The organism is Mesorhizobium sp. NPDC059054 (genome assembly GCF_042739215.1).
Classification (GTDB): domain Bacteria; phylum Pseudomonadota; class Alphaproteobacteria; order Rhizobiales; family Rhizobiaceae; genus Mesorhizobium.
On record NZ_JBHYHV010000011.1, the window covers coordinates 1 to 54,944 of the forward strand.

55 protein-coding genes (1 of these 55 running past the window's edge) are annotated in these 54,944 nt (G+C 64.0%); 21 read left to right on the forward strand and 34 right to left on the reverse strand.

The window, feature by feature from the left end:
• Positions 1–154 precede the first annotated feature (154 nt).
• From ACFWXH_RS30505 to ACFWXH_RS30530, 6 genes are all read right to left on the reverse strand, one after another.
• Positions 155–1,222, reverse strand: a complete 1,068-nt coding sequence (locus ACFWXH_RS30505; RefSeq protein ID WP_379125178.1) for an ABC transporter ATP-binding protein — start codon at positions 1,220–1,222, stop codon at positions 155–157.
• Positions 1,219–2,046 (reverse strand): carbohydrate ABC transporter permease, encoded by an 828-nt coding sequence (locus ACFWXH_RS30510; RefSeq protein ID WP_379125179.1) that lies wholly within the window; start codon positions 2,044–2,046, stop codon positions 1,219–1,221. The genes ACFWXH_RS30505 and ACFWXH_RS30510 overlap by 4 nt, the downstream gene beginning before the upstream one ends.
• Complete coding sequence (locus ACFWXH_RS30515; RefSeq protein WP_379125180.1) at positions 2,043–2,945, reverse strand: carbohydrate ABC transporter permease; 903 nt, start codon at positions 2,943–2,945, stop codon at positions 2,043–2,045. Before ACFWXH_RS30515 ends, ACFWXH_RS30510 begins: the two co-directional genes overlap by 4 nt.
• Positions 2,946–3,087: 142 nt before the next feature.
• Positions 3,088–4,320, reverse strand: coding sequence for an ABC transporter substrate-binding protein (locus tag ACFWXH_RS30520; RefSeq protein ID WP_379125181.1), 1,233 nt, complete (start codon positions 4,318–4,320; stop codon positions 3,088–3,090).
• Between the two features lie 65 nt (positions 4,321–4,385).
• Positions 4,386–5,288 (reverse strand): sugar phosphate isomerase/epimerase family protein, encoded by a 903-nt coding sequence (locus tag ACFWXH_RS30525; RefSeq protein WP_379125182.1) that lies wholly within the window; start codon positions 5,286–5,288, stop codon positions 4,386–4,388.
• Positions 5,289–5,297: 9 nt separating this feature from the next.
• On the reverse strand, positions 5,298–6,332 hold the full coding sequence (locus ACFWXH_RS30530; protein WP_379125183.1) for a Gfo/Idh/MocA family protein: 1,035 nt from the start codon (positions 6,330–6,332) through the stop codon (positions 5,298–5,300).
• A 230-nt stretch (positions 6,333–6,562) separates the two neighbouring features.
• Here ACFWXH_RS30530 and ACFWXH_RS30535 point away from each other — a divergent pair, with 230 nt between their 5' ends.
• Positions 6,563–7,603: a LacI family DNA-binding transcriptional regulator gene (locus tag ACFWXH_RS30535; RefSeq protein ID WP_379125184.1), complete on the forward strand. Its 1,041-nt coding sequence runs from the start codon at positions 6,563–6,565 to the stop codon at positions 7,601–7,603.
• Between the two features lie 243 nt (positions 7,604–7,846).
• Positions 7,847–8,869 carry a hypothetical protein gene (locus ACFWXH_RS30540; RefSeq protein ID WP_379125185.1) on the forward strand — a complete coding sequence of 341 codons (1,023 nt, stop codon included), beginning with the start codon at positions 7,847–7,849 and terminating at the stop codon, positions 8,867–8,869.
• Between the two features lie 83 nt (positions 8,870–8,952).
• Here the strand turns inward: ACFWXH_RS30540 and chrA are convergent, their stop codons facing one another.
• Both chrA and ACFWXH_RS30550 read right to left on the reverse strand, forming a co-directional pair.
• Positions 8,953–10,353, reverse strand: coding sequence for a chromate efflux transporter (gene chrA / locus ACFWXH_RS30545; protein WP_379125186.1), 1,401 nt, complete (start codon positions 10,351–10,353; stop codon positions 8,953–8,955).
• The gene (locus tag ACFWXH_RS30550) at positions 10,350–11,174 is read right to left on the reverse strand and encodes a chromate resistance protein ChrB domain-containing protein (protein WP_379125187.1); all 825 of its coding nucleotides are present in this window, start codon (positions 11,172–11,174) and stop codon (positions 10,350–10,352) included. The genes chrA and ACFWXH_RS30550 overlap by 4 nt, the downstream gene beginning before the upstream one ends.
• 276 nt (positions 11,175–11,450) lie before the next feature.
• Here ACFWXH_RS30550 and ACFWXH_RS30555 point away from each other — a divergent pair, with 276 nt between their 5' ends.
• Entirely contained in the window at positions 11,451–11,798 is a 348-nt protein-coding gene (locus ACFWXH_RS30555; protein ID WP_379125188.1) for a hypothetical protein, read from the forward strand.
• Here the strand turns inward: ACFWXH_RS30555 and ACFWXH_RS30560 are convergent.
• Complete coding sequence (locus ACFWXH_RS30560) at positions 11,737–12,360, reverse strand: helix-turn-helix domain-containing protein (protein ID WP_379125189.1); 624 nt, start codon at positions 12,358–12,360, stop codon at positions 11,737–11,739. The genes ACFWXH_RS30555 and ACFWXH_RS30560 overlap by 62 nt on opposite strands.
• Positions 12,361–12,456: 96 nt before the next feature.
• Between ACFWXH_RS30560 and ACFWXH_RS30565 the strand changes: the two genes are divergently transcribed.
• Positions 12,457–13,206, forward strand: a complete 750-nt coding sequence (locus tag ACFWXH_RS30565) for an alpha/beta fold hydrolase (protein ID WP_379125245.1) — start codon at positions 12,457–12,459, stop codon at positions 13,204–13,206.
• Between the two features lie 38 nt (positions 13,207–13,244).
• Here the strand turns inward: ACFWXH_RS30565 and ACFWXH_RS30570 are convergent, their stop codons facing one another.
• Both ACFWXH_RS30570 and ACFWXH_RS30575 read right to left on the reverse strand, forming a co-directional pair.
• Positions 13,245–14,402: a nickel/cobalt efflux transporter gene (locus tag ACFWXH_RS30570; protein ID WP_379125190.1), complete on the reverse strand. Its 1,158-nt coding sequence runs from the start codon at positions 14,400–14,402 to the stop codon at positions 13,245–13,247.
• A gap of 7 nt (positions 14,403–14,409) precedes the next feature.
• Positions 14,410–14,685, reverse strand: a complete 276-nt coding sequence (locus ACFWXH_RS30575) for a metal-sensing transcriptional repressor (RefSeq protein ID WP_379125191.1) — start codon at positions 14,683–14,685, stop codon at positions 14,410–14,412.
• A gap of 655 nt (positions 14,686–15,340) precedes the next feature.
• Here ACFWXH_RS30575 and ACFWXH_RS30580 point away from each other — a divergent pair.
• From ACFWXH_RS30580 to ACFWXH_RS30590, 3 genes are all read left to right on the forward strand, one after another.
• Complete coding sequence (locus ACFWXH_RS30580; RefSeq protein WP_379125192.1) at positions 15,341–15,550, forward strand: ParD-like family protein; 210 nt, start codon at positions 15,341–15,343, stop codon at positions 15,548–15,550.
• 1 nt (position 15,551) lies between these two features.
• Positions 15,552–16,319, forward strand: coding sequence for a type I methionyl aminopeptidase (map, locus tag ACFWXH_RS30585; protein WP_379125194.1), 768 nt, complete (start codon positions 15,552–15,554; stop codon positions 16,317–16,319).
• Between the two features lie 112 nt (positions 16,320–16,431).
• Entirely contained in the window at positions 16,432–17,775 is a 1,344-nt protein-coding gene (locus ACFWXH_RS30590; RefSeq protein WP_379125246.1) for a chloride channel protein, read from the forward strand.
• A 7-nt stretch (positions 17,776–17,782) separates the two neighbouring features.
• Here the strand turns inward: ACFWXH_RS30590 and ACFWXH_RS30595 are convergent, their stop codons facing one another.
• Positions 17,783–18,667: a GyrI-like domain-containing protein gene (locus tag ACFWXH_RS30595; RefSeq protein WP_379125195.1), complete on the reverse strand. Its 885-nt coding sequence runs from the start codon at positions 18,665–18,667 to the stop codon at positions 17,783–17,785.
• A gap of 227 nt (positions 18,668–18,894) precedes the next feature.
• On the opposite strand from ACFWXH_RS30595, the gene ACFWXH_RS30600 reads away from it, so the two are divergent.
• A complete protein-coding gene (locus ACFWXH_RS30600) occupies positions 18,895–19,248 on the forward strand; it encodes an ethanolamine utilization protein (RefSeq protein WP_379125196.1) in 354 nt (117 codons plus the stop codon).
• A gap of 403 nt (positions 19,249–19,651) precedes the next feature.
• On the opposite strand, the gene ACFWXH_RS30605 is transcribed toward ACFWXH_RS30600, so the two are convergent.
• From ACFWXH_RS30605 to ACFWXH_RS30645, 9 genes are all read right to left on the reverse strand, one after another.
• On the reverse strand, positions 19,652–20,854 hold the full coding sequence (locus tag ACFWXH_RS30605; RefSeq protein WP_379125197.1) for a UxaA family hydrolase: 1,203 nt from the start codon (positions 20,852–20,854) through the stop codon (positions 19,652–19,654).
• Entirely contained in the window at positions 20,851–21,147 is a 297-nt protein-coding gene (locus ACFWXH_RS30610) for a UxaA family hydrolase (protein WP_379125198.1), read from the reverse strand. The genes ACFWXH_RS30605 and ACFWXH_RS30610 overlap by 4 nt, the downstream gene beginning before the upstream one ends.
• Before the next feature lie 18 nt (positions 21,148–21,165).
• Positions 21,166–21,927, reverse strand: a complete 762-nt coding sequence (locus tag ACFWXH_RS30615) for an SDR family NAD(P)-dependent oxidoreductase (protein ID WP_379125199.1) — start codon at positions 21,925–21,927, stop codon at positions 21,166–21,168.
• Positions 21,924–22,958, reverse strand: coding sequence for a zinc-binding alcohol dehydrogenase family protein (locus ACFWXH_RS30620; protein ID WP_379125200.1), 1,035 nt, complete (start codon positions 22,956–22,958; stop codon positions 21,924–21,926). Before ACFWXH_RS30620 ends, ACFWXH_RS30615 begins: the two co-directional genes overlap by 4 nt.
• 5 nt (positions 22,959–22,963) lie before the next feature.
• On the reverse strand, positions 22,964–24,073 hold the full coding sequence (locus tag ACFWXH_RS30625) for an enolase C-terminal domain-like protein (RefSeq protein ID WP_379125201.1): 1,110 nt from the start codon (positions 24,071–24,073) through the stop codon (positions 22,964–22,966).
• 66 nt (positions 24,074–24,139) lie between these two features.
• Positions 24,140–24,916 (reverse strand): transporter substrate-binding domain-containing protein, encoded by a 777-nt coding sequence (locus ACFWXH_RS30630; protein WP_379125202.1) that lies wholly within the window; start codon positions 24,914–24,916, stop codon positions 24,140–24,142.
• Positions 24,917–24,950: 34 nt separating this feature from the next.
• The gene (locus ACFWXH_RS30635) at positions 24,951–25,604 is read right to left on the reverse strand and encodes an amino acid ABC transporter permease (protein ID WP_379125203.1); all 654 of its coding nucleotides are present in this window, start codon (positions 25,602–25,604) and stop codon (positions 24,951–24,953) included.
• Between the two features lie 2 nt (positions 25,605–25,606).
• Positions 25,607–26,278, reverse strand: coding sequence for an amino acid ABC transporter permease (locus ACFWXH_RS30640; protein WP_379125204.1), 672 nt, complete (start codon positions 26,276–26,278; stop codon positions 25,607–25,609).
• A gap of 37 nt (positions 26,279–26,315) precedes the next feature.
• Complete coding sequence (locus tag ACFWXH_RS30645) at positions 26,316–26,999, reverse strand: GntR family transcriptional regulator (protein WP_379125205.1); 684 nt, start codon at positions 26,997–26,999, stop codon at positions 26,316–26,318.
• A gap of 120 nt (positions 27,000–27,119) precedes the next feature.
• Between ACFWXH_RS30645 and ACFWXH_RS30650 the strand changes: the two genes are divergently transcribed.
• From ACFWXH_RS30650 to ACFWXH_RS30660, 3 genes are all read left to right on the forward strand, one after another.
• Positions 27,120–27,866 carry an amino acid ABC transporter ATP-binding protein gene (locus ACFWXH_RS30650; protein WP_379125206.1) on the forward strand — a complete coding sequence of 249 codons (747 nt, stop codon included), beginning with the start codon at positions 27,120–27,122 and terminating at the stop codon, positions 27,864–27,866.
• 111 nt (positions 27,867–27,977) lie between these two features.
• Positions 27,978–29,096: a mandelate racemase/muconate lactonizing enzyme family protein gene (locus ACFWXH_RS30655; RefSeq protein WP_379125207.1), complete on the forward strand. Its 1,119-nt coding sequence runs from the start codon at positions 27,978–27,980 to the stop codon at positions 29,094–29,096.
• Between the two features lie 138 nt (positions 29,097–29,234).
• Positions 29,235–30,071, forward strand: a complete 837-nt coding sequence (locus ACFWXH_RS30660) for a serine hydrolase (RefSeq protein ID WP_379125208.1) — start codon at positions 29,235–29,237, stop codon at positions 30,069–30,071.
• Positions 30,072–30,113: 42 nt separating this feature from the next.
• Here the strand turns inward: ACFWXH_RS30660 and ACFWXH_RS30665 are convergent, their stop codons facing one another.
• The 7 genes from ACFWXH_RS30665 to ACFWXH_RS30695 form a co-directional block, all read right to left on the reverse strand.
• Positions 30,114–30,737: a GntR family transcriptional regulator gene (locus ACFWXH_RS30665; protein ID WP_379125209.1), complete on the reverse strand. Its 624-nt coding sequence runs from the start codon at positions 30,735–30,737 to the stop codon at positions 30,114–30,116.
• 74 nt (positions 30,738–30,811) lie between these two features.
• Positions 30,812–32,383: an ABC transporter substrate-binding protein gene (locus ACFWXH_RS30670; RefSeq protein ID WP_379125210.1), complete on the reverse strand. Its 1,572-nt coding sequence runs from the start codon at positions 32,381–32,383 to the stop codon at positions 30,812–30,814.
• 60 nt (positions 32,384–32,443) lie between these two features.
• Positions 32,444–34,057: a dipeptide ABC transporter ATP-binding protein gene (locus ACFWXH_RS30675; RefSeq protein ID WP_379125211.1), complete on the reverse strand. Its 1,614-nt coding sequence runs from the start codon at positions 34,055–34,057 to the stop codon at positions 32,444–32,446.
• Between the two features lie 2 nt (positions 34,058–34,059).
• A complete protein-coding gene (locus ACFWXH_RS30680; protein ID WP_379125212.1) occupies positions 34,060–34,872 on the reverse strand; it encodes an ABC transporter permease in 813 nt (270 codons plus the stop codon).
• A gap of 4 nt (positions 34,873–34,876) precedes the next feature.
• Positions 34,877–35,821 carry an ABC transporter permease gene (locus tag ACFWXH_RS30685; RefSeq protein WP_054312159.1) on the reverse strand — a complete coding sequence of 315 codons (945 nt, stop codon included), beginning with the start codon at positions 35,819–35,821 and terminating at the stop codon, positions 34,877–34,879.
• Between the two features lie 2 nt (positions 35,822–35,823).
• Positions 35,824–36,960 (reverse strand): C45 family autoproteolytic acyltransferase/hydolase, encoded by a 1,137-nt coding sequence (locus ACFWXH_RS30690; protein WP_379125213.1) that lies wholly within the window; start codon positions 36,958–36,960, stop codon positions 35,824–35,826.
• A 255-nt stretch (positions 36,961–37,215) separates the two neighbouring features.
• Positions 37,216–38,913 carry an amidohydrolase gene (locus tag ACFWXH_RS30695; RefSeq protein WP_379125214.1) on the reverse strand — a complete coding sequence of 566 codons (1,698 nt, stop codon included), beginning with the start codon at positions 38,911–38,913 and terminating at the stop codon, positions 37,216–37,218.
• 658 nt (positions 38,914–39,571) lie between these two features.
• Here ACFWXH_RS30695 and ACFWXH_RS30700 point away from each other — a divergent pair.
• The 3 genes from ACFWXH_RS30700 (at position 39,572) to ACFWXH_RS30710 (ending at position 42,863) form a co-directional block, all read left to right on the forward strand.
• On the forward strand, positions 39,572–40,606 hold the full coding sequence (locus ACFWXH_RS30700) for an extracellular solute-binding protein (RefSeq protein ID WP_379125215.1): 1,035 nt from the start codon (positions 39,572–39,574) through the stop codon (positions 40,604–40,606).
• A gap of 83 nt (positions 40,607–40,689) precedes the next feature.
• Complete coding sequence (locus ACFWXH_RS30705) at positions 40,690–42,114, forward strand: amidase (protein WP_379125216.1); 1,425 nt, start codon at positions 40,690–40,692, stop codon at positions 42,112–42,114.
• Between the two features lie 62 nt (positions 42,115–42,176).
• On the forward strand, positions 42,177–42,863 hold the full coding sequence (locus tag ACFWXH_RS30710; protein WP_379125217.1) for a TetR/AcrR family transcriptional regulator: 687 nt from the start codon (positions 42,177–42,179) through the stop codon (positions 42,861–42,863).
• A gap of 464 nt (positions 42,864–43,327) precedes the next feature.
• Here ACFWXH_RS30710 and ACFWXH_RS30715 read toward each other — a convergent pair whose 3' ends face one another.
• Together ACFWXH_RS30715 and aguB are read right to left on the reverse strand one after the other, a co-directional pair.
• Positions 43,328–43,810: an MgtC/SapB family protein gene (locus tag ACFWXH_RS30715; protein ID WP_379125218.1), complete on the reverse strand. Its 483-nt coding sequence runs from the start codon at positions 43,808–43,810 to the stop codon at positions 43,328–43,330.
• Positions 43,811–43,878: 68 nt separating this feature from the next.
• Positions 43,879–44,766: an N-carbamoylputrescine amidase gene (gene aguB / locus ACFWXH_RS30720; RefSeq protein WP_379125247.1), complete on the reverse strand. Its 888-nt coding sequence runs from the start codon at positions 44,764–44,766 to the stop codon at positions 43,879–43,881.
• Positions 44,767–44,861: 95 nt separating this feature from the next.
• Between aguB and ACFWXH_RS30725 the strand changes: the two genes are divergently transcribed.
• Entirely contained in the window at positions 44,862–45,665 is an 804-nt protein-coding gene (locus ACFWXH_RS30725) for a LuxR C-terminal-related transcriptional regulator (RefSeq protein ID WP_379125219.1), read from the forward strand.
• Positions 45,666–45,986: 321 nt separating this feature from the next.
• Here the strand turns inward: ACFWXH_RS30725 and ACFWXH_RS30730 are convergent, their stop codons facing one another.
• The 3 genes from ACFWXH_RS30730 to ACFWXH_RS30740 all read right to left on the reverse strand — a co-directional run bounded on the left by ACFWXH_RS30730 (position 45,987) and on the right by ACFWXH_RS30740 (position 49,254).
• Entirely contained in the window at positions 45,987–47,084 is a 1,098-nt protein-coding gene (locus ACFWXH_RS30730) for a polyamine ABC transporter substrate-binding protein (RefSeq protein ID WP_379125220.1), read from the reverse strand.
• 41 nt (positions 47,085–47,125) lie between these two features.
• On the reverse strand, positions 47,126–48,238 hold the full coding sequence (gene aguA, locus ACFWXH_RS30735; protein ID WP_379125221.1) for an agmatine deiminase: 1,113 nt from the start codon (positions 48,236–48,238) through the stop codon (positions 47,126–47,128).
• A 122-nt stretch (positions 48,239–48,360) separates the two neighbouring features.
• A complete protein-coding gene (locus ACFWXH_RS30740) occupies positions 48,361–49,254 on the reverse strand; it encodes a LysR family transcriptional regulator (protein ID WP_379125222.1) in 894 nt (297 codons plus the stop codon).
• 147 nt (positions 49,255–49,401) lie between these two features.
• Between ACFWXH_RS30740 and ACFWXH_RS30745 the strand changes: the two genes are divergently transcribed.
• The 4 genes from ACFWXH_RS30745 (at position 49,402) to ACFWXH_RS30760 (ending at position 52,704) form a co-directional block, all read left to right on the forward strand.
• The gene (locus tag ACFWXH_RS30745) at positions 49,402–50,352 is read left to right on the forward strand and encodes an alpha/beta hydrolase (RefSeq protein ID WP_379125223.1); all 951 of its coding nucleotides are present in this window, start codon (positions 49,402–49,404) and stop codon (positions 50,350–50,352) included.
• Between the two features lie 74 nt (positions 50,353–50,426).
• Complete coding sequence (locus ACFWXH_RS30750; RefSeq protein ID WP_379125224.1) at positions 50,427–51,392, forward strand: alpha/beta hydrolase; 966 nt, start codon at positions 50,427–50,429, stop codon at positions 51,390–51,392.
• 62 nt (positions 51,393–51,454) lie between these two features.
• Complete coding sequence (locus tag ACFWXH_RS30755) at positions 51,455–52,087, forward strand: SDR family oxidoreductase (RefSeq protein ID WP_379125225.1); 633 nt, start codon at positions 51,455–51,457, stop codon at positions 52,085–52,087.
• Between the two features lie 239 nt (positions 52,088–52,326).
• Entirely contained in the window at positions 52,327–52,704 is a 378-nt protein-coding gene (locus ACFWXH_RS30760; RefSeq protein WP_379125226.1) for a DoxX family protein, read from the forward strand.
• On the opposite strand, the gene ACFWXH_RS30765 is transcribed toward ACFWXH_RS30760, so the two are convergent.
• Positions 52,679–53,362 carry a TetR family transcriptional regulator gene (locus ACFWXH_RS30765; RefSeq protein ID WP_379125227.1) on the reverse strand — a complete coding sequence of 228 codons (684 nt, stop codon included), beginning with the start codon at positions 53,360–53,362 and terminating at the stop codon, positions 52,679–52,681. The two genes, ACFWXH_RS30760 and ACFWXH_RS30765, sit on opposite strands and share 26 nt — an antisense overlap.
• A gap of 257 nt (positions 53,363–53,619) precedes the next feature.
• Here ACFWXH_RS30765 and ACFWXH_RS30770 point away from each other — a divergent pair, with 257 nt between their 5' ends.
• Both ACFWXH_RS30770 and ACFWXH_RS30775 read left to right on the forward strand, forming a co-directional pair.
• Positions 53,620–54,279, forward strand: a complete 660-nt coding sequence (locus tag ACFWXH_RS30770) for an O-methyltransferase (protein WP_379125228.1) — start codon at positions 53,620–53,622, stop codon at positions 54,277–54,279.
• A 334-nt stretch (positions 54,280–54,613) separates the two neighbouring features.
• Positions 54,614–54,944: the beginning of an SDR family oxidoreductase gene (locus tag ACFWXH_RS30775; RefSeq protein WP_379125229.1), read on the forward strand. 536 nt of this gene lie beyond the right edge of the window; 331 of the gene's 867 nt are visible here — the first part of the coding sequence; the start codon lies at positions 54,614–54,616; the stop codon falls past the right edge of the window.

Here is a 54,944-nt window from a genome sequence, read left to right on the forward strand (position 1 = left end):
CATCATCGCTGTCGCAAGGAAGCTCCTCGTCTCGCTCAACGCCATGATCCGAGACAAAAGCCGCTTCGCTTGAACACAGTTGCCATTCCGGAACGTGGAAGAAGGTGCGGCGATCCAATCCCGGACTTAAGTCTGCAACTTTTTGGGATCATGCTCAGATCCGCTGTTCGGTCTGCGCATCGAACAGATGCAGTTGCGCGGGTTCGAAGTCGAGGCCGACCATGTCGCCGGCCGCAGTCCCGCCGCGGCCGTTGACGACCACGGCGAGTTCCGGGGTCGTGGCGGTGGTGAGGTAGGTGGCCGCGCCGGTGGATTCGACGACGGCCACCGGCACCTTGAGCATCGCCTTGTCGGGTGGCGCGATGGTGATGTGCTCCGGGCGCAGGCCAACGGTCAGTTCGCGGCCGGACTGGACGGGGTAGCCGAGTTGCACGGTCTGGGGCTGGCCGAGATCGAGCACGATGGAACGGCCGTCCTGCCCACCCTGCGCCGGAATGAAATTCATGGCGGGCGAGCCGATGAACCCGGCCACGAACCTGTTCGCCGGCCTGTCGTAGAGATCCAGCGGAGCCCCCTGCTGCTCGATGACCCCGGCGCGCATGACGACGACACGGTCCGCCATTGTCATTGCTTCGATCTGGTCATGCGTGACGTAGACCGAGGTCGCGCCGAGGCGGTCGTGCAGCGCGCGGATCTCCTTGCGCATATGCACGCGCAAGGCCGCGTCGAGATTGGACAGCGGCTCGTCGAACAGGAAAGCCTTGGGGTGGCGGATGATGGCGCGGCTCATCGCCACGCGCTGCCGCTGGCCACCGGAGAGTTCGCGGGGATAACGGTCCAGCAGGTGCGAAAGACCGGTGGTGCGCGCGACCTCAGCCGCAGCCTTTTTCGCGTCGGCCTTCGGCGTGCCTCGGACGCGCAGGCTGTAGGTGAGGTTCTCCTCCACCGTCATATGCGGGTAGAGCGCATAGGACTGGAAAACCATCGCCACGTCGCGCTTGCGCGGCGGCACCTTGTTCATCACCTGCCCGGCGATGCTGAGCGTTCCCGTCGAGATGCTTTCCAGTCCTGCCAGCGAGCGCAGCAGCGTGGACTTGCCGCATCCGGAGGGACCGACGAGCGCCGTGAAGCTGCCCTTCTCGATCGAGAGGTCTATGTCCTTCAGCGCGTGATAGCTGCCATAGTGCTTGTTGACGCCGGACAATTCGATCTGCGCGGTCATTTCAGGGCTCCCGAGGTCAAGCCGGAGACGATGCGGCGCTGCAGGAGAACGAACACCGCCAGGATCGGCGTCACATAGATGGTCGCGTAGGCCATGATGTTGTTCCACTCGTTGGTGTTGGGACCCATGAAGGAGTTGAGGCCGACGCTTGCCGGCTGGAGTTCGATCCCCTGGATCATCGACTTCGAATAGACGAACTCGCCGAAGGCCTGCATGAAGATGAGGATGGCGCTGACGAGGATGCCGTTGCGCGCCAGCGGCAACACGATGCTGATGAAGGCGCCGACGCGGCTGTTGCCGTCCACCAGCGCCGCCTCCTCGAGCTCCTGCGGCACGGCCATGAAGGTGGCGCGCACGAGGATCACGAAGAAGGGCATGCTCTTGGCGGCGATCGCGATCACCACGGCGAGGCGCGGGTAGTCCAGCACGCCGAGCTGCGAGAACCCCACGAAGATCGGGGTGACCATCAGCGACGCCGGCAGCACCTGCAGCATGAGGATCAGGAACAGGCCGATATCGACCCAGACGTTGCGATAGCGCGCCAGCACATAGGCGCAGCCGACGCCGAGAACGGCGATGAGCGTCGTGGCGCCGATGGCGATGACCAGCGAGTTCCACAGGAAGCGGCCCATCTGCCGGCTTTCCCAAACATCGGCGAAGGTGTTCCACCGCGGCGAGGACGGCCAGAAGCTCGGCGGCGTGGCGAACATTTCCGAACCGCTCTTGAGCGCCGTCACATACATCCAGTAGAGCGGGAACAGATAGATCCCCGCCATGAGGATGGCGATCGCCAGCATCAGGCGGTTGTGGGTTCTTTCGCTCATCCGCGCACCTCGTGGCGCGTGGAGCGCACATAGACGACCGAGGCAAACATGACGAACACGATCATGATGACCGAGATCGTCGCTCCCTTGGCAAAGTCGTACTGGCGGAAGGAAAGCTCCCAGGCCCAATATTGCGTGACGTTGGAGGAATTGTTCGGCCCTCCGGAGGTGATGGCCGCGAAAAGGTCGAACTGCTGCAGCGTGAAGATCAGGCCGAGCGCGATGATGGCGCCGATCGAGGAGCGCATCATCGGCAGGGTGATGGTCCAGAAGCGCTGCCAGGCATTGGCGCCGTCGAGCTCGGCGGCTTCGTAAAGATCGCCGGGGATCGCAGAGAGACCGACGGAAAGCAGGATCATGTTGAAGGCGGTGCCGAGCCAGATGTTGGCGATGATCACCGCGTAGAGCGAGTAGTGCGGATCGGAGCGCCAGAAGATGTTGCCGGAGACGATGCCGCTTTCCCTGAGCACGAAATTGAGCACGCCGAAATCCCCGGACAGGATCCAGTTCCAGATGGCCCCGACGACGAGGCCGGGCATGACCCAGGAGACGAGGAACAGGCCGCGCAGCCAAGAAGCGCCGGGAAAATTGACCCAGAAGAACAGCGCCAGCCCGAAGCCGATCAGGAACTGGCCGGCGATCGAGCCGACGACGAAGACGAGGGTGTTGTAGAGGATCGGCCATGTTTCGGGCTGGGCGAAGAGATCGCGGTAATTCTTGAAGCCGACGAAGGGCCGCGAGAAGGTGCCCAGGCTGAACATGTCGACTTCCTGGAAGCTCATCACGGCGTTGTAGATGAGCGGCAGGCCGGCCATCAGGAACAGGAAGCCGAGCGGAAAGGCTACGAGCACGATGTCGAAGCCGTGTCCGTCCCTGATGCTTGAAAGGATCCGTCTCATGTGGTTCGTCTCATGGGGAGTCCTCCGATGCTCCGACCTGGACCGCTGGAGCATTTCCGCTTTTCTTCGAATGCGGAAACGCTCCAGCGATCCCTCCGGGAGGAAACTTCAGGCGGCCCGGTGCCGCCGATGAGCATGAAATCTAGCCGAGTACAGCCTTGATCTTTTCAGCAGCCTGATCGAGCGCTTCCTTTGGACCCATCTGCCCGGTCAGCGCCGCCTGGATGGCGTCCTGGATGGCCTTGGAGATCTTCGGCCATTCCGGATGCGGGCCGCGCGGCTTGGCGTATTTCAGCTGCTCGAGGAACACTTTGAGGGCGGCATCCTTCAGCGGCTGGCCGGTCTCGGGGATCGAGATGTCGGAACGCGCCGGCAACTGGCCGAAATTCTTGAACAGCTTGTCGTCCTGCGAGACGAAATATTCGAGCGCCTTGAAGGCTTCGGCCGGATGCTTGGTGCTCGCGAAGATCGCCCAGTTGAAATCGCCCATCGCAGAGGAGCGCTCCGCGCCTTCCTTAGGAACCGGCAGCAGCGCGACGCCCCAGTCGAACTTCGCTTCCTGGGTCATGCGGTCGAGCTCCCAGGGGCCCGAAATCGCCATGGCGGCGTTGCCGGAATTGAAGGTGCCGGTGGAGTCCCACTGGCCCCGTGTCAACGAATCCGGAGAGGCGAGCTTCTCGTCGATGATCGTCTTCCAGGTCTCGAGGGCCTTGACCGCGCCATCGGCATTGATGTGCTCATAACCGCCGCCGCCCATCTGCGCCCAGGGCAGGAACTGGAAGGTGCCCTCCTCGCTGGCCTTGGCCGAGAAGGCCAGGCCGTAGACGTTCTTGGCCGGATCGGTCAGCTTGCGCGCATCCTCGACCAGCTCGTCCCAGGTCTGCGGCGGCTTGTTCGGGTCGAGCCCCTTCGCCTTGAACATGTCCTTGTTGTAGTAGAGCGCGATCGTGTTGGTCGCCTTGGGAACGCCGAAATACTTGCCGTCCCACTCGACCGATTTCAGCGGCCCGGGAAAATAGTTCTCCGGCTTGATCACTTTTGAATTCTTGATCATGTCCGAGATGTCGAGGAAGGCGCCGCGCGAGGAGAACAGCGCATGCTCGGGATTGTCGACGGCGATGATGTCAGGCGCCTGGCCGGTGGCGTAGGCACGCATCGCTTCGGTGACGACGTCGTCGAACTGGATGAGACGGTACTCGATCTTGATGCCGTTGTTCTGCGCGTTGAATTCCTTGATGAGATTGGGCGCCGGCTGGATATCCTTGTCCAGCGACCAGAGCGTCAGCGTCACGTCTTCCGCCTTGGCCGAAAGGCCCATGAGGGAGACGCCAGCCAGCGCCAGAGCGCCGATGACTGCAAACTTGCGGATGGTCATAGTTCTCCTCCTTTGTGGTTATCCCTGTGAGCCGGCAAAATCTCCTCCTCGCCGGCTCGGTATTCTCAAACCGGGTCGATGACGAAGTCGCCGCCCCGGGCCTGTTTCAGATGGTTGAGCGCATGCACCTGGCCGGTCATTTCGAGCGCGTCGCGATAGACGGGATCGTGCCAGCCCTCGATGTCGATCGAACCCGACCAGCCGGCCAGGCGCAGTTCGGAAATGACGTCCGTCCAGTTGGTGTCGCCGAAGCCGGGCGTGCGCATGAAGACGAACTTCTCCTTGCCGAAGATGCCGTGCTCGCGGATGACGTCCCAGCGGATCGTCGCGTCCTTGCCATGGACGTGGAAGATCTTGCCCGCCCATTTGCGGATCTGCGGCAGCGGGTCGATGAGATAGACCATCTGGTGGCACGGCTCCCATTCGAGGCCGATGTTGTCGTGCGGCGTCTCGTTGAAGATCAGCTCCCAGGCATCGGGATTGTGGGCGATGTTCCAGTCGCCCGTCGCCCAGTTGCCGTCCATGGCGCAGTTCTCGAAAGCGATCCGGACACCCTTGTCGGCGGCGCGCCGGGCGAGCTCGCTCCAGACCTGCCCGTAGCGGGGCAGGCTTTCGGGAAGCGGCTTGCCGCGCAGGCGGCCGGTGAAGCCGGCAACGCAGGTGGCGCCGAAATGATGGGCGTTGTCGATGCAGTCTTTCCAACCCTGCAAGGTCTCACGGTCGATATCGGTTTCCTCGAGCGGGTTGCCGAACATGCCGAGCGTGGAGATGGTGATGTCCCGATCGCCGATCGCCTCCCGGCAGCGCTTGCCGAGCTCGGCGAGATCCTGGCCGTTCGTCGTCTGCCAGAAGAAAGGCTCGAAGCTCTCGAAACCCATCTCGAATATCTGGCCGATGCGCGCGGCGGCGCTGCCGTCCGAAGCGCGCACCATGGTGCCGATGCGAATGGATTTTGCCGGGTTGGTCATGAAGCTGTCCTATGCTGCAATGGTGATACGCCGGGCGTCGCGCGCGCTTTCGATCGCGCCGAAGACCATGGCCAGGCTCTTGATGTTGTCGCTGCCGTCGGTTTCGGGCCGGCGACCGGTTGAGATGGCCTGAAGGAACCGCTCGATCACGCTGGCATGGCCGTGGGTGTCGGCCTCGTTTTCCGATGCCGGAACCTCCAGCGGCTCGGTCGGGCGGAAGAAGCCCTGCGTTCCGGTGACGATGTTGGCCTCGAACCGCTCTGCGCCGTCCCACACCAGGGTGCCTTTGGTGCCGGTGATGCGCCAGGCGCTCTCCCAACTCGTGGGAGCCCCCTCGGCACACCAGGAACCACGATAGGTGAAGACGACATCGTCCGAGAATTCGAAGATGGCGCTGGCGGCCGCGCCGTGCCGGTACCAGGAACCCGGCGGGTTGGAGGCATGGCAATAGACGGCCTGGGGGTCCTTGCCCGACATGAAGCGCGCGGCATCGAAGGTGTGGATGGCCATGTCGAGCAAAAGGACGTTGTCCATCTGCTCGCGGAAGCCGCCGAAATGGGGGCCGAGGAAGAAGTCGGAATGCAGGCCGGTGAGGCGGCCCAGCACCTCCTCCTCGATCATGCGGCGGATGCGGCGCACGCCGGCGATGTAGCGGCGGTTCTGCACCACGGCATGCAGTCTGCCTGCCTTGTCGGCGAGATCGCGCAGCTCGCGCGCTTCCTCGAGCGAAGCCGCCATCGGCTTTTCGCTCAGCACATGGCAGCCATGGGCAAGGCCGGCGGCGACCACCGCCCGGCGCGCTTCCGGAACCACGATGTCGAACAGGATATCCGGCCGGGTCTCGGACAGCACGGCATCGAGGTCCGTACCGGTCGTGGCACCGCGAAGATCGAACTCGGAGCGAAGCGCCTCTGCTGCCGCCCGGTCGAGGTCGACAAGACCCACGACACGCACGCTGTCTTTGAGACCGGGGGTGTCTCGAAGCGCCTTCAGCCAGCCTTTGGCCATAGCTCCGCACCCGCACAAAACGACCCTGTACGTCACGCATTTCCTCCTGGAACAGAGGCCAAAAAGCTCCTCAACCGGCCTCCGTAAACGTTTACGACCTTATGAGTCGAAGCTATTTTGTGTCAATAGGGACTCGCGCCGTATGGAGCATGATCCCGAAAAGTTGCAGACTTTTCGGACCATGATCATGCGACAAAACAAGGAGATAGAGCGGAATACGATTCATCTTGATCGCATTCCGCTCTGGCGAAATCAGAGGAAGATCGATGACGGGCATCCGCAAACTTGCCGAACATCTCGACATTTCGATCGGCACCGTCTCGCGTGCCCTCAACGGCAAGCCGGATGTCAACGCGGAGACGCGCAAGCGCGTGCTCGAAGCCGCCAAATCACTCGGCTATGTCGCCAATCAGTCGGGCCGGGCGCTTCGGAAAGGCTCGACCGGGGTCATCGGCTTCATGATCCAGACGGGCCAGGCGATCACCGGCCATGGCGATACCTTCTTCATGAGCGTTTTCGATGGCGTGCAGTCGGTGCTCGCCCGCCACAAGCTCGACCTCGTGGCCCTGCTGTGCTCCTCGGAGGAGGACCCTCTCGATTACCTGAAGCGCGTCGTCGCCCGCGGCTTTGCCGACGGCATCATCCTGTCGGCAACCCAACGTCATGACGCGCGACTGGAGATGCTCGCCAAGCGCAGGGTCCCCTTCATTACGCTGGGGCGGAGTCTGACGGATGTCGGCCAGCCATGGATCGATCTCGATTTCGAAGGCATGGCGGAGACCTCGATCGAACGGCTGGTGGAGCGGGGCCACCGGCGTATCGCCGTCACGCGCCCCCATGACGATATCAATCTCGGCTATGTCTTCGTCGATCGCTGCCGCGAGGTGCTGGCCCGCCACGGCCTCGAACTGGCGGACGAGCATATCTTCCGCTCCCTGCCGAACGAAGCGGGCGGCTACCAGATCGCCCGGGATCTGCTGGCCTGCAAGGAACGCCCGACGGCGATCCTGCTGATCAACGAGGCACTGGCGACCGGGCTCTATCGCGGGCTGAACGAGGCAGGCCTGATGCCTGGACGTGACATCGCGGTCATCGGACGGCGAAGCCCGCACTCGCATTTTCTTTCGCCGCGGCTGTCGGTCTATGACCTGTCGCTGCGGGACCTGGGCATCGCCCTTGCCGAAACCCTGCTGGCCACGATGCCGGCCTATGCCGGCACCTATGGCGAGCGCCCTGCCCGCATGCTGTGGCCGATGACATTCGCGCCCGGAGAAAGCGATGCCGAAGGTCCGGGCGACAGGCGGTAGAGCGGAAGCTCATTTCCGCATCATTTTGTATTAATGGTCAAAGATGCGGAATTCTGTTACTTTTCAGGGCAGATACGCCGACTGGGCATGTCCGCGTGTCTCCGCTGGGGGCGGCCAGGTAAAATGGGTGTTGTTCCAGGAAGACCAATCCGCGGATCGCTTGCGATACAACCTGCGATTGTTTCCGACATCTACGATGCCGCGCTCGATCCGGAGGGACTACAGGGGCTGACCGCAATCGTGATGGCGGTCGGCGAAGGAAGCAGCGCAGCCTTGGGCATCCTGCACGGAAACGCCTTCGCGGAGGCGGCCATCTGCAATCTCCCCGACAAGGCGCTGCAGGATTATGCCGCCTACTATCGCCACATCAATCCCTGCATTCCCCTTGCGATGGCGCGCCACCCCAACAGCATCTCCCGCTTCACGGATCTCATGCCGGAGACCGACCTGGAGAGAACGGAGTTCCATACGGACTTCCTGCGGGTGCATGACACCGTTCGCGCCATGGGCGTTCCGGCTGTTCCGGTCGGCCCCGGGGTGCTGCTGCAATTCAGCGTTCACCGCCCGCGCGGAAGCACGGATTTCAGCGACGACGATGTCGCCCGGCTGCAGGACCTGGCGCCCCATCTGCAGAGAGCGATGCAGTTGCGCCGGAGACTGGACCTGGGCCTTCATCTCAATGCCGGGCTCGCGGCCCTGGAGAGCCTGGCTTTCGGTTGCGTGATCTGCGACGGCGCCGGCCATGTGCTGTTTGCGAACCGCGCGGCCGAGGCGCTGGAAGCGAGCGGCATCGTGACACTGGCCTCGCGACAAGGCCTGCGGGCGCGCAACGCGGGCCAGTCCCGGCAACTCGCCGCCTCAATCGGCCAGACCGCAGCCGGCGGCAGCGGCGATGCCCTTATCCTTACCACCAGGGACGGCATACGGGTGTTCGTGCTGACGACGCCTTTGCCGACGCGTCTCGGCGGCCAGCCGGGGCGCGTGCTCGTCACCCTCAGGTCGGAAAACACCTCGACGACGCTCGACGCCGCGGCCCTGCAGCAACTGTTTGTGCTGACGACGGCGGAAGCGCGGCTGGCGCTGGCGCTGGCGGCCGGCCATTCGCTGGCCGAGTTCGCCGCCCAGCATCGGGTTTCGGACAACACGCTGCGCACGCAGATCGCCAGCATCCTGCACAAGACAGGCACCGAGAACCAGCGCGAGCTGGTGCGCCTGCTCGGCCTGCTGCCGCCCGTCGACAGGCCGCCGGCCGACAGAACCCGATAGGCGTGACTGGAGCGTTTCCGTTTTTCACGGAAAACGCGGAATCGCTCTGACTCTCACTCGGCGCAATCCCGAAGGCAGGCACATCAGATCGCGCCAGCCGTCAGCCCATGGAGCACGCCAAGCAACGAGCAGCCTGCCAGCACCCACACCGTGCCGAGCCTGAAGCGGAAGACGGCCAGCAGCGCAACGATCGCCAAAGCCAGCGCGGCGAGGTTCACGCTGGCCAGGACAGGAATGTCGAGGGTGGCGCCGAAGACGCGCACCTCCCGGACTTCGCCGAACAGCACATGCAGCGCGAACCAGACGGCGAGGTTCAGGATCACCCCGACCACGGCGGCGGTGATCGTCGCCAGCGCCGCCGACAGCGCCCTGTTCGAGCGCAGCGCCTCGATGTAGGGCGCGCCGAGGAAAATCCACAGGAAGCAGGGCGTGAACGTTACCCAGGTCGTGAGCAAGCCGCCAAGGGTGCCGGCGAGCAAGGGCGGCATGGTGCCCGACGCGCGGAACGCGCCCATGAAGCCGACGAACTGGGTGACCATGATCAGCGGCCCGGGCGTGGTCTCGGCCATGCCCAGACCGTCCAGCATCTCGCCCGGTTTCAGCCAGCCATAGCTTTCGACCGCCTGCTGGGCGACATAGGCCAGCACCGCATAGGCGCCGCCGAAGGTGACCACCGCCATCTTGGAGAAGAAGACGGCGATCTGCGAAAAGACGTCTTGCGGCCCATAAAGCATCAGCAGGGCCGCTACGGGCGCCAGCCACAGCACCAGCAGGATCGCCGCCATCTGGAGCGACCATCTGCCGGCATTGCGGGCATGGGCCGGGATATCCTCGCCAAGTGCGGTGTCGGCATCGGCCACCTTTCCCGCCTTGCCGTGTCCGCCGCTGGCCATGAAGGCTGCCCAGCCGGCGCGGCCGCCGATGTAACCGATCAGCGCCGCCGCCAGCACGATCAGCGGGAACGGAAGGCGGAAGACGAAGATGGCGACGAAGGCGGCAGCGGCCAGCGCCACCATGACGGCGTTGCGCAGCGCCCGCCGGCCGATGCGCACGACGGCTTCCAGCACGATCGCCAGCACGGCGGCCTTGAGGCCGAAGAACAGCGACTGGACGATCCCGATAGTGCCGAAGATGGCGTAGATCCAGCTCAGCGCCATGATGGCGACGAGGCCGGGCAGGACGAAGAGGATGCCGGCGACGAGGCCGCCCTTGGTCCTGTGTAGCAGCCAGCCGATATAGATGGCGAGCTGCTGCGCTTCCGGGCCAGGCAGAAGCATGCAGTAGTTCAGCGCATGCAGGAACCTTGTCTCGCCGATCCAGCGTTTTTCCTCGACCAGGATGCGGTGCATGACGGCGATCTGCCCGGCCGGACCGCCGAAGCTCAGCGCGGCGATCCTCGCCCAGACCTTGACCGCCTCGGCGAAGCTTATGCCGTGCGCGGTGGGACGGTGCGGCGCCGGCGCGTCGGAAGCGGCGACGGTCATGACGCGGCTCCGGGCTTCGCGCTCGGCCAGTTGTGGCTTTCGTCCGTAGCGTCACGGCACCAGCGGTAGAAGGCGTCGTAGAGCGTCATGCCCGCTTCCAGCTGGGCGAGATCGTCGGAATACATACGCGACAGGCCGAGTGACGCCGCCAGCAGCCCCGCCGCTTCCGGCGCCAGGTCGAGGCGGGCGGTGTCGGCGCCGCGCACGATGGCGGCGAGCCGGAGCAGCGGCTCCGTGGCGAGGCCGAATTCCTCGACCATGGTGTCGAAGCTGCATGTCTCGCCGCGGTGGCTCCAGAAGACGTTCTCGACGTCGAAGGGCGTGGCGTCGAACCGGTCGGCGACGCCCGCCACCTCCTGCGGGGCAACGAACAGGAAGGCCGCTGCCGGATCGACGAAACGGCGGATCAGCCACGGGCAGGCGATGCGGTCGATCTTCGGTCGCGCCCGCGTCACCCACACGGTGCGGCCCGCCGCGTCGCGCGGCGGCACCCTGGCCGCAGGAACCGAGGGCAGGCCGGCGTCAAACCAGGCCTCGATGCCGCCTTCGAGCGACTCGGCGGGCAGACCGAGCTGCCGCAGCCATGCGGCACAGCCTTCGCTCAGCTTCTTGCCGGCCTGGCAGATCACCACGGCCGAAGGCCGGGCGATCGCCTGGTGCCATGTCTGGACGTCGCGGTGGGATCGCCGGATCGAGCCAGGTACAAGTCGGGGATCGAGGGCGAAATCCTCGTCATTGCGCACGTCGATCAGCGCCGGGCAATGCGGCGTACCGATCAGGCGAGCGAGCTTGTCGATGGAAATGGTGGTCGGGGATGGCATGGCGCGTCCTTCCGTATCACGGGTTTCTGGACGCGATGCTTGGGCCGGAGCCTCGTGGGGAGATCGCAATCCCCATGGGCCGATGATTTGCCCGAGCCGCGGCCAAGTCAAGCGTTATGTGCAAAGGGAGGCCCGGGCTGGCATCCCGGTTCCCGCAAGCCGACCTCGCAGTCGAAATCTGTGTTTGCCGGAAAAACAATTTGATCGAAGGCCGCCTCAAATCGCGCGGAATCCACGCACGTTGATGAAGGCAATCGATGACGGAAGGAGGGGCAGATGAAACTGTCGTTTCTCATTCTGGCCGGGACGCTTTCGCTGGCCGCATTCGAGGCGCAGGCGGCGTCCGCGATCCGGCCTGCCGCGCCCACGCCGGACGGCCTGCTGCAGCAGGCCCGCGTGACCTGTGCCTATCTGACGCGCGACGGCTATTGCGTGCGTCCGCGCAAGCACTACCGCAAGCATCATCGCCAGCACTGGCGCTACCACCGCCCCGTCTACCGGACCTATGAGCCCTATCAGCCGGACGATAGCGACTATTGGCGCTATGAACGCCCGCGCCCGCTCATTCGTATCGTGCCGGACTATCCGCCGCCTTACGGCGGCTGGGACGATGACGACGACTAGAAAGGTCGGCCGACACCTGGCTGGCCTGTCCGGCGCGAGGCGTTCGCGAATTCACTTTTTTGGCAGATATCGATTTCAGGAGCTTGCGGAAATTAGGACACTCCAGATGTGACGGAGCCGGGCAATCGGCGACATGCTGGATCGCCTCGCGAAGCGCGCGAAGTTTGGCGATCTGGCGGCCCAACTCGGCGGCTTTGGCATGCAGATCCGCACGGGGGATGTTCAGCGTCCCGTCGTTCGCAAACATCGAAGCAATCTCCGCAAGCGAAAAGCCGGCAACTTTCCCGAGCTCGATCAAGGATAGCGTGAGCAGCACGCTGGCATCGAATTGCCGGCGCAATCCGCGTCGTCCGGCGGAGCGGATCAGCCCTATTTCTTCGTAATAACGAAGTGCCGAAACCGACGCGCCGGAGCGTGACGTCACCTCGCCGATATCCATCAAATTCATGCTTGACCTCAAGTTGACTTGAGTTGGTACGTTTCCATCGAACGATCGGCGAATCAAGCTCAACCGCTCCAAGATCGCTGCCCCGGTGACCCATGCGGGTTCCGGCGTGGACATCTCTGCGCGTCCGTTGGAGCCGGTTCGCCGTCATGCAGGAGAGAGGCACCAATGTATGGAAAAATTGTCGTAGAGGGCAGTGGTCCCGCTGTGGTTATGGCACATGGGACCATGATGGATCATTCCATGTTCATGCCGCAGGTCAGCGCCCTGAAGGATCGCTATCGCGTCGTGTCCTATGACCAAAGGGCGCGCACCGCTGCGTATGATACCCCCTATTTTCTGAGAGACCTGGCAGAAGACTGTCGTGCGCTGCTCGACGACCTCGGCATAGGAAAATGCGTGCTGCTGGGCATGTCGATGGGAGGCTTTATGGCGACCGAGTTCATCCGTCTTTATCCTGATCGGGTGAATGCCCTTGTCCTCGTCGGCTCTCAGATCGGTACCTATTCCGAGAGTGAACAGGCTGCGCGCATGATCGAATTCCAAAAGTTCGATCATGACGGCACCGTATCGTTGCCCCTCGCACGGCAAACCGCCTCCTACATATTTGGCCGGCATACGTTGCAGGACAAAGCGGACACGGTAGATCACTGGGCGCATCGCTGGGCGGAGCTTCCCGCCCGCTCAGTTTTACGTGAGGCCGAGAGCTGGCTGGGAAAGGCCGACTACACCGCCGTTGCACGACGATTTGAAAAGCCTGTCCTCGTCATCCACGGTGAGGACGACGCAGTCCTGCCCGCCGACGAAAAAACTGGTGCCATGGAAAGGGCATTTACGAACATCGAAGTTGTTCGCATTCCGCGCTCCGGCCATGTCGTGAATCTCGAAGCGCCTGTGCGAACGAACGAAGTGCTGTGCGCTTTCCTTGATCGTCTCAAGGATGAAGGCAAATTGAGTTTGTAAGAGGACCCAGCGAATTTCCTGTATCGCGGAAACGCGGGTCAGGCCGATGGCGGCAGCCCGGCCCAGCCGTGATAGCCGACATAGAGCCCGACGCCGACGATCAGCACGGCCGACAGGTAAGGCGCCCTGCGGGCGACGGTGCCGAACCAGGACCAGCGCCTGTTGGCGTGGCGGACACTGAGCGCGGCAGCCGCACCGACACTGACCAGGGTGATGGCCAGCCCGATCGAGAAACACAGCACCAGGGCAAAGCCCAGTGTGAATTCTTTCAGCTGCAGGCAGAGCAGCAGCACGGTGATCGCGGCCGGGCACGGAATGAGCCCGCCGGTCAGCCCGAACAGCACGATCTGCCAGGTGGTCACGTTGCGGTCGGCGAAGCGGCGGCGGATGTCGTTGGCGTGCGCCAGCTCGTGCGCGTCCTGATATTCGCTGCCGCTCACTTCCAGCCCGCGCATCTCCTCGTGCAGATGGTCATGGCCGTGACCTTCGACGAAGGACAGGTCGTAGTCATGGGTATGGTTGCCGTGACCGAGACTGACGCGCGCCATGAATTCATGCGGCTCGGGGATCTCGCCGGCCGATTCCAGGTAGCCGCCACGATCGACGAAGGTGAAACCCTGCCGGCTGCCGTCCGGCCGTTCGGTGACGATGGTCACGTCCCCCGCCGGCCAGCCATGGCCGCGTTCGGTGCGGATGCGCCAGCGTGGCGTCACGCCATCCTCGAACAGCTCGACCGAGATCACGCCGTGGCCGGTGTCGATGCGGCGGCTATCGCCGTGCCCATGATCGTGCGCATGGCCATGGTGGTCATGGTCATGATGATCGTCTCCGGCGGCGGCCTTCGCGTCCTGCTGCTCGCGCCAGGTGCGCCACAGCATCCAAAGCGCTATGGCGATGATGATCGCTGCCGAGGCGAGCTGGAACCAGGGCTCGAAGGTTTCCGCATCGACACCTTGCCACAGATACATGCCGCCCAGCGCAATGCCCCAGACAACGATGGTGTGGGAGACGGTGGCGGCCAGCCCCAGCAGCACAGCCTGCGCGACCGTGCCCCGGACCGCGACGATGAAGGCCGCCATCATCGTCTTGGAATGGCCGGGCTCCAGCCCGTGCAAAGCGCCCAGCAGGACGGCGCTGGGCACAAACAGCCAGGCATGGGCGGAACTTTGCTGGATCAGCTCGGCGAAACTCGGCATGCCTGACTCACAGATATTTGGTGATGGCCTTGAATTCGTCGATGGTGGCGCGCTGGTCCTGGTCGAGCATGCCGACGGCGTCGTCGAGGCAATGGTCGAGGTGATCCTGGATCAGCGTCTTCTTCGCCTGCGCGATCGCCTTTTCGACGGCATGCAATTGCTGGGCGATGTCGAGGCAGGGGCGCCCCGTCTCGATCATCTCGATGACGCTGCGCAGATGTCCACCGGCCCGCTTCAGGCGCTTGACGATGTCGGGATGGGTTTCGTGGCGATGAGGTTCCATGAAGGATCACTATCCTCCCCCAGGGGATATTGCAAGCATCCCCTAGGGGAGGATGCTGATTGAGGCGCAGGCGTCGTTATCTCCCCCTTGTGGGAGAGAAAGCGATTTCAGCATCTTAGACGAGCACGCCTCAGGGCAGCGCAGGCTAAGTGCTGGAAATAGCAAGAGAGGGGGTGAGAGCTTGGTTCGCCGTAGGCGAATTGAAAGGTCCGGTGGACTTTTCAAAAAGCTCGAACGCCCAAAGCCATAGCCGAGGGCCGGGCAGCGCTATCGTAGAGCGCCAGCGCCCTATCTCCCCCCTTGTGGGGGAGAAAGCGATTTCAGCATCTTAGCGAGCACGCCCGTAGGGCGGCGCAGTCTAAGTGCTAGAAATCGCAAGAGAGGGGATATGCCCGCACACCGCTGACAACGAGCTCTCAAAGCATCTTGTTCTCGAAAGGCCATTCTCGGCCTCGCGGTAACGGGCAACCCCCTCAGCTGAAAATCCCCTCTCTTGGATTTTCTACGACTTAGACTGCGCCGCCCTAAAGGGCGTGCTCGCTAAGATCGTGAAAATCCTTTCTCCCCCGCAAGGGGGGAGATAACAAGCACTTCGCCTCGCTTGACCTCGCAATATACGAACCATATATGATCCGTATATTCACCGGAGACAGCCATGGGCATCGTGAAGATCGACGAGGAACTGCATGAGGAGGTGCGGCGCGCCTCGGCCGTGATGTGCCGTTCCATCAATGCGCAGGCCGAGTTCTGGATGAAGATCGGCATGCTGGCCGAAGCCAACCCGACGCTGTCCTTCACCGAGATCGTGAAACGGGAGCTCGCCACGGCGCATGAACATCCCGCCCCCGACCTAGCCGTAGCCTGACATGGTCAAGACACCGGATGAACTGGCGCTGATGCGCCAGTCGGGCAGGCTGCTGGCCTCGGTCTTCGAGATGCTGGACGGGCTGGAGCTTGCCGGCATGTCGACGCTTGAGGTCGACACTCTGGTCGACCGCTTCATCACCGAGGATCTTGCTGCCCGCCCGGCGAGCAAGGGGCAATACGGCTTCAAGCATGTGCTGAACTGCTCGATCAACGATGTCGTCTGCCATGGCGTGCCGGATGCCGCCGCGATCATCCAGGACGGCGACATCGTCAACTTCGACATCACGCTGGAGAAGAACGGCTTCATCGCCGATTCCTCGAAGACCTATCTGGTCGGCGATGCCTCGCCCGTCGCGAAACGGCTGGTGCGCGTTGCCCAGGAGGCGATGTGGAAAGGCATCAGGGAGGTCAAGCCCGGCGCGCATCTCGGCGACATCGGCTACGCCATCGAAAAGCATGCGAAGAAGAACGGCTATTCGGTGGTGCGCGAATATTGCGGGCACGGCATCGGCCGCGAGATGCATGAGGAGCCGCAGGTTCTGAACCACGGACGGCCGGGAACCGGCGTCAGGCTGCGCGAAGGCATGGTCTTCACCATCGAGCCGATGGTGAACCAGGGCACACGCAGGGTGAGGACGGCAGACGACGGCTGGACGGTGCTGACCCATGACGGCAAGCTTTCCGCCCAATTCGAGCACACCGTCGCCGTCACCGCCACCGGCGTCGAAGTGCTGACGCTGCGCCGCGACGAGAAGCTGGCGGCCTAAGGGGCGGCTCTCTCGTCGAGACAGCTGGCCCCTTCGAAAAAGCCGAAGAATGCCTTGCACTACCGGGCAATCGCGTCCATGCCCAGGGTCAACCTGCGGGAGAAGCCATGTGATGCGCAAGAGGCGGCTATCCAGCATCGGCATGGTGCGGCGATCCCGCGCCATGGTCACCTCGCCGCGGCTCTGGAAGCCGCGCCTGGTGTTCTGGGCCGGCGCCTTCGCCATCGGCATCATCAGCGCCGGCTTCGCCTGGCTGGCCGATGAGGCGCAGACGCTCTTCTCCGGCGTGGTCGGCGGTGGCGGCTGGCGCAGCTACATTCCCCTGGCGCTGACGCCGCTCGGCTTCATGCTGTGCGCCTGGCTGGCGTTCCGTTTCTTCCCCGGCTCGCAGGGCAGTGGCATTCCGCAGGCGATCGCCGCACGCCATCTGCGCGACGACGAGGAACGCGGCCGGTTTCTTTCGCTGCGCATGGTCTGGGCCAAGATCACGCTGACCATCATCGGGCTGCTCTGCGGCGCCTCCATCGGCCGCGAGGGGCCGACAGTTCAGGTCGGCGCCTCGATCATGATGCAGGCGGCGCGCTGGGGCGGCATGGCGCAGGCGCGTGGCCTGATCCTGGCCGGTTCGGCGGCGGGCATCGCGGCCGCCTTCAACACGCCTCTGGCCGGCATCGTCTTTGCCATCGAGGAGATGGGACGCTCCTACCAGGCGCGCACCAATGGCGTCGTGCTGTCGGCCGTCATCCTGGCCGGGCTCGCTTCGCTCGCGCTGGTCGGCACCTACACCTATTTCGGGGTCAGCCAGGCCTATGCCGCCTTCCCGGGCGACTGGCCGCTGGTGATCGCCTGCGGCATCATCGGCGGCGCGGCCGGCGCGCTGTTCTCCTCCGCGACGCTGAAGATCACCCGCCGTATCCGCCGCTGGCGTACGGACTTTCCGCTGAGCCGGACCCTGATCGTGGCGGGATGCGCGGGCCTCGTCGTCGCGGTCATCGGCGTGCTTTCGTCAGGCGCGACATTCGGCACGGGGTACGCTGAGGCGAGAGGCGCCATCGAGGGGCATGCGCTGCCGCCTTTCTTCTTCATCGCGAAATTCCTGGTCAGCCTTGCCTCGACGATTTCCGGCATTCCCGGCGGCCTGTTCGCGCCGTCGCTTTCGGTGGGTGCGGGGCTGGGCTCCACGCTCGGGCAGATCTTCGGCGCCGATGTCGGCCTGGCGGCGATCCTCGGCATGGCCGGTTATTTCGCCGGCGTCGTGCAGGCGCCGATGACGGCCTTCGTCATCATCCTGGAAATGACGGGCAACCACGACAACGTCATCCCGCTGATGGCCGCATCGATGCTCGGCTACGGCACCGCCCGCCTGATCTCGCCGGAGCCGCTCTATCATTCGCTTGCGCGCCTGTTCCTGGCCGACGCCATAAGGCGGCGGCGCATCGAGCAGCAGGCTTCGTAACGCCCCGCTACTTCAGCGGCAGGAACAGCTCCACGACGATCTCATGCGCCGGCACTTCCGGGATGGGGGCAAGCCGGCGCTGGCAGTAGACCGGGAAGTCACGCGCTTCCTCGCCGCTGGCCGGAAGCCATTCGCGGTAGAGGTAGGTTGCTGCGGGTTCGAGATTGTTGGTGTTGCCGGGATAGCGCAACACCGCGCAGCGACCGCCCGGGATCACGCCGGCCTTCATCAGTTCGTCGTCCACTGCGACCGGCCGGTCCGTCTCGATACACAGGTCCATGCTGTAATCGGCCGGATTGGCGGGGCAGCGCTCGGAACGAAACACCATGAAGGTGGAGGTCGTCTCGGGCGACAGGCCGGCGTCCTTGCGCCAGGCCCTGAAACGCTGGGTGGTGGTGCCGAGCATGGCCCGGTCGCCCCGATGTTCCAGCACCGCCACCGGCGTCGGCGGCACATCGCGGATCGTCACGTCGTCTTCCGTAAAGATGATCTTCATCAGCTTGCTCCTCGCAGTCTCGAGAGGCCCGAAGGCCACAAGCCACGGTTCCCAGTCGGGAGACTTCCGGAACGACGAAGGCGATTGCCCCAGCCGTTGCCGAAAGGCGCGGGCGAAGGCATCCGGTGCATCATAGCCGGCATCCATCGCTATCTCCGTGACGCTCTGGGCGTTCGGATCGGCCAGCCGGTGTGAAGCACGCTTCATGCGGGCAAGCTGGACATAACGATGCACGGACAACTCGAAGGTCGCCGTGAACTGCCGGTGGAAGTGAAATTTCGAGAAGGCGGCGACCCGGCTCAGCGCGTCGAGATCCAGATCACCGTCGAGATGGCGGTCGATATGGTCGAGCACACGCTGCATGCGGGCATGGTAATTCTGAAGCGCCGTCTTCATCGTCTTTCTCCGTGGCGGCTCCAGATAGCCGCCTGGCGGGATGACACGCTCGACCGATCTTGCGGTTTCGGGGCTGCGAGAGCACGCGTCCGTCTCGATGCCGCCCTATACCCTATAGCCCACCCTACACCCGGCCGGACCCTGGACAGAGAACTTTGGGGGCGCTGATTTGAACCAGACGGACGCTTGCGGCGTTGACCGACGCCACCAGCGCAAAGGAGCCGCGTATGACTGTTCGCAAATTTTCCGTGTCCGACGCAACGTTCGAGCATGTGCCCGGACTGGACGGAGAGGTCTTCACCGGCAATCTGGTCGACCAGCGCCACGGTGCGCCGATCACCATCGGCTACGGACGCTACGGGCCCGACGTCAGCATCGACATCACGCTTGCCGTCGACGATGTCATGGTGGTGCTGAAGGGACAGCTTTCGGTGTCGAGCGAAGCCGGCACGGTCACTGCCGGTCCGGGCGAGATCGTGCATATGCCGAAGGGCGATCGGGTCACCATCCGCGCGCATGAGGACGGCGCGATCACCGCCTATGTCACCTATCCACACTGGCAGGAGGCTGAAGGCGGCTGAGTGAACCGCCCGTCACCGATTTGCCTGCGAGGCTTCGTCGCCCGCGCGACAATGCCGCGCCAACCGATCCAACGTTCCGGAATGGATCCCCGACACTCTTCGCTCCCTACGGTCGCTCACGAGGTCGAGGATGACGAGAGGAGAAGCGCCTCGGCTAATTTTCGATGTTTGGCGATACTCTAGACTTTGGTGACGATGTTGACGTCGGCAGATCCTGATGAGAGGCAATGTCAGGTGCCACCGGTGACAATGAGCGCCTGCCGCCAATACAGCCCGTCATCCTCGACCTCGTGAGGGAGCGAAGCGACCGGAGAGTGTCGGGGATCCATTCCGGAACGCCGACCAAGACAGCGGTCCAAGGAACGCTTCCATGCGTGCCGTCTTTGCAGGCTCGGCTGATGCCTCAAGCCGGCAGGCAGGAGGGGCCGATCGGTTCGAAGGTCTTGTAGGTCAGGATGAATTCTCGGTGTCCGAGCTGTTCGGACTTGGTGGCCTGGCCATTCGCCACGGCGACGACCAGGTCGAAGATCTCGTCGCCGACTTCCGGCAGCGTCGCGGCACCGTCGAGGATCCGTCCGGCATCGACATCCATGTCGTCGGGGAGCCGGCGATAGGTCTCCGGATTGGCGCAGATCTTGATCACCGGTGCGATCGCCGAGCCGGAGACGGAGCCGCGGCCGGTGACGAAAAGCGTCAGGTGACAGCCCGACGCGATCAGTTCGACGATCTCGGCATTGTCGGAGATGTTCGGGAAACCGAAACGCACGTCGCCGTCGGGCACAACGTCCATGAGGTAGAGCCCGCCCTTCGGCGGGATGTCGCCGGGCTTGATGAGGCCGGAAATCGGCGAGGAGCCCGACTTCGCATAGGCGCCCAGCGATTTCTCCTCGATCGTCGACAGCCCGCCATCGGCATTGCCGGGCGCAAAGCTGCCATATCCGAGCGTGGCGTAATAGCGGGCGGCCTTCGCCACGGAGGCGCGCAGCTCATCACCGAGTTCCGGCGTCACGGCGCGGTCCGCCATGATCTCCTCGCAGCCGATCAGCTCGCCGGTCTCCTCGAAGATGCAAGCCGCCCCCGCTTCGACCAGCCGGTCGAAGGCGAGGCCGGCGGCCGGGTTTCCCGTGATGCCGCTGGTGCCGTCCGAGCCGCCGCAGATCGTGCCGACGATCAGCTCGCCCGGATCCATCGGCACGCGCGGGACGCGGTCCAGCCCCTCGAGACACCGGTCGACCCATTCGATGCCGTCGGTGATCGTCGACAGCGTCCCGCCATTGTCCTGGATCGTCAGCGTCGCCACCGGTCGGCCGCTCGCCGCGACGGTGCGGGACAGGGAGAACTTGTTGAAGCTCTCGCAGCCGAGCGACAGCAGCAGCACCGCGCCGACGTTGGGGTGCGTGCAGAGCCGGTCCATCATCTTCTGGGCGTAGGGATTGGGAAAGCAGCCCGGAAAGCCGATCAGGTGAACGTCTCTGCCGCGGAAATGGCTGACGATCTCGCGCCCGACATGGTGGGCACACTCCACGAGATAGGCGACGACCACGATGTTGCGGATGCCCTTGCGGCCGTCTGGCCGGAGGTAGCCGAGAATGGATGCGCCTGTCATGATCCGGCCTCCGCGATCACATGCGTCTTGGTGTAGTCGCTCTTCAGGTTGTGGACATGGACATGCTCGCCGGGCGTGATCGCCCGTGTCGCCGAGCCGATCGGAGCGCCATATTTGACGATCTTTTCGCCGGCGACGATCGGACGCCGCGCCAGCTTGTGGCCGAGCGCGACGGTCTTTTCGAGAACCTGCGCATGGCCGCCGACAAGGACAGTCTCGCCGGCCTCGATGCGCCGGCAGACGACCAGGACATTGTCCTTTTCCGAGAGCAGGAGCAGACGCGGGTCGGTCATCCTGTTTCCTCCCCGGTGTCAGAAGCCGTGCAGTGCGCCACCGTCGACCACAATGATGTGGCCGGTCACATAGGCCGCGGCGCGCGAGGCGAGATAGGTCATGGCCCAGCCGATATCGGCGCCTTCGCCGAAACGGCCCATGGGGATGCGGCTGTTGATCTTGCGCGCCCGTTCCGGATCGGCCGCGGTCGCCTGGCGCAGAAGCGCGGTGTCGATCCACCCGGGCGCCACGCCGTTGACCCGCACGCCGGATGGCGCAAGTTCGGTCGCCAGCGCCCGCACCATGCCGACATAGGCGGATTTCGCCGCTGAATAGCCGATCACGTTCGGAATGCCGAGGAACGAGCTCATCGAGGCGGTGAAGAGGATGCTGCCCTTCGCCGCCGAGACCTGCGGCAGGAAGGCGCGCGACAAGGCGAAGGCGCCGCCGACATGGACGCTCATGACCGCGTTGAAATCCTCGACGCTCATCGCCGCGAGCGGCTTCTTGACGGTGTTGCCGGCATTGTTGACGAGGATCGAAACGCGGCCGGATTTCTGTTCGACGTCCCAGGCGAATGCTTCCGCGGCCGCCGTGTCGGTCACGTCGAAGACGTGGCTGCCGGCGGAAGGGCCGAGCGCCTCGCAGGCCTTGGCGAGCTTTTCGGCATTGGTGCCGACGATCGTCACCCTGGCGCCGGCCTGGACGAAGCAGGTCGCGACCGCAAGTCCGAGACCGCTGCCGCCGCCGGTCACCAGCGCGTGTTCGCCTTTCAGGCCGAAGACATCCTCGAGGCTCATGCGTCTTTCCCCGCTTCGATCCTGACGACGATCTTGGTGAAGCCGCCGGGATCCCTGTCCCAGGCTTCCATGGCGGCGGCGGCCTCCTCGATCGGCACGACGCGCGAGACGATGCGGTCGCCGGCATCCGGATGCTGCTTCAGATAGGCGATGACATCGTTGAAGTCGGCGATCTCGGAACCGCGCGACCCGCGGATGTCCATTTCCTTGAGCAGGAAGTGCTTGGTGTCGTAGGCGATCGGATTCTTGGCGTAGCCGACATAGACGACCCGGCCGCAGGAAGCGACGAGGTCGATCGCCTGCCTAAAGGTCACGTCGGCGCCGACGGCCTCGATGACGACCTCGGCGCCGTCGCCATGGGTCAGTTCGAGGACGCGCGCCGCGACATCCTCGGAGGAGGCATCGATGGTTTCGGCGGCGCCGAGCGCGCTGGCGACCTTGAGCTTGTCGGCGCTGAGGTCGACGGCGATCACGCGCGCATCCCTCCTCACCGCGCCGAGCAGCGCGCCGAGACCGATGACGCCGCAGCCGAGGACCACGACGGTTTCCCCTGCCCGCAACTCCGAGCGGCGCACGGCGTGGAAGCCGACGGCGATCGGCTCGATCAATGCAAGGTCGCGCTGGCGCATGCCGTCGACGGGGATGACCTTGGCGACAGGAACGACCACGGTCGAGGTCATGGCGCCTTCGCGCTGCACGCCCATGGTCTGGTTGTTCCGGCAGGCGTTGGGCCGGCCGAGCCGGCAGGCATGGCATGTGCCGCAGTTGAAATAGGGCAGGATGGTCACCGGCTGGCCGATCGCCAGCCCGCTGACGCCGGCGCCGAGCGCGGCGACCGTGCCGGAGATTTCATGGCCCGGCACGCGCGGATAGGAGACCAGCGGGTTCAGGCCGCGGAACGAGGTGAGGTCGGAACCGCAATACCCCACATAGTCCACGCGCACGGCGACTTCGCCGGGGCCGGGCGTCGGCTCGGGCAGTTCGATCAGCGAGATCCTGCCGGGTTCGTCGAGGCAGACGGCTTTCATCATGGCGTTCAGACCTCGGCGATGGTGCTGTTTTCGATGACGTCCCAGTCGATCTCGACGCCGAGACCGGGGCCGGAGGGCGGGGTCGCGTAGCCGTCCTTGATCGGCAGCGGCTGCTTGAGGCCGAAGGCGAAGTTTTCGATCGGGTAGAGCAGTTCGAAGAAGTCGCAGTTCTTGATCGCCGCGGCGCAATGCAGGTTGACGATCTCCATCGGGTGAAAGATCGCGGTGTGGATCTCGCAGTTGACGCCGAAGGCTTCGGCAAGGCGCGCGGTCTTCATGACGCCGGTGACGCCGCCCGTCCAGGACACGTCCGCGCGGACGCGGTCGACGACGCGGGTCGAGATGAACTCGGCGATCGAGTAGGGATGCTTGGCCAGCACCTCGGTGCCGACGAGCGGGATTTCCAGCGTGCGGGCGAGCTCGCGCAGCGAATGGACATCCTCGTCGTAGAGCGGCTCCTCGAGCCAATAGAAGCCGAGGCGTTCCAGTTCGCGGCCGAAGCGGATCGACTGTTCGAGGTTGAACATCGAGACCGGATCGGACATCAGCGTGAAATCCGGGCCGACGGCGGCGCGGACCTGGCGATGGACGTCGATGTCGTAATCGAGGTCGAGGCCGGGTGTGTGCAGCTTGTAGGCCCGCAAGCCTTCGGCCTTGGCGCGCAGCGCCTCGTTCACATAGTCCTGCGGATCGGACAGGATCATCGAGCTGCCATAGACCGGCACGCTCTCGCGATAGGCGCCGAGATATTTGTAGAGCGGCTGGCCGGCCGCGGCGGCGGACAGCAGCCACAGGCAGGTGTCGAACGGTCCATAGGCATAGATCGGCAGGTGACCCCACCAGCGGTCGGCGACGCGGAAATCGTGCCAGGCCTTTTCACGGTCGAGCGGATCGCGGCCGATGAAGAAGGGACGCAGCGTGTCGGCGATCAGCCTGCCGGCGCCCGGCGCCGAGCGGCCGGCGAAACCGAAAGCGGTCGCCTCCAGCCCCGTATCCGTCACCATGGTGACGGTCAGGAATTCGAACTTCGCGAAATCCCCGGTTCGAAATGCGCTGGCGGCAAAATCGCCCGGTTTGCGCTGGCAGCAGCGCACTTTCACGTCCGTGATCTTCATAGGGGAGCCTTCAATGAGCCGTGGCGGCAGAGAGGGGGCCGGGGAGATCCCGGCCCCGGATTGTACTCAGAAGCGCGGCAGGTCGACCTCGACGCCCATCCACTTCTTCTGCAGGGCCTGCAGCTCGCCCGTCGACTGGAGCATGAAGAGCTCGGTGTTCAGCCAGTGCAGCAGGTCCGGATCGTTGCGGCGCAGGCCGATGCCCATCGGCGCCTGGGCGACGATGAACTGCTTCTTGAGCGCGGAATTGTGTTCCTCGACGGCACGGGCGAGCGCGCCGCTGGTGACGATGCCCTCGACCTGTCCGGCAAACAGCGCCTGCGAGGTGGAGGCGTCGTCGTCGTAGCGCTGCAGCTGCACGCCTTCGACGGCCTTCTTCGTCATGACGATGTCGTTGGTGCTGGCGCGCGTGACGCCGATCTTCTTGCCGGCCAGGTCCTCGATCTTGGTGATGGGCTGGTCGGCCGGGCCGACATAGACCTGCTGGTCGACATAATAGGTGTTGGTGAAGGCGATCGCCTTGGCGCGCTCGGCGGTGATCGAGAACGAATAGATCACGATATCGAGCTTGCCAGAGGTCAGGTTCGGAATGCGGTTGGCGGCCGTGGTGTCGACGATGTTTGCCTTGACGCCGAGATCGCGGGCGATCAGCTTCGCGACGGATACGTCGTAGCCGTCCGGCTGCATGCTGGCATCCATCAGGCCATAGGGCGGCGTTCCCAGGCCGACGCCGACATTGATGGTTCCGCGCTGGACGATGGTATCGAGCGCGCTTTCGGCCTTGGCCGGCAAAACGATCGCCAGCATGGCGGCGAGCCCGATGGCAAGCTTCTTCAACAGCATGGCACTTTCCTCCCTTTGGTGATGGACTGGTTTTTCAGTTCGCTGTCTGGCGCAGCCGCCGCTCCAATCGGCGGCTGGCGTAGGACAGGGTCGAACAGATGACGAAGTAGATGGCCGCGACCGTCAGGTAGACCTGCAGCGGCTGGAACGTCGCGCTGGAGACGATCTGGCCTGCCCTGGTCAATTCCACGAAGCCGACGATCGAGGCCAGCGCCGTGTTCTTGACGACCTGGACGGAGAAGCCGACCGTCGGCGGAATGGCGACACGCAGGGCCTGGGGAACGATGACATCCAGCATGGTGTGGCGCCAGCCGAGCGCCAGCGCGAAGGCGGCCTCCCATTGCCCCTTGCTGATCGACTGGATCGATCCGCGCCAGATCTCGCCGAGGAACGCGCTACTGTAGAGGGTGAAGCCGATGCCGGCGGCATAGATCGCCGGAAGGTCGTAGCCCAGGTTGGTGACGCCGAAATAGGCGATGAAAAGCGTGACCAGCAGCGGCGTTCCCTGGATGACGTAGATATAGGCCTGCGCGATCCAGCGCAGCCATGCGAGGCGCGAGAGCCGCATCAGCGCGATGATCGTGCCGCCGATCGCGCCGCCCACAAGCGCGATGGCCGACAGGACCACCGTCCAGGTCGCGCATTGCAGCAGGAAACCCACATGGTTGATGCCGAAGGTCTGGAACATGGTCAGCGCCCCGCGTAACGGAAGGAGAACAGGGCGCGGTCGATCAGCGCGAAGGCGCCTTTGAACGCGGCGGTCAAGGCGAGGTAGATCACGGCGACCACGAGATAGGCTTCGAGGCTTCGGAACGTCAGGCCCTGGACATCGTTGGCGACGCCGGTCAGTTCCGGCACGGAGATGACCGAGACCACGCTGGAGGCCAGCATGATCAGGATGAACTGGCTGGTCAGCGCCGGAAAGATGGCGGAGATGGCCGGCAGCAGGACGACATAGCGGAAGGTCAGGTAAGGCGACATGCCGAGCGTGCGGGCCGCTTCCCTCTGGCCCTCGCCGATCGTCTGGATGCCGGCGCGGACGATTTCGGTGATATAGGCGCCTGCATAGAGCGTCAGGGACAGAATGGCCGCCGTCATTTCCGAAATGCGGATGCCGACCGACGGCAAGCCGAAATAGACGATGTAGATCTGCACCAGGAACGGTGTGTTGCGGATGAGCTCCACATAGGCCGCGGCGATCGACGACAGCACTTTCGAGTTGGAGAGGCGCATCAGCGCACCGACGATGCCGACGCACATGCCGAGCGCCAGCGCGGCGATCGACAGCATCAGGGTCAACATCACGCCATGGACGAAGAGATCGCCGCGCGCGAAGGTCCCGGAAAAATCTAGGTAGCCCACACTTGTTCCTCAGTTCTTTCTAAAGAGGGCCTCAGCTCTAAAGCAGGCTCGGCTCCGTCGCCTGCGCGAGGACCTTCACCTCACGCAGCGTGTTCTGCCGGCTTCTCTCGAGATGCAGCAGCAAGGCAGCGACGATCTGCTCTTTGCTGCCGGCGGCGACCGCATCCAGGATGTCCTGGTGTTCCTTGACCGAGCGGCTGTAGTCGCCCGGAATGGACACGAAGACCGTATGCGTCTGGCCGATGATGCGGGCATGCATGTCGGAGATCATCGGGATGCGGGCCGCGCCGACGAGCGTGCTGTGGAAGGTCCGGTCGTGCGACAGCGCCAAGGCCAGGTCGTCCAGCGATGTGCCGCTCGCATGGCGCCGATGGTTTGCCAGGCTTTCCGAAAGCCTGGCATGCAAGGCGCCGTCGATGCGCCCCGCGTCGAAAGCGGCCTCGACGGCGCCCTTTTCGATCAGCACGCGTGCGGCATAGAGCTCGTCGACATCGTCCTGGTTCAAGCTGCGCACAACCATGCCGCGGCGCGCGGAATTCACCAGGAGACCGTCGGCTTCCAGACGCAGGCAGGCTTCCTTCACCGGCGTCGGGCTGATCCCCAGATCCGCCGCAAGCTCGTTCGGCAACAGCCGCTGGCCGCCCGCCAGCCTGCCGCTGACGATGCGCGAACGGAGTTCCCGATAGGCCTGCTCGGCCAAGGTCGTCTTGATCATGCTCATGGCCCAAGCATCGGGCTGCTTTCGTCCCGACGCAAGAAAAAAATTAAAAATAAAAAATTTTTTATTTTCCGATCTCGGTCTTTCGCGTTACAAGCCGCTCCAGACAAGGAGGAGGAGTTCATGGACGGAAACGGCAACGCTTTCGTGAGGATGCGGGACGCGGTGAAGATGTTCGGCACCTTCCAGGCGCTCGACCATGTCAGTCTCGACGTCGCCAGGGGCGAGAAGATCGTCATCTGCGGGCCTTCGGGATCCGGGAAGTCGACGCTGATCCGCTGCATCAACGGTCTCGAGGAGCTGCAGCAGGGTTCGGTGGAGATCGACGGCAAGCCGCTTGTCGAGAAATCCCATGGCCGGATCGCGCCGCGTCGCGACATCGGCATGGTGTTCCAGCAGTTCAACCTCTTTCCGCATCTGAAGGTGATCGAGAACTGCACGCTCGCGCCGACCCGCGTGCTCGGGACATCGAGGAAGGAGGCCTCGGAAAAGGCGATGGAGATGCTGCGCAAGGTGCGCATCACCGACCAGGCTGAGAAATATCCGTCCCAGCTTTCCGGCGGTCAGCAGCAGCGCGTCGCCATCGCCCGCGCGCTCTGCATGCAGCCCAAGATCATGCTGTTCGACGAACCGACCTCGGCGCTCGATCCTGAGATGGTCAAGGAAGTGCTGGACACGATGGTGTCGCTGGCCTCCGAAGGCATCACGATGATCTGCGTGACCCATGAGATGGGCTTCGCCAGCCAGGTCGCGGACCGCGTCGTGTTCATGGACAAGGGCCGGATCGTCGAGGAAGGGACACCGAAGGAGTTCTTCGCCGCGCCCAAGCACCAGCGCTCGCGCGAATTCCTCTCCCAGCTCCTGCACTGACAAACCTGGAGCGTTTCCGTTTCGCGGAAACGCTCTAACTCTTTGTTTTTACGCAATTCCGGACGGAAAACCGCTACGCGCTTTTCCTGGAATTCCTCTAGAGGCCACGACATGCAAATCGCTTCCGTCCAACCGTTCATCCTCCATCTTCCCCTGACTTCGGATTCCATTTCGGACTCGACGCACAACATCACCCATTGGGGCGTGGTCGGTGCGAAGATCGTCACGACCGACGGGCTGGAAGGATACGGCTTCACCGGGACACATGCGCATCTCGCCTCCGACCGGCTGATCACCTCCTGCATCAGCGATTGTTACGCGCCGCTGCTGATCGGCGAGGATGCCCGCGATCATCAGCGGCTCTGGACGAAGCTCGCGCGCTATCCGGCCCTGCAATGGGTCGGCCGAGCGGGGATCACCCATCTGGCGCTGGCGGCAGTCGACGTCGCGCTCTGGGACCTGAAGGCAAAGAAGGCCGGCGTTCCGCTGTGGAGCCAACTCGGCGGCGCCCGTACCGACGCGCTGGAGGCCTACAACACCGACATCGGCTGGCTCTCCTTCGATCTGGCAACGCTTCTGGATGGTTCGGCAAAGGCGGTGGAGGAAGACGGCTTCACCCGCATCAAGATCAAGGTCGGCCACGACGATCCGAATATCGACATCGAGCGGCTGACGGCGGTGCGCAAGCGCGTCGGGCCGAAGGTCCGCATGGCCATCGACGGAAACGGGAAATGGGACCTGCCGACCTGCCAGCGTTTCTGCGCGCTCGCTCGCGATCTCGACCTCTATTGGTTCGAAGAGCCGCTCTGGTACGACGATGTCGCCGGCCATGCGACGCTTGCCCGCAACACGTCGATCCCGGTCGCGCTCGGCGAGCAGCTCTATACCGTCGACGCGTTCCGCAGCTTCATCGATGCGGGCGCGGTCGCCTATGTCCAGCCCGACGTCACGCGTCTCGGCGGCATCACCGAATACATCCAGGTGGCGGACCTTGCGCTGGCGCACCGGCTTCCCGTCGTTCCGCACGCCGGCGAGATGAGCCAGGTGCACGTGCATCTGAGCTACTGGCACCCTGCGTCGACGATCCTGGAATACATCCCCTGGATCAAGGATCACTTCCGGGAACCGGCCAATGTCGTCAACGGCGTCTTCCAGCGCCCGCAGCAGCCCGGCGCCGGCACGACGCCGCTTCCGGCAAGCATGGAGCGATACGGCAAGAGCCTTGGGTGAAATCAGCGATCCCCAGATCCCAGCCCCCGGGCAAATCTCCGATTCAGCCAATTTTTTGCGCAAAAAATATTTACTGTCTCCTACGCCTGGACTAGGGTCTGTCCAACCCAATCGTTCGTGTCGGTTACGGAGATCACCATGCATCTGGAGCGCCTCGCTTCCATTTCGGAGGGCCTCGGCTTCAAACTTCACTGGCAGCTCAAGGTGGTCGAGACCGGCGAGACGTTCGGTCAAGGAGACGAGCTGGAACTGCCTTCGGCGAGCGTGCGCAAGATCTCGATCATGATGGCGGCGCTCAAGGCCGTGCATGAGGGCCGGATCGATCTCGCTGCCGACGTGACGATCACCAAGGAACTGCAGGAGGGTATCCTGTCGGGGGTCTGCCAGTACATGACTCCCGGCCTGGTGATCCCGTTCCGCGACGCCATCCTGCAGATGATCATCACCAGCGACAACATCTGCACATTCGAGGTGATGCGGCCGTTCGAAATCCCGGAATTCACCAGATATTGCAGGGACATCGGCATGAAGGGCACAACACACCGCACACGGTTCCCGCCGACGAACCTCAGCGCCGAACACGCGCTCGACCAGGTCACGACGACCACCAATGGCGACCAGGTCCTGCTTCTCGACCTTATACTTCGCGGCACAAGCGATGAGGCGGCCGCCAGGCGGCTCGGCGTCAGTATGGAGCTGTGCGCCATGGCGCTGCAGTTCCTCAAATGGCAGCGCTACCGCGAGATGATCCCCGGCCTGCTGCCGACGATGACCACGGTGGCGAACAAGACCGGATGGGGCCAGCGCGGCTGGATGGATTCCGGCATCGTCTTCAGGGACGAGCGCCCGCTCTATATTCTGAGCGCAACGACGGACAACGTGCCCGAAACCATGCCGGACGGACTGCCGGGGCGGGTTGCAGCCGCCCGGGCCATCGCGGAGCTCTCGCGCGCCTGCTGGGATTTCTTGGCCTGAAACGGTCTTTATTTGCGCAAAAAAGAACCGTTTCGCTGGCGATCAGAACGACTCTATGTGACGCACGATGATGCGGTCGAGTTCGATCGGATCGCGCATTTCGATCGCCTTGACGATGCTGAAATGATCGAGGCTTGAGGCGCGCAGGCCTTCGACCGAACGCCATCGGCCGGTCGTCGAATGCTGGCTGCGGTTGCGCAGTTCGTCGATCATGTCGCACAGGACATGATTGCCGGCAGTCGCGTAAAGCTTGGAATGGAAATTGTGGTTGGCAAGCGCCTGCTCGCGCCGGCCTTCGGCCAGGATCGACTGGTCGAAAGCCTCGGCCAGCCGGGCCAGCTCGGTCACATCTTCGCTGGTGGCTCTGGCGGCAATGAGGGGGGCGGCACTGCGCTCCAGGACGGTGCGCACGAAACGTGTTTCGAGCCGTGTCGACTCGTCGGGCGTCGCGACCCGGAAGCCGGCATTGGCCGCGTGATCGACGAGCTTCAGGTTGGAAAGTTCGGCAAGCGCGCGCCGGATATGGAACGCACTGGCGCCATGGTGGGCCTGCAGGTCCGTCAGCTTCAGCCAGGTGCCCGGCGCATAGGCGCCGAAGATGATGTCGTTGCGGATCTCTTTGATGAGCAAGGCAAGCTGGTCCGCCGATTCACGCGACTTGGCCATGTCGATTCCCTCCCCCTCTCTTCGTAGACAGGCCCGCGCTCGAATGCCAGCACGGACCCGATTGTCTCTACATCCTATTGTTTCGAAACATTCCAGAGCGCCGGCGTCTCGAGCGGGGACGCATGCACGCCTTTCAGCTTCTTGCTGACGCCGAGCGCCAGGTTGACGTGGTAGAGGCTGACCGCCGGCACCTCTTCCATGAACATCCGGTAGAGTTCGCCGGATATGCGCTTTACCTCCTGCGGGTCGCTGGCCTGCATGCCCTTGTCGAGCAGGGCGATCGCCGCCTCGTCCTTCCAGACCTTGCGCGATTCCGGCCCGATGATGCGTTCCCAAGCGCCCATCGGATCGAACCGCCCCGAATAACCGAACGACTGGGCCTGATAGTTGCCGTTGGTGTAGCGCTCAAGCTGGAGACCCCATTCGAGCGTTTCGATGTTGGCCTGGATGCCGGCCATCAAAAGCAGGCTCTGCACGATCACCGCCTGATCGAACATGCCCTCGAACTGCTTGTTGGCGATGATGGTGATCGGCTGCCCGGCATAACCTGCCTCGGTCAGCAGCGCCTTTGCCTTGTCGAGCGACGCGCCGAGCTGTTCGTTTTCCGGCTGGGTATAATATTTGCTGGCGCGCGGCATCGGCGTCGTCGTTCCCGCCCATTGGCCGAACGAGACACCCTGCGCGACGGCGGTGCGATCTATGGCGAGCGCGATCGCCTGGCGGATGCGCTTGTCCTTCAGCAGCGGGTCCTTGCTGTTGAGCAGCAGCGCATACCAGACGGTCGTGTCGGACGAGACGACATCGAGCGTCGGCTCCGCCTTGATCTGCTCGACGGCCTGCGGGGTGATCGGCGTCAGGTCGAGCGCGCCGGAGCGCAAGCCGACAAGCCGCGCCGACGGGTCGGTCACCACGGCAAAGCGCAGTTTGTCGACCAGCGCTTCCTTGCGGCCCAGCCGGCCGTTCGGTTCGCCTTCCGGCGAGACATAGCCGGCGAATTTGTTGACCTCGACAAAGTCGCCGATCCGACGCTCGCCGAAGGTGAACGGTCCGGTACCGACGACCGTCTTCCAGGCGCCGTCCGGGCCGACCGACGAAGAATGGAAGACGGGCGTGCCGGCGCAATCGGGCCGGGCCAGATTATAGATGAAGCTGCCGTTCGGCTTTGCCAGTTTGTAGACGATGGTTTCCGGGTCCGGCGTTTCCACGGAGGCGACCTTGATGGCCCCTTCGAAGACCGCCTTGCAGCGCCAGATGGATTCAGGTGCCATCAGATAGTCCCAGGACCATTTGACGTCGGCGGAAGTCAGGGGCTCGCCATTGTGGAACTTCACACCCTTGCGCAGCTTGAAGACATAGGCCTTGCCGTCGTCTTCGACGGCATAGGACTGCGCCAGCACGGGACCAACTTCGAGGTTGTCGCCATAAGCGACAAGGCCTTCGACGACATGCATGTGGACTGGGTCCGACATGCCGTCGCGCTCGCGCGCCGGATCGACCCCGCGCACGTCCTCGGTCATGCCGACGGTGATCATGCTCGGCGCCTGCGCATGGACAGGTGCTGCCGAAAGCGTGAGGGCGGCGATAGCCGCGCAAGGGGCCGCCCATCGGCGGGTGGATTCCAGCCATCCAGGTGAGAAATCTGCCATTTCGTCTTGACCTCCACGTTCTTGTTCTTGTTCCCATTCCGCGAGGTTTCCCGCGAAATTCTATTGGTCGGTGCGCTCTAGTTGCCGAGACGGCGCGGGCCCGGCCTTCAGGTCGATGCCCGGCGCCGCCTCGATGAGGCTCCTGGTGTAGGCATGTTCGGGCGCATCGAGGATGCGCCGGGTAGGCCCCTCCTCGACCACCTTGCCGTTGTCCATGACGACGATGCGATGGGCGATCTGCCGCACGGCGGAGAGATCGTGGCTGATGAACAGGCAGGCAAAGCCGTAGCGCTTCTGCAGCGAGGCTATGAGGGCTAGTACCTGCGCCTGGATCGTCATGTCGAGCGCCGAGACCGGCTCGTCGGCCACCACGAAAGCCGGGTGACGCACGATCGCACGGGCAATGGCGACACGCTGCCTCTGCCCGCCGGACAGCTCATGCGGGTAGCGCAGGTCGAAACCGGCGAGGCCGACGTCGCGCATGACCTCATCCAGGCGCTCGCGCTTCTGATCGCGGCTCATATCGTCCGCATGGCGCAGCGGCTCGGCAATGATTGCGCCGATGCGCCGGCGCGGGTCGAGGGACGAATACGGATCCTGGAACACCATCTGGCAGGCGAGCCGCATCGTGCGGCCGATATGGTTGGTTTCAGCCGACAGGCTCTCGCCCTGGAACGAGACCGAACCCTTCTCCAGCGGAGCAAGGCCGATCAAGGCCCGACCGAGGCTGGTCTTGCCGGAGCCGCTGCCGCCGACCAGCGCGACGGTTTCGCCACGGCGGATGGCCAGGCTGACGCCTGAGACCGCCGTGTCCGAGCGGCCGCGATAACGCACGGCGACATCGTCGGCGCTGATCAGTTCGCCGGCTTGCATGTCGCCCGGTTCTGCAAGGCTCTCCACACGTCGCGCGGCAGCGACTAGTTCGCGCGTGTAGGGGTCTTTCGCCCCTGCGATGAGATCGGCGGTGGCACCGGCCTCCACCAGCACGCCGTTGCGCAGCACCGTCATTTCGCTGGTGTAGCGGGCGACGAGGCCGAGATTGTGGGTGATGAGCAGGACGGCCGTGCCGGCATCGCGTGCCAGCTCGACCATGATATCGAGCACTTCGCGCTGGCTCAGCGTATCGAGTGCCGTCGTCGGCTCGTCGGCGATCAGGAGCTTCGGCCGCAGCAGCATCACCGAAGCCAGCATGATGCGCTGGCGCATGCCGCCGGAAAACTGATGCGGGTAGGAGGTCAGGCAGCCTTCCGGATCGGCGATGCGCACCCGCCGCAGCATCTCGATGGCGCGTGTACGGATCTCGTCGCGGGACAGGTCGGTGTGCCGCCGCAGCGCTTCGGCGAGCTGCGCGCCGATGGTCATGGCAGGGTTGAGCGAAACCATCGGTTCCTGGAACACCATGCCGGCGACGGGACCGCGCAGGGTGCGCATCTTGCGGTCCGATGCCGGAACGATGGCTTCCCCGGCGAGCGAGATGTCGCCGCCGGTGATGCGGACGCCGGGCGGCAGCAGCTTCAGGATCGCGCGCGCCAGCATGGTCTTGCCGCTGCCGGATTCGCCGACAAGGGCTGCAAGCTTTCCCGGCCGCAGGGTCAGGTCGACGCCTTTCAATATGTCGACCGCACCCACCCGGATGCGCAGGGCCTTGATGTCGAGGAGCGGTTTGTCGGTCATGGTCACGCCATCGCCATGCGTGGGTCGAGATGATCGCGCAGGGCATCGCCCAGAAGGTTGGTTCCCAGGAGTGCCAGCGAGATGCAGGCGCCGGGCGCCAGGCTGAGCCAGAGTGCGTTCTCGAAATAGGGCTGGCTGGCGGCCAGCATGTTGCCCCAGGTCGGAGCCGGCGGCGGCACGCCGAGCCCGAGGAACGACAGCGCGCTTTCAGCCAGGATGACCCAGCCGAACATCGAGGTGGCGAACACCGAGATCGGCGCCAGGCAATTGGGCAGGATATGCGCCACCATGGTGTAGAGTTCGGAGTTGCCGATGACGCGCGAGGCTTCGATATATTCCTTCTCGCGCACCGACAGCACCGCGCTGCGCACCACCCGGATCACGCCGGGCGCGTAGGCCAGCGAGAGCGCGATGACGATGCCGTTGCGCCCGGCGCCGGTGATGACGATCAGCGCCAGCGCAAGCAGGATGCCCGGAAAGGCAAGCAACGCATCGGTGAGCACCATGATGAGCCGGTCGACCCGGCCGCGCAGGCTGCCGGCGACAAGCCCGACGACTGTGCCGATGGAGACCGCGATCGCGACCGTAACGGCGGCGATGCCGAGGCTGGTGCTGGCACCCGCCATAAGCCGGCTCAATATATCGCGGCCGAATTCGTCGGCGCCCAGCCAATGCGCCGCGGAAGGCGGCGACAGCCGGTTGACCATGTCGAGCTGGAGTGGGTTGAACGGCGTCCAGAAGGTTCCGACGATGCCCGCCGTCACCAGCAGGGCGGAGATCGCCGCTCCAAGGATAAAGTTTGCGCCACGGCTCATCGCGCTACACCGCCGATACGCGTGGATCGAAGATCGGGTAGAGCAGATCGACGATCAGGTTGACGAGGACGAAGACGCCGGCGGTCAGAAGCAGGCAGCCCTGGACGACGGGATAGTCGCGCGCATAGATCGACTCGACCAGCAGCCGGCCGAGCCCCGGCAAGGTGAACACCGTCTCCAGCACGGCAATGCCGCCGAGCAGATTGCCGAGCATGAGGCCGATCAGCGTCAGCGTCGGCGCGAAGGCATTGGGAAAGACATGGCGCAGCAGCACCTGCCGCTCGGACAGGCCCTTGGCGCGCGCATGGGTGACGTATTCGAGCCGCAGCACCTCGATGGCGCTGGCCCGCGCCATGCGGATGAGCACGCCGGCCTCGATCAGCGCCAGCGTCGCCACGGGCAGGATCACGAAGGAGACGGCTTTGAAGAAGTCGTCGCTGAAGCCGACATAGCCGAGCACCGGCACCCATTTCAGCTTCAGGCCGAAGCCGACGAGCAGGAGCAGGCCGAGCCAGAAGCTGGGAATCGAAAGCAGCAGCGTCGCCAGCGACACGACCGTCAGGTCGGTTGCGCTGTTCTGTTTCCAGGCAGCGACGATGCCCGCCGGTATGGCGATGAGTGCGGCCAGCGCCACCGCCACCAGCACGATGACCGAGCTTACGGCAAAGCGATCGAGGATGAGCGGCAGCACCGCCTGGCCGGTCCGGGTCGAGACGCCGAGATCGCCCGTCAGCACGCCGCCGATCCAGTAGAGGAATTGCAGCGGCCAGGGCTGGTCGAGGCCCCAACGCTGGCGAAGGATCTCGAGCTGCTGCGCATTGGCGGATTCGCCCAGCATCAGCTGCGCCGCATCGCCCGGAATGATCCGGATGAGGATGAAGACCGTCACCGCGACGAGCAGCAAGGTGATCAGCGTCATCCCCAGGCGGTTGGCGGCATAGCGGAACATGTTTACGCCGCCATGCTGGGCGCTGCGGACAGGGCGTAGGTGGTCGACTGGCGGTTGAGGGCCGGAAGCGGCGTGATGTCCATGGTGCCGGCGTTGCTGTCGATCATCAGCGTCGCAACCGTCGCGGTCAGGTCGCCGCGCGTCGACTTGCGCAGCGGCGCCCGGCAGACCGCAAGCGGCGCACCGAACTCGTCACGCAGGGCGGTGACGACGTCCCGGCGCGTGATGCTGCCGATCTTCGGCTTCAGATGCTCCTTCACGCGCAGATCGCGGTAGAGGCTGTCGGGCGTGCCGAGAATGCCGACATCCTTGTATTTCGATAGCGCGGCCGTGCTCGTCCAGTGGTTGGCATGCACGATCAGCCCGTTGTCGGGGTAGACCGCGAAGGTCTCCGACGGCGCGCATTCGAAGTCGATCGCGACGCCGTCGCGGTGACTGAGGATGAGGTTGTTCGAGGTCAGCTTCTGGGTCGATACGATCACCCCGATCGCGCCGGCATAGCTTTCGGACTCCAGCGCCTTGCGCCGCAAAAGGGCGAGCGGAATACCGGGCTTCTCGAAATCGCGGTCGGACTCGATGTAGTTGGCGGTGATAGCGATGCCGGCGGCGTTCACCCCCGCGCGCGACAGGGCGCCGGCTTCCGCGAACATCAGCACGTCCGGGCCGTCGTCGCGCCTGATCTGGAGGACGACGGCGGTTTCGGCGCATTCCGCCTTCCAGTCCCAGTTGGTGGCGTGGATGATCGTCCCGTCGGCCGATGCCGAAGGCAGCACGACGACGCCCGTGCATCCGTCGGGCGAATTCTGCTCGCGTTCGCTTGCCCGCTTCTGCACTTCCAGCGCCTCGTGCAGGAGTTCGGTGCGGGCATTGAGCAGAACGATGGAATCGAAATCGATCCTGGCGCCCTCGGCGATACCCTTCATCTCCTCGACCAGGTCGCCGTCATAGGCGAGGATGCGCGGCAGGTAGCTCTCGACATGGCTGCGGATGCCACGACCATCGAGGCCGCAATCGGCAAATTGCTTGAGATAATGAGAGACGCCGCGCGCGATCCGCTCCGACGCGGCCTGCCCATACTGGCGCCCCCTCTCGCGCGGGGTTCCACGGATTTCAATCAGGGGGAATTGGGAAACTGTCATTTGATCTCTCTATTTATGCGCATAAACTAGAGTGATCTTGACAAAGCTGGCAAGCCCATCACACAAAAATCTTTTGGATCGCTCGCAATGCGAACCTCAGGCCCGCAGGCCACCGGACCTTGAAATTACCGCTTCTACAAAGGTTCCATGCCAAGGAACATCATTGGCGCACGCCGTCAGTGTTCTAACAGGATGCTGACTTTGCATTTATTTTTGCACAAAAAATAAACAAGCAAACGCGCTGCGCTCCCCCGGTCAGTCCTCGAACAGCTTTTCAGGGTCGTAGACGGGTTTGCCCTGCAGCAGGGTGGCGACCACCTTGGCGTTGCCGATCGCCTTGGCCGGAAGCTTCAGGATGTCGCGGTCGATCACCGCGAGGTCCGCGACCTTGCCAACCTCGATCGAGCCGGTCGTCTTGTCCTGATGCAGCAGCCGGGCCGGGTTGATGGTCATCCATTCGATCGCGGTGGCGACGTCGGACGCGCCGTCCTTCCTGCGCGTGACGGCCGTCTGGATCTTGACCAGGGGCGAAAGCTCGTCGGCATCGAAGTCGCTGCTCATCACCACTTGAGCGCCCATGGCCTGCAGCGTGCCCGCCGGCAGCATGGTGTCGGCCCTGTCGCCGATGAACTGGCGGATGAACTGCACATAGTCCGCGTCGACGGAGCTCGGCGCCAGCTGGAAGTCGGCGACCACGCCGAGCTGTTTGAAGCGCGGGAGATCGGCCTTGTCGACGAGGTAGAGATGCGTCAGGCGATGCGGGCCCGGCGCGGCATCGGATTGCGCGATGGCATCCAGCGCAAGCCGCGCGCCGCGATCGCCGGTGACGTGATAGTGCAGCTGGAATCCCTTCTCCGACAGAACCTTGGAATAGCGGTTCAGCGTATCGACGTCGAAATAGAGAAAGCCCCTATCGAAGCCGTGATCGATGCCGGCACCCGGCTTGTAGGGTTCGAGCACCGCGCCGGTGCGCTGCTCCAGAATGCCGTCGACATAGATCTTGACCTGGTTGAAGCGCAGCAGGCTGCTGGCGTCGTTGGAGAACTGCCTGGTCAGCGCCGCGACCTGCTCGTCGAAGGGCATGTCCGGGTAGACGTAGAGCGCACTCGAGGCCCGCACCGTCAGCGTGTTTTCGGCCAGCGCCTTCTGCCAGACCTTGACATGGCCCTGCGGCCAGAAGCCACCCGCATCACTGACGCTGGTGATGCCGTTCTGGGCCATCGTCTTCAGCGTCGGCAGCATGCTCTCATAGGCGAACTCGACGTTTTCGGGCGTATCCGGAAAGGCCAGGTTGCGCAGCTTCTGCTGCGCGTTTTCCAGCACCACGCCATTCGGCTTGCCGGTCTCCTTGTTGCGCAGGATGATGCCGCCGGGCGGATTGCCCTCGAGCGCGTCATAGCCGGCGGCATGCATGGCGGCCGAGTTCGCCCACGCGCCATGGCCGATATCGTCGAGGATCAGCACCGGCCGGTCGGGCGAGATCTCGTCGAGCAGAGCGATCGGGTTGTCGCTCTGGTCGAGCAGGTTGGTCATCGAGACGCCTGAACCGAGCACCCAGTCGGTCTTGCTGCTTTTCACGCATTCCTCGGCGGTCGCCAGCGTGTCGTCGAGTTCTTCGAAAGGCCCGAATTCGCAGAGGATCTCGTTGACGCCGGCTTCGACGAGATGGACATGCGCGTCCTGAAAGCCGGGCAACACCATCCTGCCGCCGAGATCGATGATCTCCGCATCCTTGCCGGCGGCGGCCAGGACATCCCTCTCAGTCCCGACGGCAATGATCTTGCCGTCGTCGTCGATGGCCATCGCCTCTGCCGCGGGCGCCTTGGGATTGACGGTGTGGATGCTGGCGTTCGTCAGCACCTTGGCGCCGGCAAAAGCGGGGGAGCTCCACGCCAGGCCGGCGGCCGGAAGAAGCCATAGGAGGTGCAATCGGCGACGGGAAATGCCAACCATTTGAAAACCCTCCAGAACACGCCGCGATCTAAACTGCTTTCCGATCGCGCCACAAGCGCATTCCGGACCGATGGTGGCGGCAACCCTGCCTCCTGCGAGGATTGCTCCGAAACGCTAGGTCATACTCATCGAACCACACCAGCCGCATCGCGCCATAGCGCGCCGAGTCCGGACCGCTGCTCGAAGTAACGCGGTTGCTTGGCTTTTCGAATTTCGAAGCCGCGATAAGAATACCCCCACCCCTAACCCCTCCCCTCAAGGGGGAGGGGGACTATGTGGCGTCATGCGAAACCGTCGACGATTTAGCCAAGCACAAGCCCCTGCCAATTCCCCTCCCCCTTGAGGGGAGGGGTTAGGGGTGGGGGTATCTCGACAAGCGCGACGTCCTCAAATCGCCGTACTTCAACACAGTTGCCATTCCGGAACGCCAACAATCCGGGATCGAACCGAGCTCCACATGCGCGCCAAAAACTTATTGACTAAATAGTTAGTAATAATAATCTCCACATCGGGAACAAGATCGGCCAGCCGGCACCAGCCGGTGAATGACCGCATCCCGGGAACACGAGACGGAGAACCGCCCTGGCGGCCATTCGGCCTGTCATCGGCGAAAACGGGCCTGCCAGCGAACGGCGGGACCCCAAAAGGGAGAAAAGGCATGAAGCTGAAACTGGCAGCCGCGGTCCTTGGCCTGTCGCTTGCTGTCGCGACGGGCGCGGCGCGCGCCGAAGGCGTGCTCAACATCTACAACTGGGGCAACTACACCAGCCCCGAGCTGATCAAGAAGTTCGAGAAGCAGTACGACATCAAGGTCACCGTCACCGACTACGATTCCAACGACACCGCGCTCGCCAAGGTGCGGCAGGGCGCGTCCGGCTACGACATCGTCGTGCCGTCGGCCAGCGTGATACCGATCTGGATCGGCGAAGGGCTGCTGCTCGAAACGCGCCCCGACCAGATGGAGAACTTCAAGAATGTCGACCCGCGCTGGGTCGACGTTCCGTTCGACCCGGGCCGCAAATACACCGTGCCGTGGCAGTGGGGCACCACCGGCATGTCGGTCAACAAATCCGTCTATTCCGGGGACATCAACACCTCGGCGATCTTCCTCGATCCGCCGCCCGAACTTGTCGGCAAGATCAATGTCGTGCCTGAGATGGGCGACATCCTGTATTTCGCCATCACCTATTTCGGCGGCAAGTTCTGCACCGAAGACAAGGAATTGCTGAAGAAGGTGCGCGACAAGCTGGTCGAGGCCAAGGCGAAGTGGCTTTCTCTCGACTACGCCGCCGTCGACGGACTGGGGCGCGGCGACATCGCGGCCGGCGTCAACTGGAACGGCATCTCGCTGCGCCAGCGGATGCAGAACAAGGACATCGTCTACGGCTATCCGAAGGAAGGCTATCCGATCTTCATGGACAATGTCGCCGTGCTGAAGGACGCCAGGAATGTCGAAAACGCCAAGCTGTTCCAGAACTTCATCATGGATCCGGAAAACGCGGCGCTGATCTCGGCCTTTGCCCGCTACGCCAACGGCATCAAGGGCTCGGAGAAGTTCATGCCCGCCGACATGAAGGGCGCGCCGGAAGTCGACATCCCGGCCGAGTTCCTCGCCAAAGGCGAGGTCATGCCGATCTGTCCGCCGGCGGTGCTGCAGCTCTACACCAAGATCTGGACCGACATCCAGAAATAGCCAGCCAGCGCCGGGCGGGCGCGCCCGGCCAGTTGCTCTCATCATCAGCACAATCGCGATCGTCCGATCGCCGGAGACTTCGCATGTCCGACCTCGACCTTTGCTACATGCCGGCCCACCAGGCGCTGCGGCTCTTCAAGACAAAGAAGCTTTCCCCGGTGGAATTGATGCAAGCCACCATCCGGCGAGCCGAGGCCACCAAATCCACGATCAATTGCCACACCTTCACCTATTTCGACGAGGCGATGGAACTGGCCCGCAAGGCCGAGGCCCGATACGCCAAGGGCGCCAGGACCGGCGCGCTGGAAGGCCTGCCGATCGGCATCAAGGACGAGAGCTACATCAAGGGCAAGCCGACCTCGCACGGGTCGCTGCTGACCGAGGGCGCCGTCAGCGATCACACCTCCACGATCAACGAGCGTATCCTGAAGGCGGGCGGCATCGTGCATGCGCGCACGGCGACGCCCGAATTCAGCTGCGCCGGCTACACCTGGTCGCGGCGATGGGGCGTCACGCGCAATCCGTGGAACCCGGATTTCACGCCGGGCGGCTCCTCAGGCGGTTCGGCCGCGACGCTTGCCGCAGGTACCTCGGCCATCGCGACGGGGTCGGATATCGCGGGCTCGATCCGCATCCCGGCCTCGGCATGCGGCCTCGTCGGCTTCAAGCCGCCCTATGGCCGCAATCCCGATGAGCCGCCTTTCAACCTCGACTTCTACTGTCACACCGGGCCGCTGGCGCGCACCGTCACCGACGCGATCCTGCTGCAGAACGTGATGGCCGGCCCCAGCCCGCTCGACATCGCCACCTTGCGCCCGAAGCTTCGGCTGCCGCTCGATTACAAGCCGATCAAGGGCTGGAAGATCGCCTTCTCCATGGACCTCGGCTCCTTCGAAATCCATCCGGACGTGCGCAGGAACACGCTGGAAGCCTGCGAGGTGTTCCGTTCGCTGGGGGCGACGGTGGAAGAGGTCGATCTCGGCTGGGGCGACGAGGTGCTGAAATCCGGCATGGCCTATCTCGAACACATCTTCGGCGCCTCGCTGGCGGGCCTGCTTAAGGAGCATGGCGACGACATGACGAGCTATGCCAGGCAGTTCGCCATGGACGGGCAGAAATCGAAGGCCACCGACTTCGTCGGCACGCTGGAGGTCGCGGCCCGGATGTACCAGAGCCTCGGACCGCTCATGGAAAAATACGACGTGCTGCTGTGCCCGACCAATGCGCTGCCGGCGGTACCGGCCGAGTTCGACCAAACCACGGGTACGGTGGAGATCAACGGCAAGACGGTGAACCCGTCGCTCGGCTGGGTGATGACGACGCCGTTCAACATGCTGAGCCGCTGCCCCGTAATTTCCATGCCCTCTGGCCGAGCGACAAACGGCGTGCCGACAGGCATCCAGATCGTCGGCCGCACCTATAGCGACGCCGATGTATTCCGCGCGGCAATGGCCTATGAAACGGCACGGGGCCAGTGGTACGGCGACGGGATGCGCCCGTCGCTGTGATGGCGGAAGGATGAACCGGCCTGGGGCATGATCGCCCGGGCCGGATAAGGGACTGAAGCAAGATGGCGCAGCGCAAGGCAGCAACAGCTGAAAAACAGGAGACCGGCTCGGCCACGGGCAAACGCCCGGCCACCCGCGACCGCCGGCGCGAACGCGGCGAGGCGAGCATCCAGCGCATCATCGATGCCGCCATCGACCTGATCGCCGACGAGGGCCTGTCCAGCCTCACCATGCAAGGCATCGCCAAGCAGGCGGGCGCTTCCAACGCGCTGGTCGTCTTCCACTTCGGCAACAAGGAGAACCTGCTCCGGGCGGTGCTGCAATATCTCAGCGATCAGTATGACGCGTTGTGGACGAGGCTGGTGCGCGCGCCCGGCCTGTCGCCGGTCGAGCGCGTGACGGGGGCGGTCGAATGCGGGCGCCGGTTCGCACGCCAGCACCCGAAATGGGTTTCGGTCTTCGTCATCTTCGGCAGCGACCGCAAAAGCATGCAGATCTACACGGAGATCGGCCTGCCCGGTGACCTCGCCTACAATGCCGAAGCCAGCGACCTGCTGGCCGAGATCGTGCGCCTCGGCAACTACAGCGGCGTCGACCCGAAGACGCTGTCCGAGAGCCTCAACTACCTGGTTCAAGGGGCATGGTACTGGGGACACCTCAATCCGCCCGACCTCCACTCCGAGGTTCCAGCCAGGACGATCGCAACACTGCTGCACCACGCCTTCCCCCGGCATTTCGAGCCGGCGTGAAGCGGGGCGGCGGTGGCGCTGCTCTTATCTCCCCCCTTGCGGGGCTGGGCGCCACTATCTCCCCCCTTGCGGGGGAGAAAGGATTTTCACGATCTTAGCGAGCACGCCCTTTAGGGCGGCGCAGTCTAAGTCGTAGAAAATCCAAGAGAGGGGATATTCAGCTGAGGGGCTTCATAAGTGAGAGCCTTCTCTTCTCCGAAACAGATGAGAAGAGCAGATCGCCAGCGTTGTGCCGGCCCTCGGCTATGGCCTCGGGCGTTCGAGCCTTTTGAAAGGTCCACCGGACCTTTCAATTCGCCTGCGGCGAACCAGGCTCTCACCCCCTCTCTTGCGATTTCTAGCACTTAGCTGCGCCGCCCTGCGGGCGTGCTCGCTAAGATGCTGAAATCGCTTTCTCCCCCGCAAGGGGGGAGATAGTGGCGCCCAGCCCCACCGGCGCCAGCGCCGATCCGGCCACCAACCGGCTACGGATCTCCATCCTTCCTGTCGATCCGCACCAGTTGCAGCAGGCCCAGCACGATCAGGGCGAGCACGGTGGCCAGCAGGCCGATCTGCCAGAAGCCCAGCCCTACCGCCAGGCCGATGGCGCCCGCCAGCCACATGCCGGCGCCGGTGGTCAGCCCTTGCACTTCACCCCTGACGAAAAAGATCAGGCCGGCGGCCAGGAACGCCACGCCGGCGGTCGTCGCCTCGACCAGGCGGATCGGATCGATCCTGATCTCCTGCCCGGCGAAGACATCGACATGAGTGATCTCGATGGTCAGGATGGCGATGGCGGCAGTCGCCAGGCAGATCAGGATATGGGTTCGCAAGCCCGCCGGGCGATCGCGCCATTCGCGCTCCATGCCGACGACGGAGCCGAGCGCGGCCGCCAGCAGGAGACGGGCCGAAATCACCGAAAAAGGGAGCCATGTCGGCTGCCCGAAGCGTTCGAGGAACTCTTCCATGAGGGCGAGAACGTATCCCTGAACGCTCGGTTCCCGCCAATGTCCCGGCCGGCAGGGCGAAGCGGCCGTCAACCCGCCTGCGATGGCCCGCCATCCAGCGTCGCCAGCCGCCCGTAAAGCTCGGGCCGCCGGTCGCGGAACACGCCCCAGGAGCGGCGTTGATGGGCGATGGCATCGAGGTCGAAGGAAGCCGTCAGAACGGTTTCGGTCTCGCGGTCCGCCTCGGCGACCTTGGCCCCCGTTGGGTCGGCGATGAAGGACGATCCGTAGAAGGTGATGCTGGTGCCGGCGCGGCCCTGTTCGGTGCCGATGCGGTTGGAGGCCAGCAGCGGCATGATGTTGGCGCCGGCGTGCCCCTGCATCACGCGCTGCCAGTGCGCGCTGGAATCGAGACCCGCATCGTGCGGCTCGGAGCCGATGGCGGTGGGATAGAGCAGGATCTCGGCGCCCTGCAGCGCCATGGAGCGCGACGCTTCCGGAAACCACTGATCCCAGCAGATGCCGACGCCGATGGTGCCGGCCTTGGTCTTCCAGACCCTGAAGCCGGTATCGCCCGGCGAAAAATAGAACTTCTCCATATAGCCCGGACCGTCAGGGATGTGGCTCTTGCGGTAGTTGCCGAGCACGGCGCCATCGGCGTCGATGACGGCAAGGCTGTTGAAATAGCTCTGGCCGGCACGCTCGAAATAGCTGAGCGGCAGCACGACGCCGAGTTCGCGCGCCAGCGCGGAGAAATGCGCGATCAGCGGGTTGTCCTGAAACGGACGGGCAAGATCGAAGAAGCCGTGGAACTGGTCCTGGCAGAAATAGGGCGCGGCGAACAATTCCTGGATCAGGACGAGATCGGCGCCCTTTCCCTTCGCTTCGCGCACCAGCCGTTCGGCGCGCGCGACATTGTCCTTCTCGTCCCAGACGCAGGCCATCTGGGTGGCGGCGACGGTTACCTTACGCATGATGAAGCGAACTCCCTTGTCACGGCTGACTTATAAGCTGCTTGTTTGATGGTTGGCACCAGCTTGAATTCCTGCCGGCACCGTCTATCGTTCAGGGCATGCAGCCGGCTTTTTCCCTCGAGCAGTTCGGACGCTGGAGCCAGGGCGTGGCCGCCGCCGCGCGGGCCGACTCGACCGAAGAGATCGCGGCCACCTTCACCGCCGCCGCCAGCGGGCTGCTGGCTTCCGACCGAGCCTATGTCGGGCTTTATCTGCGCAACCACAGTTCCGTGACGATCGACGACCGTGGGCCGGATCCATGGAACCGGAACTACGACGCGCATCTCTACAGGCTGGACCCGTTCTTCCGGATGTTCGCCAGCACGCGGCAGGATTTCCTTTTGCCGCTCGCCGCGCTCGATAGAGGCGACTTCCGGCGGACCGCCTATTACCGCGACTTCTATGAGCCGTCGCGGAGCTTCGACGAGATCACCGGCGTCTTCAACCTCGACAACAGGGCGGCGGGCTACGTCACCTTCCTGCGGTTTCGCGGCGCGCCGGCCTTCGGCCGGCAGGACCTCGCGCTGGCTGAGGCGATCAGCGGCGCGACGCGGCTGGTGCTGCAACAGCTGTGGCTGCAGTGGCGCACCGAGGAGCAGATGCGCCCGGCAGTCCGTTGCGGGGAAGAAGCCGGTCATGCGCCGAACGGCTCCTTGCGGCTGTCGCGGCTCAGCGCACGCGAGCGCCAGATCGCGGACCTGCTCATCGATGGCGGCTCTGCCAAATCCATAGCGCGCAGCCTTGCCATATCGCCCGGAACGGTGCGCAACCACATCAAGCAGGTCTACGCCAAGCTCGGCATTCATTCGCAGGTGGAACTGATGGCGGCGGTGAGGGTCGCCGATATGGTGCCCTTGCCGTAGCCCCCACGTCTCCCCGGGCGACTGCATCCACTCGACGCGACGTGAAGCAGGTCTGGATCGCCGTGCCTTCGTCCGCGTTCCGGAATGGATCCCCGACACGCTCCGGTCGCTCCGCTCCCTCACGCGGTCGAGGATGACGGAGCTTCTATGTTCCGCCCGATCTCCGACGCTGGCATGATCGTCAGCGTTGGAGATTAGCCGGTACGCCCCCACCGCCGTCATCCTCGACCTCGGAGCGACCGAAGGGAGCGGCGAGTGTCGGGGATCCATTCCGGAACATTGAAGGGAGTGGCTCCCCGACGGAGGCACGCGACCTCCCGCTTATTGCCCCGTGACGACACGCGTCCACATCCGGTTCTGCAGGCGCAGTTGCTTGGCATCGGCTGCGTTGACCACGAACAGCTTGGCCTTCACGTCGTCGGGCGGAAACACGCCCGGATCCTTGGCCACGGCCGGATCGATCAAGGGCAGCGATTCCGGGATCGGGTTGGCGAAGGAGATGTAGCTGGAATTCGCGGCTGCGATGTCGGGGCGCATGTTGAAGTCGATCCAGGCGTGGCCGTTCTGCGGATGCGGGGCATCCTTCGGCACCGCCATGGTGTCGAAATTGATCAGCGTTCCCTCCTTCGGGATCGCATAGGCGATCTCGATCTTCTTGGCAGCGGCCGCGGCGCGCGACTTCGCCTGCAGGATGTCGCCCGACCAGCCCAGCGTCACGCAAATGTCGCCATTGGCGAGATCGTTGATGTATTTCGAGGAATGGAAATAGCGGATGTGCGGCCGCACCTTGCCCAGAAGCTCCTCGACCTTCGCGAGGTCGTCCGGATTGGTCGAGTTCGGATCGAGCTTTAGATAGTTCATCGCCATGGGGATGATCTCGGCCGGCGCGTCGAGAATGGTGACGCCGCAATCGGCGAACTTCTTCACCACGTCGGGATTGAAGATCATGTCGAGCGAACCGACCGGCGCGTCGGGCATGCGCTTCTTGACCGCCTCGACATTGTAGCCGACGCCGTCGGTCACGGCCATGTAAGGCACGGCATGGACATTGTCCGGATCGGCGTTGGCGATGAGCTTCAGCGCCTGTGCATCGAGTTTCGCGAAATTGGCGAGCCTGGCCTTGTCCATCGCCGAGAACGCGCCGGCCTTCACCTGGTTCTTCAGGAACGGAAAGGCGGAAGGATAGACCACATCATAGCCTGATCCGCCGGTCAGCAGCTTGGTCTCCAGCACTTCGTTGCCGTCATAGACGTCGTAGACGACCTTGATGCCGGTCTCCTTCTCGAACTTCGCCGCCGTGTCGGGAGCGATGTAGTCGGACCAGTTGTAGACATTGACGACTTTTTCTTCTTCGGCCTTCGCGGCACCGGCGAAAACACAGCTTGCCAGTAAAAATGCCGAGATCATGGATGTGCGCATAATATCTCCCATTGTGGTGGCCTGCGGGGCATTCGCCCTCTTCAGGCCGGTTTCTGCCCGGCATAGACGGGCAGCGTGATGCAGGCGACGTTGCCGCCACCCAGCAGAATTTCGCGCGAGTTTTCGATGCCGACAATACGATGACCCGGAAATAGTTCGGCGAGCTTCGCCTTGGCTTCGATGTCGAGCGTCTCGTCGGCAAACTGCGGCACCACCACGACGCTGTTGCCGGGATAATAGTTGATGTAGGTGGCCGCGACCCGGTTGCCTTCCGGCCGCGCCCAGGTGGCGTCGACACGATCCACGCCTGCGGCTTCCTCGGCCGTCATCTCGATGGGGAGCGGATGGCGGATGCGATGCACTTCCAGCCGGCGGCCGCGCGCATCGGTGGCCGAGCGCAATATGTCCTCGGCCTCGCGCACGATCTCATATTGCGGATCGTCCCGCTCCTCGGTCCAGCTCAGCGCCACCACGCCGGGTTTCACGAAGCAGCAGAGATCATCGATATGGCCGTCGGTCTCGTCGAAGGCGAAGCCGCGCGGCAGCCAGATAACATGATCGAGGCCGAGATAATCGCAGAGCTGCCGCTCCACCGCTTCCCGGCCCAGATGACCGTTGCGGTTGCGGTTCAGCAGGCATTGTTCGGTGGTCACCAGCGTGCCTTGCCCGTCGCACTGCAGGCCGCCGCCTTCCGCGATCAAAGGCGAGCGGTAGCGATCCATGCGTTCCGTCTCCAGCACCTTGCGGGCGACAAGATCGTCCAGGTCCCAGGGCGCATAGAGGCCACCGTCGAAGCCGCCATAGGCATTGAAGGTCCAGTCGACGCCGCGCACCGCGCCCTTGTCGTCGATGACGAAATTGGGCCCGCTGTCGCGCAGCCAGCTGTCGTTGGTGGCCATCTCGACGAGACGGATATGGTCCGGCAGCATGGCGCGGGCATTGAGCCATTGCCGGCGCGACACGGCGATGGTGACCGGCTCGCTCTCTGCGATGGCTGTTGCCACCCTGACGAATTCCTTCTGCGCCGGCTTCGCACCGAGGCGCCAGGTGTCGGGCCGCTCCGGCCAGGTCAGCCAGCAACCGGCCTTGGGCTCGAACTCGCCCGGCGCCCAGAACCCGTCCTGTTTCGGCGTGGTGGAAAGCGTGCGCGACATCGACAACCCGTTCTTCGAAAATCCGGGCTGGATGAGGCCGTGAGATGGGGCGTCCGGTCAATGTCCCAATTGGGACAGGGCGAGAAGTCAGGCGGCGCACACCATCCGGCTCCAGGCAGCTTTCATGCCTTGAAGCGCAATGTCTCCAGCAGCAGCGTGAAGGCCGACGAGGCGTGGCGCCGGTGCGGATAATAAAGATGATAGCCCGGCAGGTCGGGCGTGAAACGGCTCAGCACCCGCACCAGCCGGCCATGGTCGAGATGATGCTGCACCTGGTCGAGCGGCAGATAGGCCAGGCCATGGCCGTCCAGCGCCGCATCGAGGATCAGGTCGATGGTGTTGAAGACCAGCGGCCCGTCGACGCGCACCCGCGTTTCGCGGCCGCCACGCACCATGCGCCAGGCGTTGAGCGTGCCGGAGGTCGGCAGCCGCAGGTTGATGGCGCGGTGGTCGATCAGCTGGGCCGGAGAGGCCGGGGGCGGCTGCCTTGCGAGATAGTCCGGCGAACCGACGATCGCCATCGGGATATCCGGCCCGATACGCATCGCGATCATGTCTTTGGCCATCTCGCCGCCCAACCGCACGCCCGCATCGAAACGATCGGCCACGACATCGGCGAGCCCATAGTCGACTGTGATCTCGACCTTGATTTCGGGATTGCCGGGCAGCATCCGCCTCATCGCCGGAACGATGATGGTCCTGGCCGCATGCTCCACGGTGGTGATGCGGATCGTTCCCGTCGGCCTGTCGCGCAGGTCACCCAGCGAGGCAATCGCCGTATCCAGGTCATGCAGCATGGGACCGAGCGTGGCGATGAGCCGTTCGCCGGCATCGGTCGGCGCCACGCTTCTCGTCGTGCGCGACAGCAGGCGCAGCCCGATCCGCTCCTCGATTCGCCGCACGATCTGGCTGAGCGCGGATTGCGCCATGCCGAGCCGGACAGCGGCCTTGGTGAAGCTGCGCTCTTCGGCAACCACGACGAAGGCTGCCAGGTCGGCGATCTCATCCCGTCTCATTTATCACCTCGATGATAGGCGCAAGACAAATTGAGCGTCTAATCCATGAAGTTGTTGTGCCCTAGATTGTAGCCATCGCCAAGAGGTTCCACCCCGTTCCCCTGGCAAAGCGAGCCAAACGGCTCCCCGATCAAGAGGAAGAGCAAGATGGGCAAGATCAGCTTCGCCAATTCCAACAACAAGACGATCACGATGTCCGCGGTGATCAATTTCCCGGAAGGCTTCGACGAGACGAAGCGCTATCCGGCGATCGTCGTGTCGCATCCCGGCGGCGGCGTGAAGGAGCAGACCGCCGGCACCTATGCCAGGATGCTCGCCGAGCAGGGTTTCGTCACCATCGCCTATGACGCCTCCTACCAGGGCGAAAGCGGCGGCGAGCCGCGGCAACTGGAAAACCCGTATATCCGCACCGAAGACGTCAGCGCCGTGATCGACTACCTGACCACGCTGCCTTATGTCGACCAGGGCCGCATCGGCGCCATGGGCATCTGCGCCGGCGCTGGCTACACCGCCAACGCCGCCATCCAGGACCGCCGCATCAAGGCGATCGGCACCGTCAGCGCCGTCAACATCGGCTCGATGTTCCGCAACGGTTGGGAAAACAACGTCAAGTCGATCGATGCCCTGCCCTATGTCGAGGCCGGATCGAACGCCCGCACAACGGATGCGAGCGGTGCTCCGGTGGCGACGATGCCGCTGGCACCGCTGAAGGAAGAAGACGCTCCCAACGAGGAACTGCGCCAAGCCTGGGAATATTATCACACGCCGCGCGCCGAATGCGCGACCGCGCCGGGTTTCGCCACTTTGCGCAGCCTGAACCAGATCATCACCTACGACGCCTACCACGTGGCTGATGTCTACCTGACCCAGCCGATCCAGATCGTGGCGGGCAGCGTCGCCGGCAGCAAATGGATGAGCGACGACCTCTACGATCGCGCCGCCAGCACCGACAAGAATTTCCACATCGTCGAGGGCGCCAATCACATGGAACTCTATGACGGCGAAAAATATGTCGGCGAGGCCGTCTCCGTTCTCGCCCCGTTTTTCAGGGCGAGGCTCTCGGCAGAGGTCGCCGCTGCAAGGCAGGCGGCGGAATAGCCGCCGCAACGATCCCCATGGGCGCCGGGAGCCTTGCGTTGCCGGCGCTCCCTTTTCCAACGAGGAGAAGAGCTATGGAATCAGTCCGTATCCAGAACAAGGACATGGCCTGGCACATCGCGGCTAACATCCTGTTGCCGCGGCATTTCGATGAATCGAAAAAGTACCCGGCGATCGTCAGCATCCATCCCTTCGGCAGCTGCAAGGAGCAGACCTCCGGCAGTGTCTACGGCAAGGCGCTCGCCGAGCAGGGCTTCGTGGTGATCGCATATGATGCCAGCTTCCAGGGAGAGTCCGGCGGCAGCCCCCGCTGGATCGAAGATCCCACCCAGCGCGTCGAGGACGTCAGCCGCGTCATCGACTATGCAGTGACGCTGCCCTACGTGGACGAAAGCCTCATCGGCGTGCTCGGCGTTTGCGGCGGCGGCGGTTATGCCCTCAACGCGACGTTGACCGAAAAGCGCATCAAGGCCGTGGTCAGCATCACCGGCGTCAACGTCGGCCGGCTGTTCCGCGAAGGCTTCAGCAATTACGATCCGCTCGGCGCGCTCGACGCCATGGCTGCCCAGCGCACCAGGGAGGCGCGTGGCGGCGAATTGCAGGTCAACGAGCTGCTGCCCGCAACTCCGGATGTGGCCAAGGCGAACGGCCTGACCGAACGCGACGTTTTCGAGGCGACGGACTACTACAAGACGCCGCGCGGCCAGCAGGAAGGCGGCGCGACGCGGATGCTGTTCTCCCATGCCCAGAAAACGCTGGCCTGGGACGCCTTCGCCTTCGCCGAGACATTGCTGACCCAGCCGGTGATGGTGGTGATCGGACAGAAGGTCGGCGCCTTCGGCGCGTTCCGCGACGGCATAGAAATCTATGGCCGCGCCACGGCCTCGAAGGACCGCCAGCTCGTCTCGCTGGAAGAGTGGTCGCACTACGATCTCTACGACAAGCCGGAGCCTGTCGCGCTTGCGCTCGAGAAGCTGGTTCCGTTCCTCAAGAAGCATCTGGCGCTCGGTGCCGAACGCCAGGCCATTGCCGCCGAGTGATTGCAAGCTGGAACGGGCCTGCGTCCGTAGGCCCGTTCCCCTCTCGAAAAGCGAGATCGACCATGCCCGACATATTGATACTCGGCGCGAGCGGGCAGATCGCCCGCCATGTCATCGCCATGCTGGGCGGCGACCCGAACCTCCGCCTCACTTTGTTTGCCCGCAATCCGAAAAAACTGACGGCACCAGCCAACGCAGAGTTGGTGCAAGGCGACGTGCTCGACGGCGCGAAACTGAAATCAGCCGTCGCCGGCAAGGACATCGTCTACGCCAACCTGACCGGCGAAGACCTGGACGACCAGGCCAGGGCGGTGATTGCCGCCATGAAGGAAACCGGCGTCAGACGGCTGGTCTTCGTGCTGTCGCTCGGCATCTATGACGAAGTGCCTGGCAAGTTCGGCAACTGGAACAACGCCATGATCGGCGAAGACCTGAAGCCGTTTCGTCGCGCCGCCGACGCGATCGAGGCCTCCGGACTGGACTACACGATCATCCGACCGGCCTGGCTGATGGATGAGGACGAGGTGGATTATCACCTGACCGAACGCAACGAACCGTTCCAGGGCACGGTCGTATCGCGCAAGAGCGTGGCCGGCCTGATCACCGCGATCGTGCGTTCCCCGCAATTGCATCGCAACGGCAATCTCGGCGTCAGCAAGCCGGGCACGGATGCGGACAAGCCGTATTTCATGTGAAGACAAACGGCGGCGGGCCGGCATGCGGCCCCTCGCTAACGCCGATCTCTCGACAAGTTCATTGTTGCGTGACCGCGCGCTCGCCTAGAGTAGTTCCAGCAAAAGTGCGCAGCGGTTTTGCGTCCGGAATTGCGCAAACAAAAAGTTAGAGCGTTTCTGCGTTTCCGGGAAAAACGGAAACGCTCTAAGCATGGAAACACCATCTTCAGGCAAGGACAGCAATGTTTTCCGGCGTATCCATGCGACCGCAATTGCTCAGCCTCATGCGAGTGGCGATCGCCCTGACGTTTTCCCAGCACGCGGTCGTCAAGCTGCTTGGCTGCACCAGCATTGGCTGCATTCCGCAACCCTTCACGCCGCTGTGGCTGAGCGGCATCCTGGAGATCATGTTCGGATCGATGCTGCTTTTCGGCCTGGCTTCGCGATCGGTCGCGCTTTTGCTGGCCGGTGAGGCGGCGATTGCCTATTTCACGATGCTGACGCAGCAAGGCTTCTTTCCGTTCCTCGACGACGGCAAGCTCGCGATCCTCTACTGCATCGCCTTCCTGTACCTGGCGGTGGCCGGACCCGGCTCCTGGAGCATCGACGCCATCACCAGACCCGCCCGCGCAGCCTAGGGCGTTCGCGCCTATTCGCCCATCGACCGCGTTTGTGCTGCAGCCCCTCGATATAAGCGCAGAACATGTCGGCCATCGCATCGGCATAGGCGTCGATCTCCGCATCCGTGCGCGGGCTTTCCGAGAACTCCTTGCCCACGGTTGCCATGGTCGTCATGATCAGATCGGTGGCTGCCTCGCGCGTTGCGTCCGAAACACCGGGCAGCGCTTCCATCATGAACGCCTCGATGATCCGATCTCCCGCCGCCCGCGCTTCCTGCCCCTCGGGCGCGTCGCGATAGAGCGGGGCAACGCTGGCCAGCGCGACCCGCACTTCGGCTTCCTCGCATTCGGACCGGATAAACGCCCGCACCAGCGCCCGAAGGCGCTCGGACGGCGAGCGGCCTTGATCCTGGAGGACGGTGCGCAGCATGTCCGTCGTCTGGCGCCATTCGTCGCTCTGCAGGCGAAACAGGATCGCGGCCTTGTTCGGAAAATACTGGTAGAGCGAGCCGATGCTGGCGCCGGTCCTTTCGGCCACGCGCGCCATGGTGAAGCGTTTGATGCCTTCGCGCGCCAGCACCTGGACAGCGGCCTCAAGGATCGCGGACACCAGTTCGGTCGAGCGCGCCTGCTGCGGCTTCTTGGTCTGCGAGATCGTGGGGCGTCGTGAAGGCATGCCGGTCCTGGCTATAGGAGAGGTAACAGCTAGGCGCATCCCCGGCGACGTGCAAGGCGTCCGGGGCCCACGCCAAATCTGAACATTCCTGGCACGCATCCGTTTCAAAGCCCGATCCGCGCCCTGCCGCGCTCCGCTTTCATCAAGAAAAACAGTGCGTTGCTCAGAAGCAACGGCATGCCTTGCCAATGCGATTAGCGGGCCCGACTGGCGCGGCGTACTTAAAAGCCACGCGAAAACATCGATCGGAGACAGATGTGAACACACTGACCAAAACGCCGCTGGCGCCGCTGCTGGAACGCCTGTTCGAAGAGGCGGCGACGTCCGGCTCGACCGCGGCAAAAATGAGCGACGCTGAACAGGCCCGGCTGCTTTACAGCAAGACCGAATATCTCGACCTCTATGGACGCCTGAAGGACCTCTGGCTTCCTGTCTCGGAAAAGACCGGAACGCTGCTCTACATGCTGGCGCGGGGCAGCGGCGCCCGCTCGGTCGTCGAGTTCGGCACCTCCTTCGGCATATCGACGCTGCATCTCGCGGCAGCGCTGCGCGACAATGGCGGCGGGCGGCTGGTGACGAGCGAATTCGAGCCCTCCAAGATCGCGCGGGCAAGGCGGAACATCGAGGCGGGCGGCTTGCTCGACCTCGTCGAGATCCGGGAAGGCGATGCGTTGAAGACGCTGAGCAGCGATCTTCCGGAGTCGATCGACCTCGTCCTGCTCGACGGCGCCAAGGCGATCTATCCGGAAATCCTGAGCCTGCTGGAACCACGGCTGAAACCGGGAGCCATCGTGGTGGCCGACAATGCCGACATGTGCCCCGAATATCTCGAGCGCGTGCGCGACCCGGCGCAGGGCTACCTGTCCCTGCCCTTCGACGAGGATGTCGAGCTGTCGGTGTGGGTGGGCAGGGGCTGATCGGATTCACGAGCCGGCGTTTGCTTCACCAGCGTTCCGGAATGAATTCCCGACCGGTTCGCTTCGCTCACCAGGAGGTCGAGGATGACGGAGATCCTGCGACGTCGCGCCCATCGATTACCCCCACCCCTACCCCTCCCCTCAAGGGGGAGGGGAACCTGCCCGCATTTCGCCTGGCAAGAAATCCTCGGCGTATTCTCGTGACACACGGCCTCCCCGTCCCCCTCCCCCTTGAGGGGAGGGTCAGGGGTGGGGGTCAACTGCGCCGAACAATCCAACAACACAAGTGGCGGCACCCGCTCCGGGTGCGCGTCCCACAAGGAGACCTATTGCCATGCATGTATTCGTAACAGGCGCCACCGGCTGGGTGGGCTCGGCCGTCGTCGACGATCTGATCGAGGCGGGCCACACCGTCACCGGTCTTGCCCGCGACGCGGAGAAGGCGGCAGCGCTGGCCTGGAAGGGCGCGCATGTCGTGCGCGCGACGCTGGAGGACGAGGAGGCCTTGCGCACCGCGGCCGCTTCAGCCGATGCGGTGATCCACACCGCGTTCAACCACGATTTCTCGAAGTTCCTCGAAAGCGCGGCACTCGACCAGCTCTGTATCGAGACGCTCGGCAGTGCGTTGGCAGGCTCGCAGCGACCGCTTCTGGTGACGTCGGGCC

What these genes read in the sequence shown, in the direction of transcription:
- ACFWXH_RS30670 (WP_379125210.1), bottom strand. Translation starts at nt 32,383, where the DNA reads ATGGCAGATTTCTCACCTGGATGGCTGGAATCCACCCGCCGATGGGCG.
- ACFWXH_RS30675 (WP_379125211.1), bottom strand. Translation starts at nt 34,057, where the DNA reads ATGACCGACAAACCGCTCCTCGACATCAAGGCCCTGCGCATCCGGGTG.
- ACFWXH_RS30550 (WP_379125187.1), bottom strand. Translation starts at nt 11,174, where the DNA reads ATGCCATCCCCGACCACCATTTCCATCGACAAGCTCGCTCGCCTGATC.
- ACFWXH_RS30690 (WP_379125213.1), bottom strand. Translation starts at nt 36,960, where the DNA reads ATGACAGTTTCCCAATTCCCCCTGATTGAAATCCGTGGAACCCCGCGC.
- chrA (WP_379125186.1), bottom strand. Translation starts at nt 10,353, where the DNA reads ATGACCGTCGCCGCTTCCGACGCGCCGGCGCCGCACCGTCCCACCGCG.
- ACFWXH_RS30665 (WP_379125209.1), bottom strand. Translation starts at nt 30,737, where the DNA reads ATGGCCAAGTCGCGTGAATCGGCGGACCAGCTTGCCTTGCTCATCAAA.
- ACFWXH_RS30715 (WP_379125218.1), bottom strand. Translation starts at nt 43,810, where the DNA reads ATGGAAGAGTTCCTCGAACGCTTCGGGCAGCCGACATGGCTCCCTTTT.
- ACFWXH_RS30575 (WP_379125191.1), bottom strand. Translation starts at nt 14,685, where the DNA reads ATGGAACCTCATCGCCACGAAACCCATCCCGACATCGTCAAGCGCCTG.
- ACFWXH_RS30740 (WP_379125222.1), bottom strand. Translation starts at nt 49,254, where the DNA reads ATGAGACGGGATGAGATCGCCGACCTGGCAGCCTTCGTCGTGGTTGCC.
- ACFWXH_RS30620 (WP_379125200.1), bottom strand. Translation starts at nt 22,958, where the DNA reads ATGATGAAAGCCGTCTGCCTCGACGAACCCGGCAGGATCTCGCTGATC.
- ACFWXH_RS30595 (WP_379125195.1), bottom strand. Translation starts at nt 18,667, where the DNA reads ATGAAGACGGCGCTTCAGAATTACCATGCCCGCATGCAGCGTGTGCTC.
- ACFWXH_RS30625 (WP_379125201.1), bottom strand. Translation starts at nt 24,073, where the DNA reads ATGAAGATCACGGACGTGAAAGTGCGCTGCTGCCAGCGCAAACCGGGC.
- ACFWXH_RS30515 (WP_379125180.1), bottom strand. Translation starts at nt 2,945, where the DNA reads ATGAGACGGATCCTTTCAAGCATCAGGGACGGACACGGCTTCGACATC.
- ACFWXH_RS30765 (WP_379125227.1), bottom strand. Translation starts at nt 53,362, where the DNA reads ATGCCTTCACGACGCCCCACGATCTCGCAGACCAAGAAGCCGCAGCAG.
- ACFWXH_RS30520 (WP_379125181.1), bottom strand. Translation starts at nt 4,320, where the DNA reads ATGACCATCCGCAAGTTTGCAGTCATCGGCGCTCTGGCGCTGGCTGGC.
- ACFWXH_RS30750 (WP_379125224.1), top strand. Translation starts at nt 50,427, where the DNA reads ATGGAATCAGTCCGTATCCAGAACAAGGACATGGCCTGGCACATCGCG.
- ACFWXH_RS30630 (WP_379125202.1), bottom strand. Translation starts at nt 24,916, where the DNA reads ATGCTGTTGAAGAAGCTTGCCATCGGGCTCGCCGCCATGCTGGCGATC.
- ACFWXH_RS30525 (WP_379125182.1), bottom strand. Translation starts at nt 5,288, where the DNA reads ATGACCAACCCGGCAAAATCCATTCGCATCGGCACCATGGTGCGCGCT.
- ACFWXH_RS30560 (WP_379125189.1), bottom strand. Translation starts at nt 12,360, where the DNA reads ATGTCCACGCCGGAACCCGCATGGGTCACCGGGGCAGCGATCTTGGAG.
- ACFWXH_RS30510 (WP_379125179.1), bottom strand. Translation starts at nt 2,046, where the DNA reads ATGAGCGAAAGAACCCACAACCGCCTGATGCTGGCGATCGCCATCCTC.
- ACFWXH_RS30580 (WP_379125192.1), top strand. Translation starts at nt 15,341, where the DNA reads ATGGGCATCGTGAAGATCGACGAGGAACTGCATGAGGAGGTGCGGCGC.
- ACFWXH_RS30655 (WP_379125207.1), top strand. Translation starts at nt 27,978, where the DNA reads ATGCAAATCGCTTCCGTCCAACCGTTCATCCTCCATCTTCCCCTGACT.
- ACFWXH_RS30745 (WP_379125223.1), top strand. Translation starts at nt 49,402, where the DNA reads ATGGGCAAGATCAGCTTCGCCAATTCCAACAACAAGACGATCACGATG.
- ACFWXH_RS30605 (WP_379125197.1), bottom strand. Translation starts at nt 20,854, where the DNA reads ATGACAGGCGCATCCATTCTCGGCTACCTCCGGCCAGACGGCCGCAAG.
- ACFWXH_RS30535 (WP_379125184.1), top strand. Translation starts at nt 6,563, where the DNA reads ATGACGGGCATCCGCAAACTTGCCGAACATCTCGACATTTCGATCGGC.
- ACFWXH_RS30695 (WP_379125214.1), bottom strand. Translation starts at nt 38,913, where the DNA reads ATGGTTGGCATTTCCCGTCGCCGATTGCACCTCCTATGGCTTCTTCCG.
- ACFWXH_RS30650 (WP_379125206.1), top strand. Translation starts at nt 27,120, where the DNA reads ATGGACGGAAACGGCAACGCTTTCGTGAGGATGCGGGACGCGGTGAAG.
- ACFWXH_RS30610 (WP_379125198.1), bottom strand. Translation starts at nt 21,147, where the DNA reads ATGACCGACCCGCGTCTGCTCCTGCTCTCGGAAAAGGACAATGTCCTG.
- ACFWXH_RS30660 (WP_379125208.1), top strand. Translation starts at nt 29,235, where the DNA reads ATGCATCTGGAGCGCCTCGCTTCCATTTCGGAGGGCCTCGGCTTCAAA.
- aguA (WP_379125221.1), bottom strand. Translation starts at nt 48,238, where the DNA reads ATGTCGCGCACGCTTTCCACCACGCCGAAACAGGACGGGTTCTGGGCG.
- ACFWXH_RS30600 (WP_379125196.1), top strand. Translation starts at nt 18,895, where the DNA reads ATGACTGTTCGCAAATTTTCCGTGTCCGACGCAACGTTCGAGCATGTG.
- ACFWXH_RS30635 (WP_379125203.1), bottom strand. Translation starts at nt 25,604, where the DNA reads ATGTTCCAGACCTTCGGCATCAACCATGTGGGTTTCCTGCTGCAATGC.
- ACFWXH_RS30755 (WP_379125225.1), top strand. Translation starts at nt 51,455, where the DNA reads ATGCCCGACATATTGATACTCGGCGCGAGCGGGCAGATCGCCCGCCAT.
- ACFWXH_RS30555 (WP_379125188.1), top strand. Translation starts at nt 11,451, where the DNA reads ATGAAACTGTCGTTTCTCATTCTGGCCGGGACGCTTTCGCTGGCCGCA.
- ACFWXH_RS30540 (WP_379125185.1), top strand. Translation starts at nt 7,847, where the DNA reads ATGGCGGTCGGCGAAGGAAGCAGCGCAGCCTTGGGCATCCTGCACGGA.
- ACFWXH_RS30505 (WP_379125178.1), bottom strand. Translation starts at nt 1,222, where the DNA reads ATGACCGCGCAGATCGAATTGTCCGGCGTCAACAAGCACTATGGCAGC.
- ACFWXH_RS30700 (WP_379125215.1), top strand. Translation starts at nt 39,572, where the DNA reads ATGAAGCTGAAACTGGCAGCCGCGGTCCTTGGCCTGTCGCTTGCTGTC.
- map (WP_379125194.1), top strand. Translation starts at nt 15,552, where the DNA reads ATGGTCAAGACACCGGATGAACTGGCGCTGATGCGCCAGTCGGGCAGG.
- ACFWXH_RS30565 (WP_379125245.1), top strand. Translation starts at nt 12,457, where the DNA reads ATGGCACATGGGACCATGATGGATCATTCCATGTTCATGCCGCAGGTC.
- ACFWXH_RS30570 (WP_379125190.1), bottom strand. Translation starts at nt 14,402, where the DNA reads ATGCCGAGTTTCGCCGAGCTGATCCAGCAAAGTTCCGCCCATGCCTGG.
- ACFWXH_RS30685 (WP_054312159.1), bottom strand. Translation starts at nt 35,821, where the DNA reads ATGTTCCGCTATGCCGCCAACCGCCTGGGGATGACGCTGATCACCTTG.
- ACFWXH_RS30725 (WP_379125219.1), top strand. Translation starts at nt 44,862, where the DNA reads ATGCAGCCGGCTTTTTCCCTCGAGCAGTTCGGACGCTGGAGCCAGGGC.
- ACFWXH_RS30705 (WP_379125216.1), top strand. Translation starts at nt 40,690, where the DNA reads ATGTCCGACCTCGACCTTTGCTACATGCCGGCCCACCAGGCGCTGCGG.
- ACFWXH_RS30590 (WP_379125246.1), top strand. Translation starts at nt 16,432, where the DNA reads ATGCGCAAGAGGCGGCTATCCAGCATCGGCATGGTGCGGCGATCCCGC.
- ACFWXH_RS30760 (WP_379125226.1), top strand. Translation starts at nt 52,327, where the DNA reads ATGCGACCGCAATTGCTCAGCCTCATGCGAGTGGCGATCGCCCTGACG.
- ACFWXH_RS30710 (WP_379125217.1), top strand. Translation starts at nt 42,177, where the DNA reads ATGGCGCAGCGCAAGGCAGCAACAGCTGAAAAACAGGAGACCGGCTCG.
- ACFWXH_RS30680 (WP_379125212.1), bottom strand. Translation starts at nt 34,872, where the DNA reads ATGAGCCGTGGCGCAAACTTTATCCTTGGAGCGGCGATCTCCGCCCTG.
- ACFWXH_RS30730 (WP_379125220.1), bottom strand. Translation starts at nt 47,084, where the DNA reads ATGCGCACATCCATGATCTCGGCATTTTTACTGGCAAGCTGTGTTTTC.
- ACFWXH_RS30615 (WP_379125199.1), bottom strand. Translation starts at nt 21,927, where the DNA reads ATGAGCCTCGAGGATGTCTTCGGCCTGAAAGGCGAACACGCGCTGGTG.
- ACFWXH_RS30645 (WP_379125205.1), bottom strand. Translation starts at nt 26,999, where the DNA reads ATGAGCATGATCAAGACGACCTTGGCCGAGCAGGCCTATCGGGAACTC.